Genomic DNA, 56,461 nt, shown 5'->3' with positions numbered 1-56,461 from the left:
TGGTCGACAGCCGGTTCGCCTTGCCCTCCAGGGACAGCTGGGCGCCCTCGACCTTCTCGAAGTGCTCCAGCTCCAGCTGGAAGAGCTTGACCATCTCGACGGCCAGGCCGGCGGTGCCGGCGATGCCGACGGCCGAGTACTCGTCGGCCGGGAACACCTTCTCGATGTCCCGCTGCGCGATCACATTGCCCATCGTGGCCCGGCGGTCACCGGCGAGCACCACGCCGCCGGGGAAGGTCACGGCCACGATGGTCGTGCCGTGCGGCGCCTCGATCACGCCCTTGGTGGGAGGCAGCTGCCGGTTGCCGGGCAGCAGCTCGGGCTGGTGCCCGGCGAGGAAGTCCATGAACGAAGAAGATCCTGGCGTCAGGAAGGCAGCTGGTAGACGCCCGGTGCCACGAGAGTTGGCTTCCACGAGGTTCCTTCCAGGTAGGCAACGGCACGACGGCCAACCTCGGGGTCGTCCCTCAATTTGCCGATGGCCGAGTTGCAGTTGAAGCACAGTACGCCACGGACACTACCCGTCTTGTGGCAGTGATCCACATGCACGGGCGGGGCGTCCAGGCAGATCGCACACAGGCCCCGCTGAGAGGCGATCAACGCGTCACGCTCGGCCTCGGTCAGGCCGTAGTTGCGCTTCAGGTGGTGCTCTCGCCCCTTCGCCGCCTTGCACGTCTTGCAGAGCGTCGCCAGACCGTCTGAGGCACTGCGGTTCCGCGTCCACTCACTGTGCGGCTTGACCTGGCCACACGTACGGCAGTACTTGTGCCCCGGGGGCGCATCCACTCCCGGGCGAACGTTACGCCCCTTGGCCACCTGCCGTTGCTGGTGACAGGCGGCCGCGCACTCGCGGCAATATGCCTGCAGCCCATCACGCATCGCCCTGTTCCGCGTGAACGCTGCTCGTGGCTTGTGTCGCTTGCACCGCGAGCAGCGTTTCACGCCTTCTTCGGTTGCCACCCCGTCTCCCCCGCAACCTTCGATTCGAAGGAAGAACAGGCCTACTGGCCGCCCTTCTGAACGAAGCTCCGCACGAAGTCCTCTGCGTTTTCCTCGAGTACGTCGTCGATCTCGTCCAGGACGGAGTCCACGTCGTCCGACAGCTTCTCGTGCCGCTCCTTGAGGTCCTCCGAGCCCTGCGCGTCCTGCGCCTGCTCCTCGACCTCTTCGGTGGACCGCGTGGCCTTCTGCTGACCGCCGCCGGTGTCCTTGGTTGCCATAACCCTCACCCCGCTCAGTTCGCCTGCCGATCGGTGATGATCAGACCCTACAAGCCGGGTCCGACATCGGCCCCGCAGTTTCTCCAACGTACGGGGGCCACCCCGATGATTCCCGGGCGGTGGGGTTTCCACCCCGGCCGCCCGGACCCACCGGGTACCCCCCTGGCTCCGCTCACCCGCCGGACAGGACCCTGACCAGGTCTTCCGCGGTACGGCAGCGGTCCAGGAGCTCCTTGACGTGATTTCGCGTTCCGCGTAGCGGTTCCAGGGTTGGAACGCGCTGGAGCGAGTCGCGGCCGGGGAGGTCGAAGATGACCGAGTCCCAGGAGGCGGCCGCGACGTCGTCCGCGTACTGCTCCAGGCAGCGTCCGCGGAAGTACGCGCGTGTGTCCTCCGGCGGCTTCGTACGGGCCCTGTCGACCTCGGACTCGTCCAGCAGCCGCTTCATGCGTCCGCGGGCCGCCAGGCGGTTGTACAGGCCCTTCTCGGCGCGTACGTCGGCGTACTGGAGGTCGACCAGGTGCAGCCGGGCCGCGTCCCAGTCCAGGTCGTCGCGGCGGCGGTAGCCCTCCATCAGCTCCCGCTTGGCGACCCAGTCCAGCTCGCCGGCCAGGCTCATCGGGTCGTTCTCCAGCCGGGTGAGGGTGTCCTCCCAGCGGCTGAGGACGTCCTTGGTCTGGTCGTCGGCGTCGGCGCCGAAGCGCTCCTCGACGTACTTGCGGGCCAGCTCGAAGTACTCCATCTGCAACTGGACCGCGGTGAGGGCGCGCCCGCTGCGCAGGGTGACGAGGCGCTTGAGCGACGGGTCGTGCGAGACCTGGTGGAGGGTGCGCACGGGCTGGTCGACGGCGAGGTCCACGGCGATGAAGCCGTCCTCGATCATGGACAGGACCAGGGCGGTCGTGCCCAGCTTGAGGTACGTCGAGATCTCGGAGAGATTCGCGTCGCCGATGATCACGTGCAGCCGGCGGTACTTCTCGGCGTCCGCGTGCGGCTCGTCGCGGGTGTTGATGATCGGCCGCTTGAGCGTGGTCTCCAGGCCGACCTCGACCTCGAAGTAGTCCGCGCGCTGGCTGATCTGGAAGCCGTGCTCGTGCCCGTCCTGACCGATGCCGACGCGGCCGGCTCCGGCGAAGACCTGGCGGGAGACGAAGAAGGGCGTGAGGTGGCGCACGATGTCCGAGAAGGGGGTCTCCCGCTTCATCAGGTAGTTCTCGTGCGTGCCGTAGGAGGCGCCCTTGTTGTCGGTGTTGTTCTTGTAGAGGTGGATCGGCTGGGCGCCGGGCAGCTGCGCGGCCCGCTCGGCGGCCTCGGCCATGATCCGCTCGCCCGCCTTGTCCCACAGGACGGCGTCGCGGGGGTTGGTGACCTCGGGCGCGCTGTACTCGGGGTGGGCGTGGTCGACGTAGAGGCGCGCACCGTTGGTGAGGATCACATTGGCCAGGCCGATGTCCTCGTCGGTGAGCTGGCTGGCGTCGGCGGCCTCCCGGGCGAGGTCGAAGCCTCGCGCGTCGCGCAGCGGGTTCTCCTCCTCGAAGTCCCAGCGGGCCCGGCGGGCCCGGTGCATCGCCGCCGCGTAGGCGTTGACGATCTGGGACGAGGTGAGCATGGCATTGGCGTTCGGGTGGCCGGGGACGGAGATCCCGTACTCCGTCTCGATGCCCATTACTCGCCGTACGGTCATGCGGCCCTCCTTGCCCGGCGGCACCCTCGGTCGTGGGCGCCGCTCACGTACCGCTGGCGCTCCGGTGCGTGTGCGGTGCCCGTCCCCGCACGGCGCGACTCGGCGGCAGGAACGAGCCTAGAACGCCTTTGCGCTGGTGGGGAGATCATTTGCGTCATTGGCTGCTCCGGTCGTGGCCCGAAAAACAGTCGGCTGCGGGTACCCGCCGAGGGCACCCGCAGCCGCCCTGCCGTTACAGGTACTGACCGGTGTTCGCCACCGTGTCGATGGAGCGTCCGGTGTCCGCGCCCTGCTTCCCGGTGATGAGCGTACGGATGTACACGATCCGCTCGCCCTTCTTTCCGGAGATCCGGGCCCAGTCGTCCGGGTTGGTGGTGTTGGGCAGGTCCTCGTTCTCCTTGAACTCGTCCACGCAGGCCTGGAGCAGGTGGGAGACGCGGAGGCCCTTCTGGGTCTTCTCCAGGAAGTCCTTGATCGCCATCTTCTTGGCGCGGCCCACGATGTTCTCGATCATGGCGCCGGAGTTGAAGTCCTTGAAGTAGAGGACTTCCTTGTCGCCGTTGGCGTAGGTGACCTCCAGGAAGCGGTTCTCCTCGGATTCGGCGTACATGTGCTCGACCGCGGTCTGGATCATGCCCTGGACCGTGGAGCCCTTGTCGCCGCCGTGTTCCGCGAGGTCGTCCGCGTGCAGCGGCAGACGCTCGGTGAGGTACTTGCCGAAGATGTCCTTCGCCGCCTCCGCGTCCGGACGCTCGATCTTGATCTTCACGTCGAGCCGGCCGGGGCGCAGGATGGCGGGGTCGATCATGTCCTCACGGTTGGAGGCGCCGATCACGACCACGTTCTGCAGGCCCTCCACGCCGTCGATCTCGGCGAGCAGCTGGGGGACGATGGTGTTCTCCACGTCCGAGCTGACACCGGAGCCGCGGGTGCGGAAGAGGGACTCCATCTCGTCGAAGAAGACGATCACGGGGGTGCCCTCGCTGGCCTTCTCACGCGCACGCTGGAAGACGAGGCGGATCTGCCGCTCGGTCTCGCCGACGTACTTGTTGAGCAGCTCGGGTCCCTTGATGTTCAGGAAGAAGCTCTTGCCCGCGGCCTGGCCGGTGACCTCGGCGACCTTCTTGGCCAGCGAGTTCGCCACGGCCTTGGCGATCAGCGTCTTGCCGCAGCCGGGCGGGCCGTAGAGCAGGACGCCCTTGGGCGGGCGCAGCTCGTGCTCCTTGAACAGGTCCGGGTAGAGGTACGGCAGCTCGACCGCGTCGCGGATGGCCTCGATCTGGTTGCCGAGGCCGCCGATCTGCTCGTAGCCGATGTCGGGGACCTCTTCGAGGACCAGTTCCTCGACCTCGCTCTTGGGCACGACCTCGTAGACGTAGCCGGAGCGGGGTTCGAGCAGCAGCGCGTCGCCGGGGCGGATGGTGACGTCCAGCAGCGGCTCGGCGAGCCGTACCACCCGCTCCTCGTCGGTGTGCCCGAGCACCAGGGCACGCTCGCCGTCCTCCAGGATCTCCTTGAGGGTGACGATGTCGCCGACGCGCTCGAACTCCATGGCCTCGACCACGTTGAGCGCTTCGTTGAGCATGACCTCCTGGCCGCGCCGCAGCTCGTCGACCTCGACGCTGGGGCTGACGTTCACCCGGAGCTTGCGGCCGCCGGTGAAGATGTCGGCGGTGCCGTCCTCGTTGGCTTGCAGGAAGACACCGAAGCCGGCCGGCGGCTGGGCGAGCCGGTCGACCTCCTCCTTGAGGGCCACGATCTGGTCGCGGGCCTCACGGAGGGTGTTGGCCAGTCGTTCGTTCTGGGCGGACACGCCGGCCAGGTTCGTCTGCAGCTCGACGATCCGCTCTTCGAGAATCCTCGTGTGGCGCGGAGAGTCGGCGAGCTTGCGGCGCAGGACGGCGATCTCCTGCTCAAGGTAGGCGATCTGCCCGGCCGGGTCGTCGGACCCGCGTCCCGGGCGGATGCCGCGGTTCATGTCGTCGTCGTGGGCTGCCACGGTCCTCACCTCCTCCAAGGGGAGCTGGACGCTTCCAGACCCTACCTGGGTGGGTGTCGATTGAAACCCCTAGATCACAAAGACTGTCAAGGTGTGTCGTCGGTCACCCGGTGCACACTCCCTCGCACGGAGGGGATACCCACTCAACGTGAGGGGAAAGCAGCTTGTTCCATGCACGGCATGGTCGAATCCCTTCATTACTGACCGGAGTTGTCCGCGCCCGACCGATCGGCCCGTTTACGGGCAGCACACAGAGCGCTCGTACGATCATCACGCAGAGCGACGACTTCGGCGGATGGTGTCACCGCCGCGGCGGCCTGAAGTGATCGACCCGGCCGCCGGGGAACCCCCTTCCCGGTCCGGCGCTGGTACCCGAGCGGGCCGGGCCGGAAACCCCGAACCGGTCCCACACGGCAACAAACCGGGCGGAGGTAGGGTCGGGGGTGTCCAACAGCCGCTGGAGCGGACCCGGCTGGCCCTCGGGGTGCCGGAGCCGCCCGGCGAACCGACGGCAGGAGAGATGACCGTGCAGCAGGAGGCCCCGGGCGGCGAGGCGCTGGAGGTCTGGATCGACCAGGACCTGTGTACCGGCGACGGGATCTGCGCCCAGTACGCCCCGGAGGTGTTCGAGCTGGACATCGACGGGCTGGCCTATGTGAAGGGCGCGGACGACGAGCTGCTCCAGGCCCCCGGGGCGACCACGCCGGTGCCGCTGCCGCTGCTGACCGACGTGGTGGACTCGGCGAAGGAGTGTCCCGGCGAGTGCATCCACGTACGCCGGGTTTCGGACAAGGTCGAGGTGTACGGGCCCGACGCGGAGTGAGCCCGGTTCAGACGCTCTGGGTCCCGGCCGGGGTGGAGCGGAGGAAGGCGCTGCCGTTCCACCGCCACGAGGCCGGGGTCTTCACGTCCGGGCAGCAACTGGGCACGGCGTCCGAGGAGTAGCCGAGCAGCGTGGCGGAGACCGCACGCGCGCGGAGCGCGAAGTCGGTGACCGTGAGCCGTTCCTTCGGTTCGACGAGGGTGGCGACCACGCGGGGCTTGCCGCCGTCCGCGGAGCGGGTGAGGACGTAGACCCCGTCGGGCGGGGTGCCCATGGGGGCATCGCAGTGCACCACCGCGACGGTCTCCGGTCTGCCGTCGCCGTCCAGGTCCCCGGTGGCCTTCTTGACGACCACCGCCTTCACGGGGCCGCAGTCCAGCGGGAACCGCACTCCGGCCGTGCCCGGAGGCGCGACGGCCGCGACGGCGGACCTGCCCTCGGCGGGGGCGGACTGGGCGGCCGTGGCCGATCCGGGCTGGACGACGGAGGAGAGGGCCACGACACCCGCGACGGCCGTGGCGGTGGCGACCCAGTGGATGGGCCGGGTCTGGGTGTGCGCGAGCTCCGGAACGGCGGATTGCTGCACGAGGAGCGTCTCCTGTGAGGGCTGTGCCGGTGGGATGGGCTGCATGGTGCCACACGTCACAGTGCGCGGGAACGGCGGGGTCCGGGATTCCCCGCCGGATCCCGCGCGGGCCGTACGCGCGCGTGGACGGCGTCGCCGCTGGTGCCGGGTCAACGAAAGGGCGCCGTGGCCGAGTTCCCGGATGCGGTCGGGAACTCGGGCACGGCGCCCTCGCGTTGTGTCGGTGTGCGCCCGGTCAGCGGCCGGTGCCGCCGTCGGCGTTCGGTCCGGCGTAGTCCTCGCCGTAGGCGCCCTTGGCGGGGCGGCGGCGGCGCATGGGCGGCTCGACGCCGTCCGCGAGGCGGCGGGCGGTCAGCAGGAAGCCGGTGTGGCCGATCATCCGGTGGTCCGGGCGGACGGCCAGGCCCTCGATGTGCCAGTTGCGGATCATGGTCTCCCAGGCGGTCGGCTCGTTGAAGCAGCCGATCTCCCGGATGGACTCCACGGTCCGGGCGAGCTGGGTGGTGGTGGCCACGTAGCAGCACAGGATGCCGCCCGGGACGAGCGCCTTGGAGACGGCCTCCAGGCACTCCCAGGGGGCGAGCATGTCGAGGATGACGCGGTCGACGTCGGTGTCGGACAGGTTGTCCTGGAGGTCGCCGACGGTGAGCTGCCAGGCGGGGTGCGGGCCGCCGAAGTAGCGCTCCACGTTCTGCCGGGCGATGTCGGCGAAGTCCTCGCGGCGCTCGTAGGAGTGCAGCATGCCCTGGTCGCCGATGGCCCGCAGCAGGAAGCTGCTGAGCGAGCCGGAGCCGACGCCGGCCTCCACGACGCGGGCGCCGGGGAAGATGTCGGCGAAGGCGAGGATCTGCCCCGCGTCCTTCGGGTAGACGACGGCTGCCCCGCGGGGCATGGACAGGACGTAGTCGGGGAGCAGGGGGCGCAGCGCGAGGTAGGCGACGTTGCCGGTGGTCCGGACAACGCTGCCCTCGGGAGCGCCGATCAGTTCGTCGTGCGGGAAGGAGCCCTTGTGGGTGTGGAAGTTCTTCCCGGCTTCGAGCGTGAACGTGTAGTGGCGACCCTTGGGGTCGGTCAGCTGTACCTGGTCCCCGACCTTGAAGGGCCCGCGCCTGCGGGCGGCACCGGTCGGTTCGGACATGTGACCAGCCTACCGGTTCCCTGCCGGGGGCTTGACCGGCGGAGGGGGTGGGGGTGAGCGTACGGACGGTGCGGGCCGGGTGCGGCCGGGCGCGCGGTTCCCCGCGGCCCTCGCGGGGCGCCCCGGCTCCGGGCGCTGTCAGGCCGGCCTTGCCATCGCCCTGACGAAGGCTCGTTCCACGTCGGCGGCCGACAGAACGCCGTAGATCTCGCCGGTCTCCTCGACCACCAGGTACTCGGTGGCCGGGGTGGCGCGCAGCACGTCCAGCAGTTCTTCGCCGGCCAGCTCGGCGGAGACCCGCATGCCGTCGGTCAGCTCCTGGGCGAGGCCGCTGACGGCGACCCAGGGGCGGCGGTGCTCGGGTACGCCGACGATGGCGGCCTCGCGGACCAGCGAGAGCGGGGTGCCGTCGGCGTCGACCACGACCAGGGCGCGGGCCCCGGCGGCGTTGGCGCGGCGCAGCGCCTCGGAGAGCGGGGTGTCGTTCTCCACCGGCACGGCCCGCCGGGTGAGGGTGCGGGCGCGCAGCTCGGGGAGGTGTTCGCGCAGCCGGGCCATGCGCAGGCTGTTGCCGGCACCGGTCCAGATGATCGCGGCGAGGATGGCGGCGAGCAGGGCGTCGGTGACGGTGTCCATGCCGCCCACGTCCCCACTGCTGCCGCCGAAGGCGCCGGACTGGTTCAGCAGGGGCAGGCCGATCAGGACGGAGACGGCGAGGGCGCGGCCGACCCAGGCGGCGGCGACCGTGCCGGTCATCGGCTTGCCGCTGATCTTCCAGACGACGGCGCGGAGCATGCGGCCGCCGTCGAGGGGGAGGCCGGGCAGGAGGTTGAAGATCGCCACGATGAGGTTGGAGACCATCAGCCCGGCCAGCAGGACGCCGGGCACGGTGCCGGGCTCCACGGGCTTCATGGCGAGGTAGAACAGGCCGGCCAGGACGAGGGAGAGCAGCGGGCCGACGAAGGCCAGCACGAACTCCCGGCCCGGGGTCTCGGCCTCCTTCTCGATCTCCGAGACACCGCCGAAGAACTGGAGCTGGATGCGGCGCACCGGGAGCTTGAAGCGAATCGCGGCGACCGTGTGGGCCAGCTCGTGGACCAGGACGGAGGCGTAGAAGGCGACCGCGAAGAAGAGGGAGACCAGGTAGCGGGCGGCGCCCAGCTCGGGCAGCACGCGGTCGAGCTGTCCGCCGAAGACCCAGGTGATCAGCGCGGCGACGAGGAACCAGCTCGGCGCGACGTAGACGGGGACGCCGAAGGGGCGGCCCATGAGGATGCCGCCACCGGGTTCCTTGGGCCGCGGCTCGGGCGGCTCACCCTTGGCGATGCCGGAGTGGGCGAGGGAACGGTGCTCGGGGGCGGCAGCGTGGTGCGGTGGGGTGGGGGCCCGGTGGTCAGGCGCGCGGTGGTCCGGGGTCCGGTGGTGCGGCTCGGGCGGGACGGGGACACCGGGTGCGCGCTCCGCGTCGGGCGTGGGGGCCGCGGCCGTGTCGGGGGTGCCGCCGCTCGTACTGTCGTCCGTGCTGTTCCGGTCATCCGTACTGTTCCGGTCGCCCGTGCCGTTCCTGCCGGGACTGCCCGCCGTGGCCTCTTCCGTCGGCCGGTCGGCGGCGCCGTCGCGTGCGGTGGGCGTCGGTGCGGACTCCTCGGTGCCGTTCCCGGCCCGGTCGGCGGGGCGCGGGGGTCCGGGCTCCGGGCCTGGGGGGTCGGTGGGTCCGGTCGCCGGGGCCGTAGGGTCAGCGGAGTGCTCGGCCGGCTCGTCGTTGCCGGACCGCGGCTGCCCGCTTCCGCCGCTCACGTCCACGGTGTCCCCTCGTTCGAAGCGTCCTTCCGCACCTGCCGGACGGAAGGGTCTCCTGTCGATGGTATGCGGCCCTGGTGGCACGTTTCGCCCCGGCACCCCCTGTGTTAGCCCCGAGGACGCGCGGTGGACGCGGGCGGCGGCTGGGTCACTGTCAGTGGTGGGCCGTAAGGTCTGTGGACATGGACAGCAGCATCGACGAGGCGGCGGCCCAGCCGGGCGGCGCCGTGCAGACGCCCCCGGCCACCCCACCCCGGACGCCGGACCCCGCGATGCCTGCGGCCACGGAGCCGGCCGGGGAAGCGGCGCCGCGGACGAATCCGGTACCGGCCGCGGGCGGAGCGGGCGCGGAGCGGAGCGCCGCGGCGCCGACCTCCTTGTCGCCCTCCCGGGCCAGTGACTTCATGCAGTGCCCGCTGCTGTACCGGTTCCGGGTGATCGACCGGCTGCCGGAGAAGCCGAGCGAGGCGGCGACGCGGGGCACGCTGGTGCACGCCGTGCTGGAGCGGCTGTTCGACGCGCCCGCCGGAGAGCGGACCGCGCCGCGCGCCAAGGCGCTCATCCCGGGCCAGTGGGACCGGCTGCGCGAGAGCCGCCCGGAGGTGACCGAGCTGTTCGCCGACGACCCCGAGGGGCAGCGGCTGGCCGGATGGCTCGCCGGGGCCGAGCGGCTCGTGGAGCGATGGTTCACGCTGGAGGACCCGACGCGGCTGGAGCCGGCCGAGCGCGAGCTGTTCGTGGAGGCCGAGCTGGAGTCGGGTCTGCGGCTGCGCGGGATCATCGACCGGGTGGACGTGGCGCCGACCGGCGAGGTGCGGATCGTCGACTACAAGACGGGCAAGGCCCCCCGCCCCGAGTACGCCGAGGGCGCGCTGTTCCAGATGAAGTTCTACGCCCTGGTGGTGTGGCGGCTGAAGCGGGTCGTCCCGCGCCGGCTCCAGCTCGTCTACCTGGGCAGCGGGGACGTGCTGACGTATGACCCCGTCCTCGCCGACCTGGAGCGGGTGGAGAGCAAACTGCACGCGCTGTGGGAGGCCATCGGACAGGCCACGGAGACCGGGAACTGGCGGCCCCGGCCCACCAAGCTGTGCGGCTGGTGCGACCACCAGGCGCACTGCCCGGAGTTCGGCGGCACTCCCCCGCCCTACCCGCTGCCGGTCACGGCGCCCGGGCCCGGGACCGTGTGAACCCGGGACACGCCGGCAGGGCAGAATGGGGCCGGACTAGCGAAGGAGTGTCACGTGGCCATCCGTGTCCTACTGGTCGACGACCAGCCCCTGCTGCGTACCGGTTTCCGGATGATCCTGGAGGCCGAGCAGGACATCGCGGTCGTCGGCGAGGCCGGTGACGGCCTACAGGCCCTCGACCAGGTGCGCGCGTTGCAGCCCGATGTGGTGCTCATGGACATCCGGATGCCGCGGATGGACGGTGTGGAGGCCACCCGGCAGATCACCGGTCCCGGCCGGGACGGCCCGGCCAAGGTGCTGGTGCTGACCACGTTCGACCTGGACGAGTACGTGGTGGAGGCGCTGCGCGCCGGGGCCAGCGGCTTCCTGCTCAAGGACGCGCCCGCCAACGAGCTGGTGCAGGCGATCCGGGTGGTCGCGGCCGGCGAGGCCATGCTCGCGCCGAGCATCACCCGGCGGCTGCTCGACAAGTACGCCACGCATCTGCCGTCCGGTGAGGAGGCGGTGCCGGACACCCTGCACACCCTCACCGACCGCGAGGTGGAGGTCCTGAAGCTGGTGGCGCGCGGGCTGTCCAACGCCGAGATCGCGGCCGATCTGTTCGTCAGCGAGACGACCGTGAAGACGCATGTGGGCCATGTGCTCACCAAGCTGGGGCTCAGGGACCGAGTGCAGGCCGCGGTGTACGCGTACGAGAGCGGTCTGGTGCGCCCCGGCGCGCAGTAGGACGGGCAGGACGGTACGACGTCGAAGGCGCCCTCCCCAGGTGGGGGAGGGCGCCTTCGACGTACCGGGCGTCGGTTCTCACCGAGTGCCCAGGAGCCGTCAGTCGCTCGCTCCGCGGCCGAGCTCCCACAGCTGGAGTACCGAGGAGGAGTTGAGGGCGTAGGACACGCCCGTGATGCCGTTCCGTGCGGCGACGTACTGCTTGCCCTGCCACAGCGGCAGGATCGGGACGTCCTCGGCGAGGATGTCCTGGATCTGGGTCACGCTCTTGGAGGCGGCCAACCGGTCGGCCTCACGGCGGGACTGCGGGATCAGCGTGTGCTGGATGGTGGGGTTGCTGTAGGGGGAGCCGAGGATGTTGTCCTTGTCGAGGAAGGGCGCCAGGAAGTTGTCCGGGTCCGCGAAGTCGGGGAACCAACCCATGCCGTAGACGTCGTACTTGCCCTTCAGCTCGGAGGGCAGGAAGGTCTTCCAGGGGTGGCCCTGGACGGAGGCGTCGAACAGGCCGCTGTCGTTGAGCTGTTTCTGCAACACCTCGAACTCCTGCTTGGTGGCCGAGCCGTAGTGGTCGGTGGTGTAGTGCAGGGTCAGCTTGACCGGGGTGGTGATGCCGGCCTTGGTGAGCAGCGACTTGGCCTTGTCGACGCTGGGGTTGCCGTACTTGTTGAAGAACGAGTTGGAGTGGCCCGTGATGGTGGCGGGGACCAGCGAGTACAGCGGCTCGGCCTGGGTGCCGTAGACCTTGGAGACCAGCTCGTCACGGTTGATGAGCTGGGCCATGGCCTGGCGCACGGCCTTGGACTTGACGGTGGGCGCGTCGGTGTCGAAGCCCAGGTAGCGGATCTCCAGGCCGGGCATGTCGACCAGGTCGACGTTCTCGTCGGTGCCGGCGTCCAGCTTCTGGATCTGCGCGGGCGACATGGTGCGGATCATGACGTCGATGTCGCCTTTGTCGATCGCGGCGCCCATGGCGTCGGCGTCGGGGAAGGCGCGGATCTCGACCTTGTCGTTGTTCACCTCCAGGCTGCCCTTGTACGTGGGGTTCCTGGTGTAGGTGACCGTGGTGATCGTGTTGTTCTTGACGTCGGCCTTGAGGGTGTACGGGCCGGAGCCGTCGACCTCGAAGCCGTCGCGCAGCTTGTCCTTGGCGTAGCTCTCGGGGTCGAGGATGCCGGCGACCGGCGTGGAGAGCTTGTACGGGAAGGTGGCGTCTGCCGTCTTGAGGTGGAAGACGACCTCGCGGTCGCCTCGCGTCTCGATGGTGTCGATGGTGTTCAGCAGTGTGGCAACACCCGTGTCGGCCTTGATGCGCAGGACTCGCTCGATGGAGTACTTGACGTCCGCGGCCGTGACCGCGTCGCCGTTGGCGAACTTCAGGCCCTCCCGCAACTTGCAGGCGTAGCGCTCGCTGCCGCTATCAGTGAAGTTGCAGCTTTCGGCAGCCTCCGGCACCGGGCTTCCCTCGTTCTTGGGCACGATCATGAGGGTCTGCACCGTCGGACGCAGGATGTTCCAGGTGCTGGTGTCGTAGGTGTAGGCCGGGTCGAGGGGCGCCGGGGCTTCCTTGGTGGCCGTGAACTGGTCCGTGGTACCGACGACGATGGCGTCACCGCTCTTGCTCCCGCTGTCGGTTCCGCCGCACGCGGCGAGAACCGGGGTGAGCAGGCCGGCCACCGCCGGCAGCACCAAAGTCTTGCGGTTCATGCGGGAGTTTCTCCAGAGCTGTTCGGGTCCGTGTATCCGGCATGCAGGGGTGACGCGGCGGATCACGGGGGTTCTCGGCGATGTTCTCGCGACGAGATTAGTCCGCGCCCGCAGCCGGGTTCGCAGCCGCGTGAGTTGACCCCCCATCACGCAGTGGAACCGGCCGCGGACACACCGAAAACCCGACAGCGGCAGGATTAGTGCAGCTTCCCATCAATCGGGACACAAGGTCGCGCGGCAGCATCACGGGCAGGGCCGGTCAGCACACTTGGCCAACATTGTCGAGCCCCATCGGCGTGGGGAACGTCACACACCCAACTGTGCGGCCAGTCAGCGGAATTCGGCCGCGTCGCTCCCGGCGAATTCCCCTCGGGTGCACTTCCCCGGAAATGTGTCCAGCGCCGCCAATGACGTTAACACGCTGGGTGAACGGCTAGCGCATTTCCGTCATCAGGCCCCGCAGGAATGCCAGGTCGACCTCTTCCAGGGACGAGACGACGGTGCGTCCATCGGCCGGGCCGATGGGGGCCACGGAGGGGACGGCGACCACCCGGCAGCCCGCGGCCTCGGCGGCGGCGACGCCGGTGGCGGTGTCCTCGACCACGGCGCATCTGGCCGGATCCGCACCGAGTCCGGCGGCGGCGAGCAGGTACGGGTCCGGGAAGGGCTTGGTGCGGGAGACCTCGTCCCCGGCGATGGAGAGGGAGAAGTGGTGCGGCCCGAGCACGGACAGCACACGGTCGATGATGCGCCGGTGGGAGGCGGAGACCAGCGCCGTGGGGACGCCGTGCAGGTGCAGTTCGCCGAGCAGCCGGGAGGCGCCCGGCATCAGCGGCAGCGTGCGGCCGATCCGGTCCTCGAAGCCCTCGTTGAGCAGCACGCTGAGTTCCGCGAGGGTGATGTCGGCGCCGGTCGCCTCGATGAGGAAGCCGGCGCTGCGGGTCATGGGGCCGCCGACCACGACGTGCCGCCAGGAATCGTCCAGGGTGTGGCCGAGGGTGGCGAAGACCTCCACCTCGACGTCCCACCAGAAGCCCTCGGTGTCCACCAGGGTGCCGTCCATGTCGAGCAGCACCGCCTGAAGGGCGGAGCCTTCGGCTGTACGGGTTCCGAGCGCGGGGACCGTACTGGTCATCCGGGCGCACCTCCTTGAGGGACGACCAGGCCGGTTCCCGGGCGGGGAACCGGCCTGCAGTGGACCGACCAGTGTACGACTTGTCCGATCAGTCTGCTGGGTGAGACACGCCTCACCGTGCGTTGAAGTACTTCGCCTCCGGGTGGTGGATCACGATCGCGTCCGTGGACTGCTCGGGGTGGAGCTGGAACTCCTCGGACAGGTGGACACCGATCCGCTCCGGCTTGAGCAGTTCCGCGATCTTGGCCCGGTCCTCCAGGTCGGGGCAGGCGCCGTAGCCGAGGGAGAAACGGGCCCCCCGGTACTTCAGGTCGAACATGTCCTCGATGGCGGCCGGGTCCTCCCCGCCGAAGCCGAGTTCGGCGCGCACGCGGGCGTGCCAGTACTCGGCGAGGGCCTCGGCCAACTGGACGGACAGGCCGTGCAGTTCGAGGTAGTCGCGGTAGGCGTTGGCCTCGAAGAGCTTCGCCGTCTCCGCGCCGATGCGCGAGCCGACGGTGACGACCTGGAGGCCGACGACGTCCGTCTCGCCCGACTCCTCCGGGCGGAAGAAGTCGGCCAGGCACAGGCGCCGGCCGCGGCGCTGGCGCGGGAAGGTGAAGCGGGTGCGCTCGTTGCCCTGGTCGTCCAGGATGATCAGGTCGTCGTCCTTGGACACGCAGGGGAAGTAGCCGTGGACGACGGCCGCTTCCAGGAGGTTCTCGGTCTGGAGCCGGTCGAGCAGGCCGCGCAGCCGGGGCCGGCCCTCGGTCTCGACCAGTTCATCGTACGTCGGGCCCTCGCCGGTGCGGGCCTGCTTCAGGCCCCACTGGCCCTTGAACAGGGCGCCCTCGTCCAGCCAGCTCGCGTACTCCTTGAGCTGGATGCCCTTGACGACCCGGGTGCCCCAGAACGGCGGCTCGGGGATCGGGTTGTCGGTGGCGACGTCGGAGCGGACGTGGCCCTCCTCCGGGCGCTCCTCGACCTCCACGGCGGCGGCCCGCACCCGGCGCTGCCTCAGCTCGGGCAGCTTCGCCCCGGGCACGCCCCGCTTGACGCCGATGAGGGCGTCCATCAGGCGCAGGCCCTCGAAGGCGTCGCGGGCGTAGCGGACCTCGCCCTCGTAGATCTCGTGCAGGTCCTGTTCGACATAGGCCCGGGTGAGGGCGGCGCCGCCGAGGATGACCGGGAAGCGGGCGGCGAGGCCGCGCTGGTTCAGCTCCTCCAGGTTCTCCTTCATGATCACCGTGGACTTCACCAGGAGTCCGGACATGCCGATGACGTCGGCCCGGTGTTCCTCGGCCGCCTCCAGGATCGCGGAGACCGGCTGCTTGATGCCCAGGTTGACGACGTTGTAGCCGTTGTTGGACAGGATGATGTCGACGAGGTTCTTGCCGATGTCGTGCACGTCGCCGCGCACGGTCGCGAGCACGATCGTGCCCTTGCCCTCGGCGTCCGACTTCTCCATGTGCGGTTCGAGGTAGGCGACGGCTGCCTTCATGACCTCGGCGGACTGGAGGACGAAGGGCAGCTGCATCTGGCCGGAGCCGAACAGCTCGCCGACGACCTTCATGCCGTCCAGCAGGGTCTCGTTGACGATGTCGAGCGCCGGGCGGTCCTGGAGCGCCTGGTCCAGGTCGGCTTCCAGGCCGTTGCGCTCGCCGTCGATGATGCGGCGCTTGAGCCGCTCCTCCAGGGGCAGCGCGGCCAGTTCCTCGGCCTTGCCGGCCTTCAGGGACTTCGCCGTGGCGCCCTCGAAGAGCTGCATGAGCTTCTGGAGGGGGTCGTAGCCCTCGGCGCGGCGGTCGTGGATCAGGTCGAGGGCGGTGGCGACCTCTTCCTCGCTGAACCGGGCGATCGGCAGGATCTTGGAGGCGTGCACGATCGCCGAGTCCAGGCCGGCCTTGACGCACTCGTCCAGGAAGACGGAGTTCAGCAGGATGCGGGCGGCCGGGTTGAGGCCGAAGGAGATGTTCGACAGACCCAGCGTGGTCTGCACCGCCGGATGGCGCCGCTTCAGCTCGCGGATCGCCTCGATGGTGGCGATGCCGTCCTTGCGGGACTCCTCCTGACCGGTGCAGATGGTGAAGGTCAGGGTGTCGATGAGGATGTCCTCCTCGTGGATGCCCCAGTTCCCGGTCAGGTCGGCGATCAGCCGTTCGGCGATCTCGACCTTCTTCTCCGGGGTGCGGGCCTGGCCCTCCTCGTCGATGGTGAGCGCGATGAGCGCGGCGCCGTGCTCCCGCGCCAGCCGCGTGACCTTGGCGAACCGGGAGTCGGGGCCGTCGCCGTCCTCGTAGTTCACCGAGTTGATCACCGCGCGACCGCCCAGCTTCTCCAGGCCGGCCTCGATGACGTCGACCTCGGTGGAGTCCAGGACGATCGGCAGGGTGGAGGCGGTGGCGAAGCGGCCGGCCAGTTCCTCCATGTCGGCGACGCCGTCCCGGCCGACGTAGTCCACGCACAGGTCGAGCAGGTGCGCGCCCTCGCGGATCTGCTCCCGGGCCATCTCCACACAGTCGTCCCAGCGGCCCTCCAGCATGGCCTCGCGGAACTTCTTGGAGCCGTTGGCGTTGGTGCGCTCGCCGATGGCCAGGTAGGAGGTGTCCTGGCGGAACGGCACCGACTGGTAGAGGGAGGCGGCGCCCGGCTCGGGGCGCGGGTCGCGCTCGGGCGGGGTGAGGTCCCGCACCCGCTCCACGACCTGGCGCAGGTGCTCGGGGGTGGTGCCGCAGCAGCCGCCGATGAGGGAGAGGCCGTAATCGCGTACGAAGTTCTCCTGGGCGTCCGCCAGGCCCTCGGCGTCGAGCGGGAAGTGGGCACCGTCCTTGGTGAGGATGGGCAGGCCCGCGTTCGGCATGCACAGCAGCGGGATGCGGGAGTGCCGGGTGAGGTAGCGCAGGTGCTCGCTCATCTCGGCCGGGCCGGTCGAGCAGTTCAGGCCGATCATGTCGATGCCGAGCGGCTCCAGCGCGGTGAGCGCGGCGCCGATCTCGGAGCCGAGCAGCATGGTGCCGGTGGTCTCGAAGGCCATCGAGCAGAGCAGCGGGACCTCGGTGCCGAGGCGCTCCATGGCCCGCCGGGCGCCCAGGATGGAGGCCTTGGTCTGGAGCAGGTCCTGGGTGGTCTCGACGATCAGGGCGTCGGCGCCGCCGGTGAGCAGGCCCTCGGCGTTCGCCTGGAAGCCGTCCCGGATGGTGGTGAACCCGATGTGGCCGAGCGTGGGCAGCTTGGTGCCGGGGCCGATGGAGCCGAGGACCCAGCGGGGCCGGCCGTCGCGGGCGGAGAACTCGTCCGCGGTCTCCCGGGCGATACGGGCGCCGGCCTCGGAGAGTTCGTGGACCCGGTCGGCGATGTCGTACTCCGCCATGGCCGCGTGGTTGGCCCCGAAGGTGTTGGTCTCGACGCAGTCGACGCCCACGGCGAAGTACGCCTCGTGGACGGAGCGGACGATGTCGGGGCGGGTGATGTTGAGGACCTCGTTGCAGCCTTCGAGGTTCTGGAAGTCCTCAAGGGTGGGCTCCTGGGCCTGGAGCATCGTGCCCATGGCTCCGTCGGCGACCACCACTCGGGTGGCGAGTGCCTCACGGAGCGCGGACACACGGGTCCGGCTGTCGGCGGAAGGGGACGTTGGCAACGAGGCCATGTAAGGGCTCCCTGGAATGCGACGGCTGTCGGCTATGCGGCTGCCCGGACCGGCCGGACTGCCGCACGGCGCCAGAGTAACCGGAGTGGGCTTGGATGGGCAGCGGCGTCCACGAGACGGACGCGAATGGCCCGTGTGTCACGCACGGATCCCGTGTGATGTAACAGGTGCCGTCCGACCATTAGCGGGAGGTCGGCATGGACCGGTAGTGTTCGACATTGCCGAACGGTGATTTCCAAACGCACCGCGGCAGTCGAAGGGGACGGAGGCAGGACGGCGATGGCACGGAACATCCAGTCGCTCGAACGGGCGGCGGCGATGCTGCGGCTGCTCGCGGGCGGCGAGCGGCGGCTCGGCCTGTCGGACATCGCCTCGTCACTGGGCCTCGCCAAGGGCACCGCCCACGGCATCCTGCGCACCCTCCAGCAGGAGGGGTTCGTGGAGCAGGACGACACCTCCGGGCGCTACCAGCTGGGCGCGGAGCTGCTGCGCCTCGGCACGACCTATCTCGACGTGCACGAACTGCGCGCGCGGGCGCTGGTGTGGACCGACGACCTGGCCAGGTCCAGCGGGGAGAGCGTGTACCTGGGCGTCCTGCACCAGCAGGGCGTCCTGATCGTGCACCACGTCTTCCGGCCCGACGACAGCCGGCAGGTGCTGGAGATCGGGGCCATGCAGCCGCTGCACTCCACGGCCCTGGGCAAGGTGCTGTCCGCCTACGACCCGGTCGCGCACAGCGAGGCGCTGGACACCGAGCGGAAGGCCTTCACGGACCGCACGGTGTGCGACCCCGGCGACTTCGAGCACCTCCTCGACGTCACGCGCGCGCGTGGGTACGCGGCCGACGTGGAGGAGACCTGGGAGGGCGTGGCGTCGATCGCCGCGCCCATCCACGACCGGCGCCGGATGCCGGTGGGCGCGGTCGGCATCACCGGCGCGGTGGAGCGGCTGTGCCGGGAGGGCGAGCTGCGCCCGGAGCTGATCGCCGCGGTGCGCGACTGCGCCCGCGCGGTCTCCCGCGATCTGGGCGCCGGGCGGTTCTGACCGCGGGCGCGAGCGGGTAACCGACGGAACCGGGACGACCGGAACGCCAGGCGGCGTTCCGGTCGTCGATCTACCCTGAAATCGGCAAAAACGGCTAGATCGTACGTCCGTGCACGAACGTTGATAACGCGCAGCGATCAATAACGATCCTGTTTTCGATAACAGAACTCTTGACTCACGTGTAACGCCGAAGCGAGACTCCCGTCCATCGGTCGGCATTGTCGAACACCTTCCGGCAATACGCGCTAGAGTGTGACAACGCCAAGGGCCGGCATCGCTCTCACCCCGAGGGCGCCAGAACCCCCGCTGGGACCGGGGTTCGGCTTACCCCTGGACGAAGGACAAAGGAGTCGCGGGTGTCCAGCTCCGACATCTTCATCGGCGAGACCATCGGTACCGCCATACTCATCCTGCTCGGCGGCGGCGTCTGCGCCGCCGTGACGCTGAAGGCCTCCAAGGCCCGTAACGCCGGTTGGCTCGCCATCGCCTTCGGGTGGGGCTTCGCCGTCATGACGGCCGTCTACATCTCCGGACCGCTGTCCGGCGCCCACCTCAACCCGGCCGTCACCGTCGCCCTGGCCATCAAGGACGGCGACTGGAGCAACGTTCCGACCTACTTCGCCGGCCAGCTGCTCGGCGCGATGATCGGCGCGGCCCTGGTGTGGGTCACCTACTACGGCCAGTTCTACGCGCACCTGACCGACAAGGAGATCGTCGGCGGTCCGGGCGCGCAGGCCACGGCGGCCAAGGCGGTCGAGGCCGAGGAGCAGGGCGCCGGCCCGGTGCTCGGCATCTTCTCCACCGGCCCGGAGATCCGGAACGCGGTGCAGAACCTCGCCACGGAGATCATCGGCACGGTCGTGCTGATCCTCGCGGTCCTCACCCAGGGCCTGAACGACAAGGGCAACGGCCTCGGCGTCCTCGGCGGTCTGATCACCGCGCTCGTGGTCGTGTCGATCGGTCTGTCGCTCGGCGGCCCGACGGGTTACGCGATCAACCCGGCCCGTGACCTGGGCCCGCGCATCGTGCACGCCCTGCTGCCCCTGCCCAACAAGGGCGGTTCCGACTGGAGCTACGCCTGGATCCCGGTGGTCGGTCCGCTGATCGGCGGCGCCATCGGTGCAGGCATCTACAACGTCGCCTTTGCTTGAGAAGCCTCTTGAGAAGCCTGACGAAGCACCGAGTCTTCGAGCACGCGCCGTACGTACAGCCCCATCACCACGGATCTTCCAGGAGCACACAGTGACCGACGCCCACACCGCAGGCCCCTTCATCGCCGCGATCGACCAGGGCACGACCTCCTCGCGCTGCATCGTCTTCGACCGGGACGGCCGCATCGTCTCCGTCGACCAGAAGGAGCACGAGCAGATCTTCCCGAAGCCGGGCTGGGTCGAGCACAACGCCAACGAGATCTGGACCAACGTCCAGGAAGTCGTCGCCGGCGCCATCGCCAAGGCCGGCATCACCCGGGACGACATCAAGGCAATCGGCATCACCAACCAGCGCGAGACCACCGTGCTGTGGGACAAGAACACCGGTGAGCCCGTCCACAACGCCATCGTCTGGCAGGACACCCGCACCGACGCGCTCTGCAAGGAGCTGGGCCGCAACGTCGGCCAGGACCGCTTCCGCCGCGAGACGGGCCTGCCGCTGGCCTCCTACTTCGCCGGTCCCAAGGCCCGTTGGCTGCTCGACAACGTCGAGGGCCTGAAGGAGCGCGCCGAGGCCGGTGACATCCTCTTCGGCACCATGGACACCTGGGTCATCTGGAACCTGACCGGCGGTGTCAACGGCGGCAAGCACGTGACCGACGTCACCAACGCCTCCCGCACCCTCCTCATGAACCTGCACACGATGCAGTGGGACGAGAAGATCTGCGAGTCCATCGGCGTGCCGGAGCAGATCCTGCCCGAGATCCGCTCCTCCGCCGAGGTCTACGGCGAGATCACGGGCGGCAAGCTCGGCGACCTGCTCGGCGGCATCCCGGTCGCCTCCGCGCTCGGCGACCAGCAGGCGGCCCTGTTCGGCCAGACCTGCTTCTCCGAGGGCGAGACCAAGTCGACCTACGGCACCGGCACCTTCATGGTGATGAACACCGGCAGCAAGATCATCAACTCCTACGCCGGTCTGCTGACCACCGTCGGCTACAAGATCGGCGACCAGCCGACGGTCTACGCCCTGGAGGGCTCGATCGCCGTCACCGGCTCGCTGGTGCAGTGGATGCGCGACCAGATGGGCCTGATCTCCACCGCGGCCGAGATCGAGACGCTCGCGCTCTCGGTCGAGGACAACGGCGGCGCCTACTTCGTGCCGGCCTTCTCCGGCCTGTTCGCCCCGCACTGGCGCTCCGACGCCCGCGGTGTGATCGCCGGCCTGACCCGGTACGTCACCAAGGCGCACCTCGCGCGCGCCGTCCTGGAGGCCACCGCCTGGCAGACCCGGGAGATCGCCGACGCCATGGTCAAGGACTCCGGCGACGAGCTGGTGACCCTGAAGGTCGACGGCGGCATGACCGCCAACAACCTGCTGATGCAGACCCTCGCCGACGTCCTCGACGCACCGGTGGTGCGCCCGATGGTCGCCGAGACCACCTGCCTCGGCGCCGCCTACGCCGCCGGTCTCGCCGTCGGCTTCTGGAACAGCACCGACGACCTGCGCGCCAACTGGCGCCGGGCCGCCGAGTGGACCCCCCGCATGGACGCGGAGACCCGCGCCCGTGAGTACAAGAACTGGCTCAAGGCCGTCGACCGGACCATGGGCTGGCTCGAAGACGAGAGTTGAGCGGCCCTTCCGGCTCAGCCATCTCTGACGAGGAGTAAGTACCCGACATGACCAGTCAGTCCACCCTGCAGACCGTGCCCGCCCTGGGAACGCACCCGGCTTCCGGTTCCAACCCGAGCCGGGCCGAGACCAGGGAGCAGCTCGCCAAGGCGTCGTACGACCTTCTTGTGATCGGCGGCGGCATCCTGGGCATCTCCACCGCCTGGCACGCCGCGCAGTCCGGCCTCAGGGTGGCGCTGGTCGACGCCGGCGACTTCGCCGGCGCCACCTCCTCCGCCTCCTCCAAGCTGCTCCACGGCGGTCTGCGCTACCTCCAGACCGGCGCGGTGAAGCTCGTGGCGGAGAACCACTTCGAGCGCCGTGCGGTCTCCCGCCAGGTGGCCCCCCACCTGGCGAACCCGCTCACCTTCTACCTCCCCGTGTACAAGGGCGGGCCGCACGGCGCGGCGAAGCTCGGCGCGGGCGTCTTCGCCTACTCCGCGCTCTCCGCGTTCGGCGACGGCGTCGGCCACCTGCTCTCCCCCGCCAAGGCGGCGCAGGACGTGCCCGAGCTGCGCACCGAGAACCTCAAGGCCGTGGCCGTCTACGGCGACGACCAGATGAACGACGCCCGCATGGCGCTGATGACGGTCCGCGCGGCCGTCGAGGCGGGCGCGGTCGTCCTCAACCACGCGGAGGTCACCGGGCTGCGCTTCACCAGGGGCCGGGTCACCGGCGCCGATCTCAGGGACCGGCTGTCCGGCGACGAGTTCGGCGTCAACGCCCGCCTGGTGCTGAACGCGACCGGCCCCTGGGTCGACCACCTGCGCCGGATGGAGGACCCGAGCGCGGCGCCGTCCATCCGTCTGTCCAAGGGCGCGCACCTGGTCCTGAAGCGGACGTCTCCGTGGAAGGCCGCGCTCGCGACGCCCATCGACAAGTACCGCATCACCTTCGCCCTCCCCTGGGAGGACATGCTGCTGCTCGGCACCACCGACGAGGAGTACGAGGGCGACCCGGCGGATGTCGGGGTCAACGAGAAGGACATATCCCAGATCCTGGACGAGGCCGCGTTCTCCGTCCGGGACCAGCAGCTCCAGCGCGACCTCATCACCTACGCGTTCGCCGGTCTGCGGGTACTGCCGGGCGGCCCCGGCGACACCGCCAAGGCCAAGCGCGAGACCGTGGTGACCGAGGGCAGGGGCGGCATGCTGTCCGTCGCGGGCGGCAAGTGGACGACGTTCCGCCACATCGGCCGGACGATCATGAAGAAGCTGGAGGCGCTGCCGGGTCACCCGCTCGGCGACGACTTCGAGCCGATCTCCTCGCTGCCGAAGAAGCTGCCGCTGCCCGGTGTCGCCAACCCGCGCGCGGTCGCCCACCGGCTGCTGGTGGACGGTCCGGCCCCGGGTCCGCGCATGGGCGCCGACACCGCCAAGCACCTGGCCACCCACTACGGCTCCCTGGCCTTCGACATCGCCCGCCTGGCGAACGAGAACCCGGAGCTGGCCGGGCGCGTCCACCCCGACGCCCCGGAGATCTGGGCGCAGGTCGTCTGGGCCCGTGACCACGAGTGGGCCGAGACGGCGGACGACGTGCTGCGCCGCCGCACCACGCTGACCATCCGGGGCCTGGACACGGACGAGGTCCGCGCCAAGGTCCAGGACCTGCTGGACGAGAAGTAGCAGCGGGCTCGCACAGACGGTCCAGGACACCTGAGGGGCGGCCCCACGCCGATGGGGCCGCCCCTTCCCGCTTCCCCGTGCGCCGGAACGCCCTCCGCGGCCCGGCGGCGCCGCCGCATAATGTGCTGACATCCGATGTCTGGGGCGACAGGAGGCCGGCCGTGGCAGTCACCGACGAGGCGATCGAGAAGATCAAGGGCATGATCGTCTCCGGTGCGCTGCGCCCGGGCGACCGGCTGCCCAAGGAGAGTGAGCTGGCCGCCGAGCTGGGCCTGTCCCGCAACTCCCTGCGGGAGGCTGTACGCGCCCTGTCGCTGATCCGGATCCTCGACGTACGGCAGGGCGACGGCACCTATGTCACCAGCCTCGATCCGCAGCTGCTGCTGGAGGCGATGAGCTTCGTCGTGGACTTCCACCGCGACGACACCGTGCTGGAGTTCCTGGCCGTGCGCCGCATCCTGGAGCCGGCCGCGACCGCGCTGGCGGCCCCCCGGATCGAGCCCGGGCAACTGGACGCGCTGGAGGCCCAGTTGGACGCGCTGGGCGCGGAGCCGTCGGTGGAGCAACTGGTCGCGGCCGACCTGGAGTTCCACCGGAGCATCGTGCAGAGCGCTGGGAACTCGGTGCTGTGCTCGCTGCTGGACGGGCTGTCGGGGCCCACCACCCGGGCCCGGATCTGGCGGGGGCTCACCCAGGAGGACGCCGTCGGCCGCACCCTGCGCGAGCACCGGGCGATCCTGGGCGCGCTGCGCGACCGGGACGCGGAGGCGGCGCGCTCCTGGGCGACCGTGCACATCGCGAGCGTGGAGCAGTGGCTGCGGTCCACTCTGTGAGTTCGGCTGCCCGCGCGTGTTCCGCGGTGGTGAACGGGGCAGTGATCCGTTCACTCCCCCACGCAAGGGGGCTGCGGGCGCCCCCGCCGGACGCCGTAAGGTTGGTGAGTCAAGCGAGGGCACGTCGGAAGGAGGCACTGGGTGATCGAGCTGGAGGGGGTTCCCGAGCTGATCGACCCAGTCATGGTGGCCGCGTTCGAGGGCTGGAACGATGCCGGCGACGCCGCCTCCACGGCGGTCGCGCATCTGGAACGCGAATGGAAGGGCGAGGTGTTCGCGGCGCTGGACGCCGAGGACTACTACGACTTCCAGGTGAACCGCCCCACGGTGTTCATGGACGGCGGTGTGCGCAAGATCACGTGGCCGACCACGAGGTTGTCGGTGGTCCGCGTCGGCGGTGAGAAACCGCGCGACCTGGTGCTGGTCCGGGGCATCGAACCGTCCATGCGCTGGCGTTCGTTCTGCAACGAGCTGCTGGGTTTCGCGCACGAGCTCGGAGTGGAGCTGGTGGTCATCCTGGGTGCCCTGCTCGGGGACACCCCGCACACGCGTCCGGTGCCGGTCAGCGGGGTCACGTCCGACCCGGACCTGGCCCGCCGGATGGACCTGGAGGAGACCAAGTACGAGGGCCCGACGGGCATCGTCGGTGTCCTTCAGGAGGCGTGCACGCACGCGGGCGTCCCGGCGGTCTCGCTGTGGGCGGCCGTACCGCACTACGTCTCCCAGCCGCCCAACCCGAAGGCGACGCTGGCGCTGCTGAACCGCCTGGAGGACCTGCTCGACCTGCGCATCCCGCAGGGCGAGCTGCCCGAGGACGCGCGGGCCTGGCAGGTGGGCGTGGACCAGCTCGCCGCCGAGGACAGCGAGGTCGCCGAGTACGTGCAGACGCTGGAGGAGGCCCGGGACACCGCGGAGCTGCCGGAGGCGTCCGGTGAGGCGATCGCCCGGGAGTTCGAGCGGTACCTGCGGCGCCGGGACGTGGGCCCTCCGGGCGGGAAGCCGAGGCCTCCGGCGGCCGGGGGCATGCCCAAGGACGAGGACGAGGACAACCCGGAGGACTGAGCGTACGGCGAAGGGGCGGTTCCCTCACGGGAAGCGCCCCTTCTTCGTGGTGCCGACGCCTCAGGCGGTCCCGCTCGGGGTCCGTCGGGCGTCCGCGGGTCCGTCGCGGCCGGTCGCGCGGTTCCCCCGCGCCCCCGACGGAGCGGTGCCTAGAGAGCCACTCCCAGCAGCGCGTCCACCGCGCGCGTCACCAGGCCGGGGGCGCCGGTGTCGGTGCCGCCCTCCTGCTCCTGGCGGGCCGCCCAGCGGTCGACGGCGGCGAGTGCGGCGGGGGCGTCCAGGTCGTTCGCCAGGGCCTCGCGGACCTCTTCCACCAGCGCGTCGGCGGAGGGGCCGTCGGGGCGGGAGACGGCCGCGCGCCAGCGGCCGAGGCGGGCGACGGCGTCCTGGAGGACCTGGTCGGTCCACTCCCAGTCGGCGCGGTAGTGGTGGGCCAGCAGCGCGAGGCGGACGGCCGCGGGGTCGACGCCGTCACGGCGCAGCGCGGAGACGAAGACCAGGTTGCCCTTGGACTTCGACATCTTCTCGCCGTCCAGGGCGACCATGCCGGCGTGCACGTACGCCTTGGCCATGGGGAACTCGCCGGTGAGCACCTGGGCGTGCGAGGCGCCCATCTCGTGGTGCGGGAAGGCGAGGTCGGAGCCGCCGCCCTGAACGTCGAAGCCCATGCCGAGGTGGTCGAGGGCGATGGCCACGCACTCGATGTGCCAGCCGGGCCGGCCCCGGCCGAGGGAGCCGCCGTCCCAGCTGGGCTCGCCGGGCCGGGCCGCCATCCACAGCATCGGGTCGACCGGGTTCTTCTTGCCCGGGCGGTCCGGGTCGCCGCCGCGCTCGGCGGACAGCAGCCGCATGGCGGCGGCGTCCAGGTTCGAGACCTTGCCGAAGTTCGGGTCGGACTCGACGGAGAAGTAGATGTCACCCTCCAGCTCGTAGGCCGCGCCGAGGTCGCGCAGCCGCTCCACGAGCGGGACGATGCCGGGTATCGCCTCGACGGCGCCTATGTAGTGCCGCGGCGGGAGCATCCGCAGGGCGGTCATGTCCTCGCGGAAGAGGGCGGTCTCCTTCTCGGCGAGGGCGACCCAGTCGACGCCGTCCCGGTCCGCCCGCTCCAGCAGCGGATCGTCGACGTCCGTGACGTTCTGGACGTAGTGGACCTGCCGCTTGGTGTCGAGCCACACGCGCTGAACCAGGTCGAACGCGTTGTAGGTCGCCGCATGACCCATGTGGGTCGCGTCGTACGGGGTGATGCCGCAGACGTAGATGCGGGCGACGGGACCGGGGTCGAGGGTGACCAGGCCGCCGGTCGCGGTGTCGTGGATCCTCAGGTCGCGGCCCTGACCAGGCAGGGCGGGGACCTCGGAAGCGGGCCAGGCATGCATGTACATGAGCCTAACCGGCGCCGAGCTGCGTATACGAACGGGATCGGGCTGGATGGCCGGTTCCGCGGTCTTGTACCTCGGCGCCGGATGTGCTCACACGGGCGGCCAGGGGATGGCGGGCCACTCCCCGCTCGGCTCCGGGTGCAGGCCCGAGGTGAGCAGCGCGTCGACACGCGCGCGTGTGGCGTCGATCTCGGCCGCCGTGATCAGTGCGGCCAGCCGGCGGCCCAGTTCGCCCTCCAGGCCGTCCCGCAGCCCCTTCAGGACGTCGACGGCCTCCGGGGTGAGGGGTTCCCCGGCCCAGCCCCACAGCAGGGTGCGCAGCTTGTTCTCGACGTTGAAGGTGACGCCGTGGTCGATGCCGTACAGCCGGCCCTCGGCGGTGGGCAGCAGGTGGCCACCCTTGCGGTCGGCGTTGTTGATCACCGCGTCCAGGACGGCGAGCCGGCGCAGCCGCTCGTCGTCGGCGTGCACCAGCAGGGCGGTGCGGTCCTCGCCGACCTCGGCGAACCCGATCGCCTTCCAGCCCGGCTCCGGCTCCTCGCCGTCGACCAGGGCGAGCAGCTCCGCCTCGGGGTGGACGTCGATCCACAGCTGGCACATGCCCTCGCCGTACGGCCCGTCGCGCAGCACGGTGGGCGGCACGAGCCCCCAGCCGGTGGCCTCGGAGACCTCGTAGGCGGCCACCTCGCGGCCGGCGAGGGTGCCGTCGGGGAAGTCCCACAGGGGGCGCTCCCCGGCCACCGGCTTGTACACGCAAGAGGCGTCCCGGCCGTCCAGGGCGACCGTGCAGAACAGCGCCGCGTTGGACGCCTCGCGGATCCGGCCGCGCACGGTCAGCTCACCCCGCGCGAGCAGCTCGGCGGGGTTCGGATCGGCCGTCACGCTCCGCGGCGGTATCCGTTCTGGCGCGGACATACATGTCCTTCCGGATCGAGCGGGAGGCTGCACAGCGGGCACGGTGGCCGCCCGGCGTTGACGATGTCCAGGGCGCGCTTGGCGAAGGCCCGGGCCTGCGCGCCGGTCAGCCGGACCCGCAGCATCGGGGGTCCGTTCTCCTCGTCCTGGAGCAACCGCTCCTCGGCCTCGGCCAGGTCCTCCTCGGTGTCGGCCTCCAGCTCCACCAGGGCCTGCGCCTCGACGATCATGCGCTGTTCCTCGCCGTCCCAGGCCAGGGCCATGGTGCCGACGCGGAACTCCTCCTCGACGGGGGTCTCCAGCGGCGCGGTGTCGGCGATCTCGGAGGGGGCCACGGCGGGGACCGCGGCACTGCCGCCACTACGGCGTACGACCTCGTCGAGCAATTCGTCCATGCGCTCGGCGAGCGCGGCGACCTGGGTCTTCTCCAGGACCACGCTGGTCACCCGGGGGCCTGCGGTGGCCTGGAGGAAGAAGGTACGGCGCCCGGGCAGTCCGACCGTGCCGGCCACGAAGCGGTCCGGCTGGTCGTAGAGGAACACCTGACGGGACACGTCCTGTCTCCATTGATGTCGTGGTTTCGAGCGTTTCAGCGGTGCGGGCTGTGTGGACACGCGTTGGGGTGGGTCGCTTCACCCTACTGCGGCCGACGATCACGGTGCGCCCGCACCACCCCCGACCGGTGCGTCGCCCTCGCCGGGTTCCTCGCGCGGGGCGAGCGAGGCGAAGTCGCCGGTGTCGCCGAGGCGGACGAGGAAGGGCCGCAGGCGGGTGTAGCGGATGGCGGTGACGGAACAGGGCTCCACGGAGATCCGCTGGAAGAGATCGAGGTGAAGACCGAGGGCGTCGGCGACGAGCGCCTTGATGATGTCGCCGTGGGAGCACATCAGGTAGACGGCGTCGGCGCCGTGCTCGCGCTCCACGCGCGCGTTCCACTCGCGTACGGCCTCGGCGGCGCGGGTCTGCATGGCCCGCATGGACTCCCCGCCGGGGAAGGCGGCGGTGGACGGGTGGGCCTGGACGACCTCCATCAGCGGCTCGTCCTTCAGCTCGGCGAGCTTGCGGCCGGACCAGTCGCCGTAGTCGCACTCCCCGATCCGCTCCTCGGTGTGGGCGGACAGGCCGGGGCGGGCTTCCAGCAGGGGTTGTACGGTCTCCTGGCAGCGTTGGAGCGGGCTGGTGACGACCTCGGCGAGCGGCAGGCCGGCGAGCCGTGCGGGCAGTGCGGCGGCCTGCGCGGCGCCGCGCTCGTCCAGGGCGACGCCGGGCGTCCGCCCGGCGAGCACACCCGAGGTGTTGGCGGTGGAACGTCCGTGCCTGACGAGGATCAGCGTGGGCATGCGGACCAGGGTAGGCGCACGGAGGTGTGCGCCGGCGGCTGGGCGAAGGGAGAATACGCGGCGTGATCGTGGACTGCGCCATCTATCGGCACGGGCACCGCACCGAGGGGCCGGAGGACCTGTCCGACGCGCTCGCCGAGGCGCGGGCGGCCGGCGGCTTCGTGTGGATCGGGCTGCACGAGCCGTCCGAGCAGGAGTTCGACCTGGTCACCCAGGAGTTCGGACTGCATCCGCTGGCCGTGGAGGACGCCCTCAAGGCACATCAGCGGCCCAAGCTGGAGGTGTACGACGACTCGCTGTTCATGGTGCTGAAACCGGTCGTGTACGAGCCCGAGAGCGACGCGGTCTCCGCCGGCGAGGTGATGGTCTTCATCGGCGACTGTTTCGTGGTGACCGTCCGGCACGGCGAGTGCTCGCCGCTGGCGGCGGTGCGGCACCGGCTGGAGGAGGAGCCGGAGATGCTCGACAAGGGCCCCACCGCCGTGCTGTACGCCATCGCGGACGCCACCGTCGACCACTACCTGGAGGTGGCGACGGAGCTCCAGACCGACCTCGACGAACTGGAGGCGGAGGTGTTCCAGCCGGAGACCGGCGGTTCCCGCAACACCGCGTCCCGGATCTACACCTTCAAGCGGCAGGTCCTGGAGTTCCGCCGGGCCACCGGGCCGCTGGCGCTGCCGCTGACGCGGCTGGCCGGCACCGGCGCCATGGGCGGTGCGGTGCCCTTCGTGCACGACAAGGCGCGGCCGTTCTTCCGGGACGTGGGCGACCACCTCACGCGCGTGAACGAGTCCGTGGAGGCCCTGGACCGGCTGGTGTCGGACATCCTCTCCGCCCACCTGGCGCAGACGAGCGTGCGGCAGAACGACGACATGCGGAAGATCTCCGCGTGGGCGGCGATGGCCGCGGTCCCCACGATGATCGCGGGCATCTACGGCATGAACTTCGACCACATGCCCGAGCTGCACTGGCTGTGGTCGTATCCGGCGGTGATCGTGGTGATGGCCGTGCTGGAGGTGCTGCTGTACCGGCAGTTCAAGCGGCGCGGCTGGTTGTGAGCGCGGCTCAGGCGAACTCGGTGGCGGGTGCCGCCGGTCCGCCGAGGGCGTCGCGGCGCTCGGGCATGGTGAGGGTGACCATGCGGTGCCAGCCTGCGAGGCGCTCGTAGGCGTACAGGGCGTGGATGCCGGCCGCGAGCAGCGCGGACCTGGCCCTCGGCCAGCGGAGGATGCGGCCCATGTGGGCCATGACGGCGGGCTCTTGGCCGACAGCATGGCAGACCCCTCTCCGCAGCTCCGCCGGACTCCGCGGGAACGGATCCCGCGAAGAACGAGTCAAGTGCGGCGGGGAGGAGGCCGCAACAGGGGTACGGGCACACTGACCCGAACGGGGGGGGCGGGGAGGGCGTGCCGCTGGAGTCGGGACGGGGCGGGTGCCGCTGGGGTCGGGAAAGAAGGGGGCGCGGTCGTAACCGGGCGGTGGCGAGCGCGTTGTTCTCGGTGACGGCCGTGGCGGGGAAGGCCCCCGAGCCCCCACCACGGCCGCTGACATCCCCTACGCGAGCCCGGCGCGCTCCAGGGCCTCGCTGCCGGCCCGCAGGGAGGCGATCCGCTCGTCCAGCGTGAAGCCGGCCGGGGCCAGGCTGAGGGTGGTGACCCCGGCGGCGGCGTACGCCTTCATCCGGTCGGCGATGCGGCCCACCGAACCCAGCAGCGTGGTCTTGTCGACGAGGTCGTGCGGGATCGCGGCGGCGGCGCCCTGCTTGTCCCCGGACAGGTACTTCTGCTGGATCTCGGCCGCCTCCTTCTCGTACCCCATGCGCTGCGCGAGCCGGTTGTAGAAGTTCTGCTTGGCGCTGCCCATGCCGCCCACGTAGAGCGCGGTGTACGGCCTGAAGGTGTCCGCGAGCCGGGGCACGTCCTTGTCGTCGCCGACCGCGAGCGGCAGGGTCGGGCACACGTCGAAGCCGTCGAGGGTCAGGCCCGCCTTCTCCCGGCCGGCGCGCAGGTGGGTGATCGTGGTCTCCTCCAGGTGCTCGGCGGAGGGGAAGATCAGCAGCGCGCCGTCGGCGATCTCGCCGGTCTGCTCCAGGTTCTTCGGGCCGATCGCGGCGATGTAGAGCGGGATGTGCTCGCGCTGCGGGTGCACGGTCAGCTTGATCGGCTTGCCCGGGCCGCCCGGCAGCGGCAGTGTCCAGTGCTCGCCCTCGTACGTCAGCCGCTCCCGGCTCATCGCCCTGCGGACGATCTCCACGTATTCGCGGGTGCGGGCGAGCGGCTTGTCGAACTTGACGCCGTACCAGCCCTCGGAGACCTGCGGGCCCGAGACGCCGAGGCCCAGCCGGAACCGGCCGCCGGAGAGCGAGTCGAGCGTGGCCGCGGTCATCGCGGTCATCGCGGGCTGCCGGGCCGGAATCTGGAAGATGGCCGAGCCGACGTCGATGCGCTCGGTCTGCGCGGCGACCCAGCTGAGCACGGTGGCGGCGTCGGAGCCGTAGGCCTCGGCGGCCCAGCACACCGCGTAGCCCAGCCGGTCGGCCTCCTGCGCCACGGCCAGGTTGTCGCCGTCCATTCCGGCACCCCAGTAGCCGAGGTTGATCCCGAGCTGCATGGCCGAATCCCCTTACCCATGAGTAACGTCCCTGTGCGGCAGACCTTAGCGCGGGGGTGGGTGCCGGGGGCAGGGTGCCCGGCTCCGGCGATTCCCCGGCGGTTCGCCGGTGGTTCCCCGGCCGCGGGCCGGCGGGGGCCGGTCGCGCAGGTCCCCGGGCCCTTCGGAGCACTCCGGACGGGTTGTCCACAGGCAACCCACCGCACCGGTTCTGGCCAGTAATCTCGCGGTCATGGAGCAGAGGCATCTCGGCCGGACCGGCCTGCGCGTGTCCCGGATCGGACTCGGCACCCTCACCTGGGGCCGGGACACCGACGAGCACGACGCCGCGGACATGCTGAAGGCGTTCTGGGAAGCCGGCGGCACCCTGGTCGACACCGCGGACGTGTACGGCGACGGGGAGGCGGAGTACCTGCTGGGGCAGCTCATGGACGGTCTGGTGCCGCGCCGTGACCTGGTCATCTCCACCAAGGCGGGCAGCGTGCCCGACCCCGACCGCCGCTTCGACGGTTCGCGCGGCCATCTGCTCGCCGCGCTCGACGCCTCCCTGGCCCGCCTGGGCACCGATCACGTCGACCTGTGGCACATCCACGCCTACGACCCCGACACCCCGCTGGAGGAGACGCTCCACGCCCTCGACCTCGCGGTCGGCAGCGGCCGGGCCCGGTACGCGGGAGTGTCCAATTTCTGCGGCTGGCAGCTGGCCAAGGCGGCCACCTGGCAGCTCGCCGCGCCGGGCGTCCGGACCCGGCTCGCCAGCACACAGATGGAGTACTCGCTGCTCCAGCGGGGCGTGGAGCGCGAGGTGCTGCCCGCCGCGCTCGACCTCGGGATGGGCCTGCTGCCCTCCTCGCCGCTCGGCCGGGGCGTGCTGACCGGCAAGTACCGGCACACCACTCCCCCCGACTCGCGCGGCGCCTCCGAGCATCTGGCGCTGTTCGTGGAGCCGTATCTGGACGACACGGCGACCCGCATCGTGGACGCGGTGACGACGGCCGCCGACGGGCTCGCGGTCACCCCGCTCCAGGTGGCCCTCGCCTGGGTGCGGGACCGGCCCGGAGTGGCCGCGCCGATCGTCGGCGCGCGTAACGCACAGCAGCTCGCGGCGGCGTTGTCAGTGGAGGCCCTTAGTCTTCCTGACGAGATCTGCCGGGCGCTGGACGATGTGTCGGCGCCCGTGCACCGCTATCCCGATCACGACTGGAGCACGCTGTGAGCACGGAGCCGGAGACCACGGAGGAAGCCGGGCCGGGGACGCCGGACACACCGGGGACCACGGAGCACGGCACCGACGGGGCCGTCACGGCCGAGGGCACGACCGACACCGGCGACGCGGGTGCCGCCGGCGACTCGGGCGCGGCGGACACCGTCGGCGACGCGGACGGTGGCGGGGCCACGAGCGGCTCGGACGGCGCGGAGGCCGTCGGCGGCTCCCGCGGTACCGAGGCCACCGACGACACAGACGGCACGGATGCCGTCGACGGCTCCAGCGGTACCGAGGCCACCGACGGCTCGGACGCGGAGGACGCCGGCGGGGACTCGGCCGGGGCGGAAGCCGTCGGCGGCTCCGGCGGTGCCGGGGGCGGCTCCGACGCCGGCGAGTTGTCCGAGGCCGAGGCCGAGTTGGCCGCGCAGCGGGTCGAGCGGGAGCGGATCGAGCGGCGCAAGGCCGAGAAGAGGGCCCCGATCGACAGCGGGGCCAAGCTCAGCGGCAAGGCGGCAGACCTGCTCGCGGCGGTCCGGGCCGTGGAGAGCGGCGAGAAGCCGGTGGCCACGGTGTTCGCGGAGCCGGCACCGGCCCCGCGCCGCCCCGCCCCGGAACCGGTGCGCAGGCCCCAGCCGGCCCCCGCCCCGGCCGCGCCGAGCGGCCCCGCGCCGGAGACCGTCGACGCCGTGCGCCGCGTGCTGACCGAGGGCGGCGCGCCCGACACGCTGGCCCCCCAGGTCGCCGCGGCCCTCGGCGAGGGCGCCGACAGCGCGCTCCGGGAGGACCCCTGGCAGTTGCTCCGGGTCGGCGGCGTACGGCCGGACCAGGCCGACGGCTTCGCCCGCGCGCTGCTCGGCGCGGCCTGCGGCCCGGACGACGAGCGGCGGGGCCGGGCGCTGACCGTCTGGCTGCTGGAGCAGGCGGCCGTGGCCGGGCACACCGCCCTGGAGCTGCCCACGCTCACCGCGGCGCTCGGCAAGCAGGGCGTGCCGGACCCGGACGCGGCGGTGCAGGGCGCGCTCGCCGAGGGCGAGGCACTGGTGTTCCAGGACGCCCTGGAGGAGCCCGGCGCCGCCGCGCCCCAGGCAGGCGACGAGGACACCGACGAGGAGCCGGAGCGGCCGGTCCGGGTCCTCGTCGGCCTGGAGCGGTACGCGCTGGCCGAGGAGAGCCTCGCGGACGGCCTGGCCCGGCTGGTCAACTCCCTGGCCTTGGAGGCCGGGCATGCCTGGGAGGCCACGGCGGCCGGGTTGTCCGGCGGTGCGGCCGAGCTGGCCCGCGCGGTCGCCGGGCACGGCCTGGTGCTGCACACCGGCGGGGAGGCGGCCCGCGCCGAACCGGCCGCGCTGCTCGGCGCCGCCCGTGCGGCGGGCCTGCGGGCCTTCGCCGCCTGCCACACCCCGGACGGACGCCGGCGTCTGGCCGAGCGGCCGGGCGGGGAGCCGGCGGAGCACGGCGTGGGCACGGTCGCGGGGCTGCTGTCCGGTGCCGAGGGCCCGGGCCGCGACGCGGACGGCGCCCTGGAGCTCGACCTGCTGATCGTGCCGGACGCGCCCCAGCTCGACGTGGAGAGCGCCGCGATGCTGGTGGAGTCGCTGCCCGACGGGGCCCGGCTGCTGCTCAGCGGCGACCCCGGGGTGCTCTGGTCGGCCGGTCCGGGCCGGGTCTTCGCCGACCTGCTCGCGGCCCGTGTCTGCCCGCAGATCGCCTCCCGCGTGCCCGACCCCGGTCCGCTCGGCGAGCTGGTCTCCGGCATCGGCGTCGGTGAGCTGAACCAGGTCGCCGCGCCGGGCAAGGAGATCGTCATCGTGCCGGTGCGGGACGCGGGCGAGGCCGTGCACCGGACGGTGCAGCTGGTCGCGGACTCGGTGCCGCGGGCGATCGGCGTCCCGGCCGACCAGACCGTGGTGATCACCCCGGGCCACGGCGGCGCCGCGGGCACGCGCGCCCTCAACTCCGCCCTGAAGGAGCGCCTCAACCCCGGCCCCGGCCGGTTCGGCGGCTTCGACCCCGGCGACCGGATCGCCTACTCCCCCGCCCCGGGACGCACGGTGCCGGGTGTGGTGGTGAAGGCCGACGCCGGCGGGCTGCACCTGTCGTGCGCCGGCGTCCCCGTCGTCGTACCGCGCGAGCGGGTGGAGGGCAGTGTCCGGCACGGCTGGGCACTGACCGCGCACCAGGCGGTGGGCACTCGCTGGCCGGCGGCGGTCGTCGTGCTGCCCGGCGATGCCGAGCAGGCCCTGAGCCGTCCCTGGGTGTACACGGCGTTCGGCCGGGCGGAACGGCACCTGTCCGTCGTGCACGGCGTGGAACAGGCCCTGCCGAAGGCGGTGGCGGAGGTCCCGCCCAAGCCGCGCACGACCCGCCTTCAGACGCTGCTGCGCACGCAGGTCCCGGCGACCTGAGTCGTCGTCCGCGCGTCTTCCGCGGCAGGACTCCTCCGCACGTCCTCCTCCGTCGCGACCGGCGATCGGTCACGGCGGCGGAGTCCGGCGGTGCCGTACCGGCCCCAGGCCCAGGGCACCGCCGCCCCCGTCACGTCCGCCGCTGTCACTTCTCGGCGTTGACCGGCTCCAGGTCCCCGTCCTCGTCCTCGTCGACGAAGTCGATGTCGTCCTCGCCGTCGGAGACCTCGTCGTCGAACACCGCGCTCACATCGAACCGGCACACCACCTGCTGCGGATCGATGTGTTCGAAGGGCGCCTCCAGCCACTCCCCGGCCTCGGGCGGCTCCTCGGCCGCGGTGACCCAGAGCGTGGAGTCGCCCTCCTCCAGGCCGAACTCCTTGTGCCGGGAGGCGATCTCGTCCGGTTCGAACTCGCCGAAGAGGATGCCCAGCGCCCCCGGGACCGTCCCGGCGGCATCGTCGTCCACGACGTCGTCGTACTCCGCCGCCTCGACCCGCTGGGCCTGCGCCAGCAGCCGCTGGGGTTCCGCCACGGTGTAGTCGCGGCGGATCAGCACACTGATCGCGTTCGGCTCCTCCGGACCCGCGTACGGCGGCAGCGCTTCCTCCGCGCTCGGGATCTCGAAGGGCGTGACCTCGTCGTGGCGGTCGTAGAGCAGTTCGTCGTACGCCTCGGCGGCAGCGGCCAGCTGGTTGAACGCCTCGGACACGGCCGGGTCGTCCTCCCCCGACCTGCGTTCGACCGCGGCGAGATGACGGTCGAGCGCGGTCTTGACGGCCTCGGCGGCGGCGCGTACCTCGGCAGCGGTGGGCTGCGCAGCATCAGACATAGTGCAGACGCTATCCGTACCGGGCACCAGCCCGCACAATAGATGCGATGCCGGAATACGAATTTGTCGACGTGTACGTACCTCGCGGGGTGTCCCGCAAGGAAGCCACACGTCTGCTGACGGACCATGCCGAGTACGGACACTGGGAGTTGGACCGACTGAGCCTGTTGCGCGACGGCAGTCGCAGGGTGCGGTTGCGCCGACGGATCATCCGCCAGGTGCGCGCGACATGGTGAGCGTGATCACAGGATGAACATGCACAGATGAACGGAGCGGGCCCCGCCGACTCGGCAGGGCCCGCTCCGTCTCGCCTCACGCCCCGGCGCGCGCCTTGCGGTAGAGCACCGCGCCCGCGAGCAGCGCGCCCGCGCCGGCCGGCAGGGCGATGCCGAGCGGCACCTCACTGCCCGTGTGGGCGAGCTGGGCGGTGCCCAGGGGCCGGCCGGAGCGGCCCACCTGGGCCTTGACCTGGGACGTACCGTGCGTCCCGGAGCCGCCCCCGCCGGTCGGGGAGCCGGTGCCGGGGTGGCCCGGATTGCCGGGCTGCCCGGGATGACCCGGCTGCCCGGGCTCACCGGGCTTCGCCGGCTGCCCAGGGTGGCCCGGGTGACCGGGGTGGCCCGGGTGACCGGGGTGCCCCGGATGACCTGGCTGCCCCGGCGGATTGCCGTACCCGCCTTCGTCGGCGCAGTCGTTCCCCACCGCGGTGTTGCCCACCCCGATGACGTCGACGCTGTTGCCGCACACGTTCACCGGGACGTCGACCGGCACCTGCACGGTGTTGCCGGAGCCGACGCCCGGCGACCCGCCGGTGTGGCCGCCCGCGTGCGAGCCGCCGGAGCCGCTGTGGTGACCCCCCGGGGCGCCGCCGCCATGGGCGCACTTGTTGCCCACCGACGGATTCAGGAGCCCGACGACGTTCACGGTGTTGCCGCAGATGTTCACCGGCGCGTGCACGGGCGCCTGCACCGTGTTGCCGGACAGTACGCCGGGCGAGCCCACGGCGGAGCCCGCCGCGCCCGAGTCGGCGTGCGCGTAGCCGCCCGCGGCGGCGATGACACCGGTCGCGGCGGCCATGGTCATCAGGCCCTTGCGCGTGCCCTGTCGCATGCTGATTCCCCCCTGCCTTCCATGTCTTCGATCCTCGAAGACCGGTCGGCCTCGGAGCGCATGGCGCGCGCTCCGAGGCCGACGGCCCGTAAAAGACGCCCCTCAGGGAGCCGGCGTCACTTGTTGACGCAGGCGTTGCCGAAGGCGGGGTTCAGGAGCCCGATCACGTTGATCGTGTTGCCGCACACGTTCACCGGGACGTGCACGGGCACCTGGATGACGTTGCCGGAGACGACGCCCGGGGAGTGCACGGCGGCACCCTGGGCACCGGAGTCGGCGACGGCCAGGCCCGCGCCCGCGAGAACCAGCCCACCGGTGGCAGCCGCAGCAGCGACGACCTTCTTGATCATTCTTCCTCCTAGTTGGCAATGCGACCCCAAGGCGCGGGGTCACATCAGAGGCAACGAGGAGGGGCTGATGAAGCTACGAGCCTATCGTCGCATTCACCCTTCTCAGTCGATCTCGTACGGCTGCCCGATTACCGCGGTGCGGGCCCCGGGCGGGGGCCCGGACTCACGACGCGTCGATGAACCGGTCGAGTACGCGGACGCCGAACTGGAGGCCGTCCACCGGCACCCGCTCGTCCACGCCGTGGAACATGCCGGCGAAGTCCAGCTCCGGCGGCAGCTTCAGCGGCGCGAAGCCGAAGCCGCGGATGCCGAGGTCGTCGAAGGACTTGGCGTCGGTGCCGCCGGAGAGCATGTACGGGATCGCCTTGGCCGTCGGGTCCTCGGCGAGCAGCGCGGCCTGCATGGCCTCGACCAGGGCGCCGTCGAAGGTGGTCTCGACGGCCTTGTCCGCGTGCACGTCCTCGCGGCGGACCCGCGGGCCGAGCAGCCGGTCGAGGTCGGCGAGGAACTCCTCCTCGTGGCCGGGCAGGAACCGTCCGTCGATGTGCGCGGTGGCCTCGCCCGGGATGACGTTGACCTTGTAGCCGGCGGTCAGCTGGGTGGGGTTGGCGGTGTTGCTCAGGGTCGCGCCGATGAGCTTGGCGATGCCGCCGAGCTTGGCGAGGGTGGACTCCATGTCCTCCGGGTCCAGCTCGGTGCCGAGCGCGTCGCCGAGTTCGTCGAGGAAGGCCCGGGTGGTCTTGGTGACCCGGACCGGGAACTTGTGCCGGCCGACCCGGGCGACGGCCTCGGACAGCTCGGTGATGGCGTTGTCGCGGTGGATCATCGAGCCGTGCCCGGCGGTCCCGGCCACGGTCAGCTTCATCCAGTGCATGCCCTTCTCGGCCGTCTGGATCAGGTAGAGCCGCCGCTGCTCGTCCACGGTGAAGGAGAAGCCGCCGACCTCGCTGATCGCCTCGGTCACGCCCTCGAACAGCTCGGGGTGGTGGTCGACCAGGTACCGGGCGCCGTACGTGCCGCCGGCCTCCTCGTCGGCGAGGAAGGCGACGACGATGTCGCGCGGCGGCCGGCGCCCGCCGCGCAGCCGGTCGCGGACGACCGCCAGCGTCATGGCGTCCATGTCCTTCATGTCGACGGCCCCGCGTCCCCACACGCAGCCGTCGGCGATCTCGCCGGAGAACGGGTGGTGGGTCCAGTCGACCGCGTTGGCCGGTACGACGTCCAGGTGGCCGTGGATGAGCAGCGCGGGCCGGGACGGGTCCTCGCCCTCGATGCGGGCCACCGTGGAGGCACGGCCGGGATGCGACTCGTAGATCTTCGGCTCCAGCCCGACCTCGGCGAGCTTCTCGGCGACCCACTCGGCGGCCTTGCGCTCGCCGGGGCCGGAGTGGTCGCCGTAGTTGCTGGTGTCGAACCGGATCAGCTCGCGGCAGAGGTCCACGACCTCGTCCTCGCCGGTGACGCTCCTGGCCGTGTCCGTCTCGCTCACGCTGCTTCCTCCCACTGTCACTGCTGGTGGTCCCTGCCATCCTCTCTCCGGCGCCGCCCCGGGCCCAAGACCGGTCCCGGCCCGTCACACGCCGTTCACGCGCGACCGGCCCCCGGACCGGGGGGTGATCAGCCACCCTCGAAAGCCTGGTAATGTTTCCTTCGTCGCCGCGAGGGAAACCCCGCCGGGGAAACCTCGCACGACAGACACCTTGTCCGGGTGGCGGAATGGCAGACGCGCTAGCTTGAGGTGCTAGTGCCCTTTATCGGGCGTGGGGGTTCAAGTCCCCCCTCGGACACCAGTGAGGCCCCTGCTCGGCGGGGGCCTTTCGCGTGCCTCGGTGCCGCTACCTAGACTTGAGGGGTGGCCCGTCGCAACGACGAGGTCGAGGCGCTCCTCCAGGAGTACGCCGATCTCATCGCGATCACCGGAGGCGACGCGTTCAAGGCGCGCGCCTACGAGAAGGCGGCGCGGGCGATCGGCGGGTATCCGGTGGACGTCTCGGCGCTGGACGCCGACGGGCTGCGGGAGATCCCGAACGTGGGCCGGTCGATCGCCGAGAAGGTGGCCGAGTATCTGCGCACGGGCACGATGGCCGTGGTGGAGGAGCGCCGGGCGAAGATCCCGGCGGGGGTGCGGGAGCTGATCACGATCCCGACCCTGGGGCCGAAGAAGGCGCTGCGGCTCTACGAGGACCTGCACATCTCCTCGGTGAGCGAGCTGGCCGCGGCCATCGAGGCGGACGCGCTGGCCGATCTGAAGGGCTTCGGCGAGAAGACGCAGGAGAACATCCGGCACGGGATCGAGCTGCTCCGGCGGGCGGGCGCGCGGGTGCCGCTGGCTCCGGCGCTGGACACCGCCGAGGAGATCACCGCCGAGCTGTCCGCCGTGACGGGCTGCGAGCGCTGCGCGTACGCCGGTTCGCTGCGCCGGATGCGGGAGACCGTCGGCGACCTGGACGTGCTGGTCTCGGCGCGCCGGTCGGCGCCGTTCATGGACGCGCTGTGCGAGCTGCCGGTCACCGCCGAGGTGATCGCGCGGGGCGCGAAGAAGACGTCGGTGCGCACCGGCAAGGGGCTCCAGCTGGATCTGCGGGTGGTGCCGCCGGAGTCGTGGGGCGCCGCGTTGCAGTACTTCACCGGGTCCAAGGCGCACAACATCCGCACCCGGACCATCGCCGTGCACCTGGGGCTGAAGCTCTCCGAGTACGGCGTGTTCGACACCGGGAGCGGGGAGTCGCTGGCGTCCCGCACCGAGGAGGAGGTGTACGCGCGGCTCGGCCTGCCGTGGATCCCGCCGACGCTGCGCGAGGACCGCGGGGAGATCGAGGCGGCGCTGGGCGACGGCCTGCCCGAGGTGGTGACCGAGCGGGACATCCGCGGCGACCTGCACACGCACACCGATCTCACGGACGGCCTCGCCTCGCTGGAGGCGATGGTGGAGGCCGCCGCCGAGCGGGGTCACGCGTACTACGCGGTCACCGACCACGCGCCCAACCTGTACATGCAGCGCATGACGGACGAGAAGATCCTCGCCCAGCGGGAGCGGCTGCGGGAGCTGGACGGCACCCGGCGCCGGATGCGGCTGCTGCACGGCACCGAGCTGAACATCGGTCCGGACGGGGAGGTGGACTGGCCGGCGGAGTTCCTGGCCGGCTTCGATCTGTGCGTGGCCTCGCTGCACTCCCACTTCGACCTGGGCCGGGCGGCGATGACGCGGCGGCTGGTGCGGGCCTGTGAGCATCCGTACGTCAACATCATCGGGCACCCCACCACCCGGCTGATCGGCAAGCGGCCGGGGGTCGACGCCGACTGGGACGAGGTGTTCGCGGCCTGCGCGCGCACCGGCACCGCGCTGGAGGTCAACGCCCAGCCGGACCGGCTGGACCTGCGGGACGAGGACATCCTGCGGGCCAGGGCGCACGGGGTGAAGTTCGCCGTGAACACCGACGCGCACTCCGTCCCGCACCTCGCGCAGTTGCGCTACGGCGTGGCCACCGCGCAGCGCGGCTGGCTCACCGGGGAGGACGTGATCAACACCTGGACGCTGACCCGGCTGCGGAGGTTCCTGCGCAAGGGCGGGCGTGCCTGAGTGTCCGGGGGTCAGCGCAGCGCCCGTACCGTGAGCGTGCCGCCGTCGCCGTGCTCGACGCGGGTGCCGAGGGCGCGGGCGTAGCCGTCGAGGACCGTGCGCAGCCAGGCCGTGTCCTCGGCCAAGGCGTGCTCCAGGCGCAGCCGGCGCGTCCGGAGGGGCACCATCCGCAGACCGGTCAGCCGGCCGGTGCCGGGCTCGACCGAGACCAGGTACAGCAGGCGCAGGTCGTCGCGGTAGCGCTCGTAGCCGCCGATGCCCTCGTAGTCGTCGACGAGGTCGCCGCAGCCGTACAGGACGAGCCGGTCGCGGTAGACCTCCGGTGGGCGCGGATGGTGGGAGGAGTGCCCGTGGACGATGTCGACGCCCGCGTCGATCAGCGCGCGGGCGAAGCGGACCTCGTCGCGGGAGGCCGGGTAGCCCCAGTTGGGGCCCCAGTGAACGGACGCGACGACGAGGTCGCCGGGCCGCCGCCCGGTGTGTCGCAGGCGGTCGGCGAAGTCCTTCGCGGCGGCGGTGGTCGGCGCGGTGACGAGGGCCACGCCGGGGCGTTCGGCGGTGGCGGCCCAGCTGTGCGGGATGCCGCTGGACGGCATGCCGAAGGCGAAGACCAGGACGCGTCCGCCCGGCCGCAGCGGGACGGTCGCCGGGCGCCAGGCGGCGTCCGCGTCCGGGCCCGCCCCGGCGGTGCGGAGTCCGGCGGCGGCGAGTGAGTCGAGGGTCTCCGCGAGGCCGGACGGGCCGAAGTCGAGCACGTGGTTGTTGGCGAGGACGCAGACGTCGGGGCGGACCGCGGTGAGGCAGGGCAGGTTGGCCGGGTGCATCCGGTAGTGGACGGCCTTGCCGGGGGCGAAGTCGCCGTCCCGGGTGACGGCGGTCTCCAGGTTGACCACCCGTACGTCCGGGGCGGCGCGCTCCAGGACGGGCAGGGCCTCGCCCCAGGGCCAGGCGGGGTCCACGGGCCGGGGTACCGGTCCGCTCACGGTCTCCGCCAGGGCGACGTAGTCGCGGGCGTCGCGGACGTGGTCCTCGCGCAGGGCCGGGTCGCCGGGGTGCGGGAGGATCTGGTCGACGCCCCGGCCGAGCATGACGTCACCGGCGAGGAACAGGGTGACGGGCTTCTCGCCCATGGCTGCGGCCTCCTCGCCCATGGCCGCGGGCCTATACGTGCGCGGGTGCCATGTGGTCCGTGAACCAGTCACGTGCCAGCTCGGTCACCCGTTCCAGCGTGCCGGGCTCCTCGAAGAGGTGGGTGGCGCCGGGGACCACCTCCAGCCGGTTCTCGCACCGGAGTCGTGCCTGTGCCTCCCGGTTGAGGGCGAGGACCTGCGGGTCGGCGCCGCCGACGACGAGCAGGGTGGGTGCGGTCACCGCGGCCAGCCGGGGTCCGGCGAGGTCGGGCCGGCCGCCGCGGGAGACGACGGCGGCGGGGTGCGCTTCGGGGTCGGCGGCGGCCCACAGGGCGGCGGCCGCGCCGGTGCTGGCGCCGAAGAAGCCGATGGCGAGCCCTTCGGCGCCGGGTTCCTCGCGCAGCCAGCGGGTGGCGTCCAGCAGCCGTCCGGCCAGCAGGGCGATGTCGAAGACGTTGCCCCGGTCGGCCTCCTCCGCGTCGGTGAGCAGGTCGAACAGCAGGGTGCCGAGGCCGGCCCGGTGCAGCCCCTCGGCCACGAACCGGTTGCGCGGGCTGTGCCGGCTGCTGCCGCTGCCGTGCGCGAAGGCCACGACGCCGGTGGCGTCCTCGGGCACGGTGAGCCGCCCGCCCAGCCGGGCGCCGCCGGCGGTCACCGTCACCTCCCGGTCGGTGGAGCCGGCGCCCGCGGTGTGCCGGTGCCGGCTCGCGGCCCGGCGCAGACAGGCGGTGACCTCCTCGTCGCCGACCTGGGCGAAGTCGGCGTAGAACTGGCCGACCGCGGCGAAGTGCCACGGGGTGTCCAGGCAGACCAGTTCGTCGGCGTCCCCGCCGAGGCGCCGGGCGAAGTCCCGCGGGGCCACGGGGACGGCCAGCACGATGCGTGCGGCGTCCCTGGCGCGGGCGATCCGGCAGGCGGCCCGCGCGGTGGAGCCGGTGGCCACGCCGTCGTCCACCACGACGGCGGTCCGGCCTGCGACGGAGACGGGGGGTGCGGCGCCCCGGTAGCGCGCGGCCCGTTGCTCCAGCACCCGGCGTTCGCGTTCCTCGACCCGGGCGAGGTCCCCGGTGGAGACCCCGGTGCCGCGCAGCACCTCCTGGTTGATCACGCGGACGCCGTCCTCGCCGATCGCCCCCATGCCCAGCTCGGGCTGGTACGGCACGCCCAGTTTCCGCACCAGGCAGACGTCCAGGGGCGCGTCGAGCGCCTCGGCGACCTCGGCGGCGACCGGCACCCCTCCTCGTGGGAGCCCGAGCACCACGACGTCCTGGCCCCTGAGGTACTCCAGGCGTTGGCCCAGTCTGCGTCCCGCTTCGAGGCGGTTCGTGAAGTGCACGGCGGGCTCCTTCACTCCCGTGGCTGCCAGAGCGGCGCCGGGGCGTCCGTGTCGGCGGCTCCGGTCGCCTTCATGTCGCCGTCGGCGGCCCGCAGCAGCATGCGGCCCATGGCGATGAGCGCGCGTCCGGCGGCGAGTTCGTCGCCGATCTCCGGCATCGCCTGGTCGTAGGGGTTGCGGCGGGCCTCCGCGTGGCTCTCCAGGACGTTGTCGCCGGTGTCGAGGATGATCCGGGCCGTGGTGTCCGGGTCGTGCTCGGACAGGTACAGGTTCAGCCGCCATTCCTTGACGGCGGGACGGCTGTGCAGGGGTCCGGTCATCGTCCGCCACCTCGCTCCGCGGATCGTGCCGCGACGGGCCGCCGGCCGTCCGCCGGTCCATCGTGGCTGGTCGCGCAGTTCCCCGCGCCCCCTGAGGGGCGCTCCAGTCCGGCACTTCCACTGTGCACCCGACCCGCGGCGGACGCCTCTCCTGCTGCGGGGAGAATGTGTGCCATGACCTCGCGCACCTGCCCTTGCGGGCTCCCCCAGTCCTACGAAGCCTGCTGTGGCCGTTTCCACACCGGCGCGGCGTCCGCGCCGACGGCCGAGCTGTTGATGCGCTCGCGGTACAGCGCGTTCGTCAAGAGGGACGCGGGGTATCTGCTGCGCACCTGGCACCCCCGGACCCGGCCCGCGCGGCTGGACCTCGACCCGCGGATGCGGTGGACGGGGCTGGAGATCCTGGACACCGCCGACGGATCCGCCTTCCACAGCACCGGTACGGTGACGTTCCGTGCCTCCTACCGGGGTGGCTCGCTGCACGAGCGGAGCCGGTTCGAGCGGGTGGACGGGGCGTGGGTGTACGTGGACGGGGACTTCCCGGGCGAGTAGCCGCGGCCAGGCCGGTCCGACCCTAGGGCGCCAGGATGTCCAGTTCCTGGAGGGCGCCCACGGCGATCTGCCGGGTGAGTTCCTCCGCGCGGGGCGCGTCGCCCGCGCGGACCGCCTCGGCCACCCCTACGTGCAGGGTGACGGCCGCCGGGTCGGGGTCCTCGAACATGACCTCGTGATGGGTGCGGCCGGCCAGCACCTCCGCGACGACGTCGCCGAGGCGGGCGAACATCTCGTTGCCCGAGGCGGTGAGCACGACCCGGTGGAAGGCGATGTCGTGGACGAGGTACTTGTCCAGCTTGTGGCCGCGTGAGTTGGCCACCATGCCGAGCGCGCACTCGGTGAGTTCGGCGCACTGCTCGGCCGTGGCGTGCTGCGCGGCGAGGCCGGCCGCGACGGGTTCGATCGCGGAGCGCAGCACGGTGAGGGAGCGCAGTTGGTGCGGGCGGTCGGCGCCCGCCAGGCGCCAGCGGATGACCTGCGGGTCGTAGACGTTCCACTCGGCCTTGGGGCGGACCGTGACGCCCACCCGGCGGCGGGACTCGACCAGGTGCATGGATTCGAGCACGCGGACCGCCTCGCGCATCACGGAGCGCGACACCTCGAAGCGCTGTGCCAGTTCGTCGGTGCGCAGGACGCTGCCCGGCGGGTACTCGCCCGCGGTGATCGCGGGGCCGAGGGTGTCCAGTACATGGCCGTGCAGCCCCCGGCCCGGTGTGGTCATGCACTCAGCGTACGGCGTGGATCACAGCGACAAAAAGTCAGACTTATATGTCACAGACTCTTGAATTCGTCGTACCTAATGGGTTTCAGTGTGGCGACGCCGCAGTGGCGTCGATGTCGAGGAAGACAGCGAGGCAGTGATGCGAACCCCCCAGGTCGTCGTCGTGATGGGCGTCGCGGGGACGGGCAAGACCACGATCGGTCCCTTGCTCGCCGCGCGGCTGGGCGTCCCGTACGCCGAGGGCGACGACTTCCACCCCCAGGCCAACATCGACAAGATGTCGGCCGGGATCCCGCTCGACGACGCCGACCGGTGGCCGTGGCTGGAGGCCATCGGGCACTGGGCGCACGGCCGGGCCGGACTGGGCGGGGTGGTCAGCAGCTCGGCGCTGAAGCGGTCGTACCGCGACCGGCTCCGGGCCGTGGCCCCCGGGGTCGTGTTCCTGCACCTGACGGGCGACCGGCAGCTGATCGAGGAGCGGATGTCGCAGCGCCAGGGGCACTTCATGCCCACCGCGCTGCTGGACTCCCAGTTCGCGACGCTCCAGCCCCTGGAGCCGGACGAGGCGGGAGTCGCCGTGGACGTCAGCGGCAGCCCCCAGGAGATCACCGAGCGCGCCGTACAGGCACTCGACCTGCTTCCCGACACCGCGGGCAGCGCTCAGTAGCGCCCGTCAGAACACCCCGTAACCGCAAGGGAACCCCCGTGACCAGACTCAGCGTCGAGATGCTGGCAGCGGACGCGCCTGCGCCGATCACCTCCGCCGGACACGCCCAACTGGGCATAGCCGTCCTGGTGGGCATCGCAGTCATCGTCCTGCTCATCACCAAGTTCAAGCTCCATGCCTTCCTGGCGCTGACCATCGGGTCACTGGCGCTCGGGGCGGTCGCCGGGGCGCCGCTGGACAAGGCCATCACCAGCTTCACCACCGGACTCGGCTCCACCGTGGCCGGCGTCGGCGTCCTGATCGCGCTCGGGGCGATCCTGGGCAAGCTGCTCGCCGACTCCGGCGGTGCCGACGAGATCGTGGACACGATCCTCGCCAAGGCCGGCGGGCGCGCCATGCCCTGGGCGATGGTGCTGATCGCCTCCGTGATCGGCCTGCCCCTGTTCTTCGAGGTCGGCATCGTGCTGCTGATCCCGGTCGTGCTGATGGTCGCCAAGCGCGGCAACTACTCCCTGATGCGCATCGGCATCCCGGCGCTCGCCGGTCTGTCCGTGATGCACGGCCTGATCCCGCCGCACCCCGGCCCGCTGGTCGCCATCGACGCGGTCAAGGCCAACCTGGGCGTGACCCTGGCGCTCGGCATCCTGGTCGCCATCCCGACGGTGATCATCGCCGGTCCGCTGTTCTCGAAGGTCGCGGCCCGCTGGGTGGACGTGCCGGCACCCGACCGGATGCTGCCGCAGCGCGCCTCGGAGGAGCTGGAGCGCCGTCCCGGCTTCGGCGCGACGCTCGCCACCGTGCTGCTCCCTGTGGTGCTGATGCTGGCCAAGGCGCTGGTGGACATCGTCATCGACGACGCCACGGACACGACCCAGCGTGTCTTCGACGTCGTCGGCTCCCCGCTGATCGCGCTGCTCGCCGCCGTGATCGTCGGCTTCTTCACGCTGGGCCGGCCCGCCGGGTTCACCAAGGACCGGCTCCAGCAGACCGTCGAGAAGGGCCTCATGCCCATCGCCGGCATCCTGCTGATCGTGGGCGCGGGCGGCGGCTTCAAGCAGACGCTGATCGACTCGGGCGTGGGCCAGATGATCCTGGACATCTCCAGGGACTGGTCGATCCCGGCGCTGCTGCTGGCCTGGCTGATCGCGGTGGCGATCCGGCTGGCGACCGGCTCGGCGACGGTGGCGACGGTCTCGGCGGCCGGCCTGGTCGCGCCGCTCGCGGCCGACATGTCGACCACGCACGCGGCCCTGCTCGTCCTGGCCGTCGGCGCGGGCTCGCTGTTCTTCAGCCATGTCAACGACGCCGGTTTCTGGCTGGTGAAGGAGTACTTCGGGCTGAGCGTCGGGCAGACCGTGAAGACCTGGTCGGTGATGGAGACGATCATCTCGGTGGTCGCCGGCGGCCTGGTACTGCTCCTCTCCCTGATCATCTAGGGGTACGGCGATGACGGCTCACCCCCTCTTCGACATCAGCGGCCGTACGGCCCTGGTCACCGGGTCCAGCCGGGGCATCGGCCTCGCGCTGGCCCGGGGCCTGGCCGAGGCCGGCTGCACGGTGGTCCTCAACGGGCGCGACGCCGGCCGGCTGGCCGAGGCCGCGGCGGACCTTCCCGGTGAGGTGCGTACGGCGGTGTTCGACGTGACCGACGGTCCGGCCGTGGCCGCCGGGATCGCGGACGTCGAGGAGCGGGTGGGCCCGCTCGACATCCTGGTCAACAACGCGGGCATGCAACTGCGCGCCCCGCTGCTGGAGTTCGCGGACGCCGACTGGCACCGCATCCTGGACACCAACCTCACCAGCGCGTTCCTCGTCGGCCGGGAGGCCGCCCGGCGGATGACGGCACGCGGGCACGGCAAGATCATCAATATCTGCTCGTTGCAGAGCGAGGTGGTCCGCCCGGGCATCGCGCCGTACGCGGCGACCAAGGGCGCGCTGAAGATGCTCACCAAGGGCATGTGCGCCGACTGGGGGCCGTACGGCGTCCAGGTCAACGGCCTCGGCCCCGGCTACATCGAGACCGAGCTGACCCGGCCCCTGGTGGAGGACGAGGAGTTCAGCGCGTGGGTGCGCCGCCGCACCCCGGCCGGACGCTGGGGCCGTACCGAGGACCTGGTGGGCGGGCTGCTCTTCCTGGCCTCGCCCGCGGCGGACTTCGTCGGCGGGCAGGTGCTGTACGTCGACGGCGGCATGACGAGCGTGCTGTGAAAGGGGCGGCGGGCGTGCTGGGGTGTGTGATCCACGGGGCCGGCGAGCTGCGGGTGGAGGAGCTGCCGCCCCCTCGGGCCGGGTCCGGCGAGGCGCTGGTGGCGGTCCGGTACGGCGGGGTGTGCGGGTCCGATCTGCACTACTGGCGGCACGGCGGGGTCGGGGACTTCCGGCTCCGCGAGCCGATGGTGCTCGGGCACGAGGTGGTCGGCACGGTGGTGTCCTACGGCCCCGGTGCCACCGGTCCCGCCCCGGGTACGGCGGTCGCCGTGCACCCGGCCACGCCGTGCGGGGTGTGCCCGGAGTGCGCCGAGGGACGGGCGAACGTGTGCCGCGACACGCGCTACCTGGGCAGTGCGGCGCGGTTTCCACATGTGCAGGGCGGCTTCGCCGGCCAAGTGGCCGTTCCCGCACGCCAGTTGAGGGCACTGCCGGACGGGCTCGGGCTGCGCCGGGCCGCGCTGGCCGAGCCCCTGTCGGTGGCGCTGCACGCGGTGCGGCGGGCCGGGGAGGTGGCCGGACGTCATGTGCTGGTCACCGGGGCCGGGCCGATCGGGTGCCTGGTCGTCGCGGCGGCGAAGGCGGCGGGCGCGGCGCGGGTGACGGTCACCGACCTGGTGCCCGAGGCGCTGGGGTACGCGGCCGTCGCCGGTGCCGACACGCTCGTACGGGCCGACGATCCGGACGATCCCGGGTGGCCGGCGGAGGTGGACGTGGCCGTGGAGGCCTCGGGGGTGGCCGCCGGACTGGACACCTGTCTGCGGCGGGTGCGGCGCGGCGGTGTGGTCGTCCAGCTCGGGATGCTGCCCGCCGGGCGTACGCCGTTCGCCGGGAACCTGGTGGTGAGCCGGGAGATCGACCTGCGGGGCGCGTTCCGGTTCGACGCCGAGTTCGACGACGCGCTGGAACTGCTCGCAGCCCGGGGCGAGTTCGACGGGCTGATCAGCTCCGTGGTCCCCGTGACAGCGGCCGGCTCCGCGTTCGCGCTGGCCGCCGACCGGGAGCGGTCCTGCAAGGTGCTGCTGGAGTTCTGAGCGGGTGGGGTTCCGAGCGGGACAAGGGCTACGGGCGCCAGAGCGGGTGTTCCCGGTTCGCCCACTCCTCGCTCACCGTTCCCGTCCGCAGCCCCCGTCTCGCCTCCGGGTCCCCGAGGGCCATGCCGATGTGGCCGGCCAGGACCACGCCGATCGTCAGGGCCAGCCAGTCGTGGACGAAGGTCGCCGAGGTACGCCACATCAGCGGGGTGAGACGGGTGAACCACATCATCAGGCCGGTGCCGAGCATGACCAGGGTCGCGCCGGCGATCCACGCGGCGTAGACCTTCTGGCCGGCGTTGAACTTGCCCGCGGGGCGCGAGCCGTGGCGCCGGTCGCGGCGCGACGCGGCGCGCAGCCAGACCCGGTCGTGCGGGCCGAAGCGGTTGAGGAAGCGCAGGTCGGCGCGGAAGGCGCGGGAGGCCAGGCCCAGCAGGACCGGCACCGGCAGCGCGAGCCCCGCGCACTCGTGCACCCGGACGACCAGTTCCCGGCGGCCGACCAGGACCGCCAGTTGCGGGACGTAGAGGACGGCCGCGGTCACCACGCACACGCCCATCAGCGCGGCCGTCGCGCGGTGCACCCAGCGTTCGGCGCGGGTGAAGCGGTGGACGCGGGCGCTCGGCGGGGCCGGGGTCTCAGCTCGTAGGCTCATCGCCGCGTCCGTTCGAGCGGCCGACCCAGGCGTCGACGTCGTAGCCGAGGTTCTCCCAGTAGCCCGGCTGCACCCGGTCGGTGACGGTGATGCCGGAGAGCCACTTGGCGGACTTGTAGAAGTACATGGGGGCGACGTAGAGGCGGACCGGGCCGCCGTGGTCGTGGCCGATGTCCTTGTCCTGCATGCGCAGGGCGACCAGCACGTCCGGGCGGCGCGCCTGGTCCAGGGTGAGGCTCTCGGTGTAGGTGCCGTCGAAGCAGGTGAAGCGCAGGGCCTTGGCGGAGGGGCGGACGCCCGCCGCGTCGAGCAGGTGGGACAGGCGTACGCCCTCGAAGGGGGTGCCGGGGACCCGCCAGCCGGTGACGCACTGGACGTCCTTGACCAGCCGGGTCCGCGGCAGGGCGCGCAGTTCGTCGAGGGTGTAGCCGCGCGGGTGGTCGACCAGGCCGTCGAGGGTGAGGCGGTAGTCCGCGGCGGTCTTGTGCGGCACGGACGCGGCGACGGAGTAGTAGCGGAAGCCGCCGCCGTTGGGCAGCAGACCGGTCAGACCGGTGGGGTCCTTGCCGGCGACGCCGCCGAGGAAGCCCTCGACGCCGCGTTGCAGGGCGGGTGCCGCGACCACGCCGAGCGCGCCCAGACCGAGGGTGCCGAGGAAGACGCGGCGGCCGATGGGCCGGCCGTCCCGTTCGGGTGCGTGCTCCTCGGATTGTTCAGAGTTCACGTACTCATTCGAGCACTCGGGGCCGCGTGGGGCCAGATGATCGGGCCGTCGGTCAGATTTCCGTAACCACTTCTCACCCGCGTCACCTCTTGGGTACGCCGTCCGGGCCCCGGTGTCTCAGTGCCCGAGCGCGTGGGCGCGGGCCGCGTGGAAGGCCGCCAGGGGGTCGGGGTGCGCGTACGACCAGGGCGCCGGGGTGGCGTGCGCGCCGATGCGGCGGAAGAGGGCCGCCGCCTCGGCCGGGCGGCCGGCGCGGGACAGGGCGAACGCGAGGTGGTTGAGGTCGACGTGACGGCGCGGGTGTTCGTCGTGCTCCCACTCCAGCCACCAGTCGAAGCAGGCGCGCAGGATGCGCCGGGCCCGCGGGCCGGACCAGTGCCCGCAGGCCGCGGGGTCGGCGGGGGTGAGGCCGGTGGCGGCGAGGACCCGGTAGCGCTCGGCGTAGGCGACGACCGGCAGGACGGCCAGCGGGGAGTCGGCGGGGGCCTCGGCGGCGGCCTGCTCGGCGAGGTCGTACACCTCGTGGGCCTCGGCCCGGCCGCCGGCGGGCCGTTCGGCCAGGCGGGCGATCAGCAGGTGGTGGGCGTGGTGGTGCTCGGGGTGGCGGCGGCGCACTTCGGCGAAGGCCGCGAGCACCTCGCGCTCCGGGCCGAGGGCGCGGGCGAGCAGCAGCCGGCCCAGCCAGGGGGTGGGGTCGTCGGGGGCGAGCGCGGCGGCCGTGCCGCAGGCCTCGCGGGCCGGGCCGGGCTCCTCCCCGCCGCGTAAGGCGCGGTGCACCAGGGCCAGGGCGAGCAGCGTGCTGGCGTCGGCGGAGCCGGGTTCGGCGGTCAGCCAGTCGGTCGCCCAGGCGGCGGCACGGGCATCCTGGGCGAGCACGGTGAGGCGGTGGCCGCGGCGGTCCCAGTCGTCGCCGGTGTGCACCAGCAGGGAGCGGGCGGCCTGCCGCCGGCCCTGGGCCAACGCGGCTCGGGCGGCGCCGAGTTCCGCGTCGTCGAGGGCGGCGTCATAGGCCCCGGAGGCGTCCTCGGCGGTCTCGCCGGACGGTTCCGTGGGGGCCCGGCGAGTGCCGAGCAGAGGCGAAAGAGGAGGCACCGCAGGACTTCCTGTTTCTCGGGCTGCCATCGACCGATCACGCACAGCAAACCCTCAGCCAAGGGTTGCGTCAAGCGGCAACGGCGGTGGTGCGAGCTTCAACTTCCTCGGCCGAAGCGGAATCTGATCGTCCCTGCGCAGGTGGGCGGGGCACGGCACGCCCGGACCCGGGAACGTTCCTGTGGCGTATGCCATCCCGTTTTCGGGTCGTGCGCCCCGACCGCTGTGGCGTACGCCATGGCGCGGCGCCTGTCGGCCCCGGACCATGGCGAGTCGGACCCCGGACCGCGACGAGCAACCGCCCGGTTCCGGGTGCTTCCGGGGCAATGCCGTCCTGGGAGCGCTACAGTCGGCCACTACCGCCCGTGGTACGGCCGGATGATCGAGGTACACAGCGTGTCGGTTCTGGTTCTCCTGCTCGCCGTGAGCGCTGCCTGCTGTCTGGGTTTCGGATTCGTGCTCCAGCAGAACGCGGCGCAGAAGGCACCGCTCAGCGACTTCCTCTCCTTCCGTCTGTTGCTCGACCTGATGCGGATACCACGCTGGCTGGGCGGTCTCGGGCTGATGGTGGCCGGCATGGTGCTGGGCGCGATCGCCCTCGGCAAGGGTGAGATCTCCCTGGTCGAGCCGCTGCTCGCGACGAACCTGCTGTTCGCCCTCGCCCTCTCCCGGCACCAGACCGGACAACCGCTCGGCCGCCAGGGCTGGGCCGGTCTGCTGCTGCTCGCGGGCGGGGTGAGCGCGTTCATCGTCGCGGGCGAGCCGCGCGGCGGCACGGCGGTCACCGATCCGTTGCGGCACTGGCTGATCATCGGCGCGGTGGTGGGCGCGGCCCTGGTCCTGACGACGTTCGCCAAGCGGTCCCGGCTGAGCTGGGGCCCGGTGCTGCTGGCCCTGGCGGCCGGGCTGCTCTACGGCGTCCAGGACGCGCTGACCCGGGTGAGCGGCACCCGCTTCTCCGACGGCGGCCTCACCGAGCTGTTCACCGGCTGGCAGCCGTACGGCGTGGTGGCCTGCGGGGTCACCGGTCTCGTCCTGGTGCAGAGCGCGTTCGAGACCGCCCCGCTGCGCATGTCGCTGCCCGCGCTCACGGCGGCCGAGCCGCTCGCCGGGATCCTGTGCGGCGTGGGCTTCATGGGCGACCGGCTGCGCACCGACACCGGGGCGCTGGCCGGGGAGGCGGCCGGACTCGCGGCGGTGGTGGCGGGCATCGTGCTGCTCGGACTGCATCCCGCGATGCCGTGCGGCACGGCGGAGACGGGGCCGGGAGCCCGGGACCTCCAACGCCGCTGAGCCGGCTCGCCCGTACGAGCCGGCCCTGCCGGGATGAGCCGGCCCGGCCTGGACGATCCGGCCCCGCCCGGACGATCCGGCCCTGCCCGGACGATCCGGTCCCGCCCAGGTAAGCAGGCCCTACCCCGACCGGACGGTCCTGCCCGCCCCAGACCACGGGGCCCGGCCCAGACTGCCCCTCCCCACACCGCACGACCCTCTCCGCCCGAGACCACGGGGCCCGCCCCAGACGGCCCTGTCCGCACCAGACGCCCCGGCCCGCCCCAGACCACGGGCCCCGCCCCAGACGGCCCTCCGCACACCACACGGCGGGGCCCGCCCCAGACGGCCCTGTTCGCCCCAGACGCCCCTGCCCGCCCCAAACGGCCCTGCTTGGATGACGGGTATGAATCCTGCTGACGAGATCCTCGACATCGTCGACGAACACGACCGGGTCGTCGCCCGGTACCCGCGCGGCGAGGCCTATGCCCGCGGGCTGCGTCACCGCTGTGTGTTCATCGAGGCCCGCGACGCGGCCGGCCGGCTCTTCGTGCACCGGCGCACGGCGACCAAGCTGGTGTTCCCCTCCCTGTACGACCTGTTCGTCGGCGGGGTCGTCGGCGCGGGCGAGTCCTACGACGAGGCGGCGCTGCGGGAGGCCGAGGAGGAGCTGGGCGTGACCGGACTGCCCCGGCCGGAGTTCCTCTTCAAGTTCCTCTACGACGACGGCGCCGGGAACAGCTGGTGGTCGGCGGTGTACGAGGTGCGCTGCGAGCTGCCCGTCCGGCCGCAGGCGGAGGAGGTCCAGTGGCACGCCTTCCTGCCCGAGGAGGAGGTCGAGCGGCGGCTCGGCGAGTGGGCGTGGGTGCCGGACGGGCTGGCGGCCTACGAGCGGCTGCGGGCGTTCCGGGCGGGCCGGTGACCGCCGGGTAGGGTCGGCCGCGTGAGCGAATTCGTACGGAACATCCGGCTGTGGTTCGCGCCGGAGCGGGTGCGGGACGAGGGCGGGACCCCCGACTACCGGTTCTCGCTGGCCAACGAGCGCACCTTCCTCGCCTGGCTGCGCACCGCGCTGGCGCTGATCGGCGGCGGATTCGCGGTGGACCAGTTCCTCCCGGACCTGCGCTGGGCCTGGCGGGTCGGGCTCGCGCTGGCCCTGCTCGCGGCCGGCGTCCTGTGCTCCCTGCGCGCGGTGAACCACTGGGTACGCTGCGAGCGCGCGATGCGCCGCGGCGAGGACCTGCCCGCCTCCCGCTTCCCCGCGCTGCTGAGCGTGGTCGTGGCGGTGGTGGCCGTCGCGATGGTGCTCGTGGTCCTGGTGCGGGGGGAGGGGTGAGTGCCGGGGAGGCGGGCGCCGGGCGGGATCCCGGGCTCCAGCCGGAGCGCACCCGGCTGGCCTGGCGGCGTACGACCCTGTCGGCCGCCGTGGCCACCGTACTGGCCGTGAGGGCGGCGCTGCACGGCGGCGCCTCGGCCGCCGGGATCGTCCTGTGCGCGCTGTGCTGCGGGCTGTGCCTGGCCTTCCTCAGGGTCGCCCACCTCCGCATCCACGCCCTGGCGGCCGGCACCCCACCGCCCGCTCTCGCCCCGCGCCACGCGACGGCGGCGGTGCTGTGCGCGGTGGCGATGGCGGTGTGCGCGGCCGTACTGGTGGTCTAGGACCTGTCCGACTCCCCTGCCCCTGGTGCCGTCATCCCTCCGGGGTACTCGTGCGCCACGCAACCGGGATGTCCCGATACGCGGCTTTCGCATGACAGTCTGCCGACGTCAGGCACCCCGTACCCCCCGAAGGTGAGCACCATGACCACCCTTCACCAGGAACACACCGAGCACGCGACGCACCGCCACGGCCCGGACTGCGGACACAACGCCGTGCCGCACGGCGACCATGTCGACTACGTCCACGACGGCCATCTGCACCGGGAGCACGAGGGCCACTGGGACGAGTGCGAGCCGGCCGGGCACGCCGTCCACGAGGGCCACGAGCACGTGCACCACGACGAGTGCGGGCACGCGCAGGTGCCGCACGGCGACCACGTGGACTATCTGCACGGCGGGCACCGGCACGCCGAGCACGGGGACCACTGGGACGACCACTGACGGACGGAGGCGAAGGCGACGGCTCCCGGGCGGCGCGCCGGGGGCCGTCGGCCTGTCGTGGCTCCGGTCACGTTCCGACCGATCTTCACCGCGCGCACTGGACGGCATACCGACCGGTCGGCATCATGAGTGCAGTCCTGTTCGCCGGTTCGTAGGAGTGATGTATGAGCGCCGACCACCCGCCCGGTCTCGACCTGGACCGGCTGCGCGCCCTGCTCGACCGCGAGCGCCCCGGTCTGGTGAACGGCCCCCTGACCGGACGGCTGATCGAGGGCGGACGGTCGAACCTCACCTACGCGCTCTCGGACGGCACGTCGAAGTGGGTCGTCCGCCGGCCGCCGCTCGGCCACGTGCTGGCCACCGCGCACGACATGAGGCGCGAGCACCGGGTGATCAGCGCGCTGCACCCGACCCGGGTGCCGGTCCCGCGCCCGCTGCTGCTGTGCGAGGACGAGGAGGTGCTCGGGGCGCCCTTCTACGTCATGGAATTCGTGGAGGGCACGCCGTACCGCACCGCCGACCAGCTCGCCCCGCTCGGCACCGAGCGCACCCGGAGCGCGGTGCTGTCCCTGGCGGACACGCTGGTCGAGCTGCACGCCGTGGACCCCGCCGAGGTGGGCCTCGCCGACTTCGGCCGCCCGGAGGGCTTCCTGGACCGGCAGCTGCGCCGCTGGGGCAAGCAGCTGGACGCCTCCCGCAACCGCGAGCTGGCGGGCATCGACGAGCTGCACGCCGCCCTCGGCCGCCGGCTGCCCGCCTCCCCCGCCCCGGCGGTCGTCCACGGCGACTACCGCCTGGACAACGTCCTGATCGGCGACGACGACACGATCAAGGCCATCCTCGACTGGGAGATGTCCACGCTCGGCGACCCGCTCACCGATCTGGGTCTGCTGGTGATGTACAGCCTGCCGCTCGGCATGCCCGACTCGCCCGTCTCCACCACCGCCGAGGCGCCGGGGCACCCCGACCCGCGCGAGCTGGTCGAGCGGTACGCCGCCCGCTCCGGCCGGGACGTCTCGGCCGTCTCCTGGTACACGGCGTTCGCCTGGTTCAAGCTCGCCGTGATCCTGGAGGGCATCCACTACCGGTACACGCTCGGCCAGACGGTCGGCCGCGGCTTCGACCGCATCGGCGACCTCGTGCCCGTCTTCATCGACCACGGACTCACGACCCTTCAGGAAGGCTGACCGGCATGGACTTCGCGTTCGACGCGCGCACCGAGGAGCTGCGCGACAGGCTCCTCGCCTTCATGGACGAGTACGTCTACCCGGCCGAGGCGGTCGCCGAGGAGCAGCGGGCGCGGCTGGCGTCCCCGTGGGACACGCCGGCCGTGGTCGAGGAGCTGAAGGCCGAGGCCCGCAGGCAGGGGCTGTGGAACCTCTTCCTGCCCGACGCCGGGTACGGCGCCGGGCTGACCAACCTCCAGTACGCGCCGCTCGCCGAGATCACCGGCCGTTCCCCGCACCTCGCGCCGACCGCGACCAACTGCGCCGCGCCCGACACCGGGAACATGGAGGTGCTGGCGCAGTTCGGCACCGAGGAGCAGAAGAAGCAGTGGCTGGAGCCGCTGCTGGCCGGTGAGATCCGCTCGGCGTTCGCGATGACCGAGCCGGAGGTGGCGTCGTCGGACGCCACCAACATCACCACGCGCATCGAGCGAGCCTCCGACGGCACAGACGAGTACGTCGTCACGGGCCGCAAGTGGTACATCTCCGGGGCGATGAACCCGGACTGCGCGATCTTCATCGTGATGGGCAAGACGGACCCGGACGGGGCGGACATCCGCCGTCAGCAGTCCATGGTGCTGGTCCCGCGCGACACCCCCGGCGTGACCGTGAAGCGGGCCATGCAGGTCTTCGGCTACGAGGACCACTCGCACGGCGGCCACGCCGAAGTCGTCTTCGA

General features: G+C 71.9%; 53 protein-coding genes, 1 tRNA gene and 1 pseudogene (2 of these 55 running past the window's edge). 27 read left to right on the top strand and 28 right to left on the bottom strand.

Translation table 11 applies throughout. The features are described 5' to 3' along the window. The 5 genes from prcB to arc all read right to left on the bottom strand — a co-directional run. Positions 1 to 415, bottom strand: partial view of a proteasome subunit beta gene (gene prcB, locus IE273_RS09930; protein ID WP_189814783.1) — the beginning only. The gene continues 431 nt to the left of window position 1, outside the view; 415 of the gene's 846 nt are visible here — the first part of the coding sequence; its start codon is at positions 413 to 415; its stop codon lies off the left edge, out of view. Beyond that, on the bottom strand, positions 367 to 879 hold the full coding sequence (locus IE273_RS09925) for an endonuclease VII domain-containing protein (RefSeq protein WP_373309317.1): 513 nt from the start codon (positions 877 to 879) through the stop codon (positions 367 to 369). Before IE273_RS09925 ends, prcB begins: the two co-directional genes overlap by 49 nt. A 122-nt stretch (positions 880 to 1,001) precedes the next feature. Continuing rightward, a complete protein-coding gene (locus IE273_RS09920; protein WP_058079921.1) occupies positions 1,002 to 1,220 on the bottom strand; it encodes a ubiquitin-like protein Pup in 219 nt (72 codons plus the stop codon). Positions 1,221 to 1,392: 172 nt separating this feature from the next. After that, a complete protein-coding gene (gene dop / locus IE273_RS09915) occupies positions 1,393 to 2,904 on the bottom strand; it encodes a depupylase/deamidase Dop (RefSeq protein ID WP_373309316.1) in 1,512 nt (503 codons plus the stop codon). Positions 2,905 to 3,136: 232 nt separating this feature from the next. Then, a complete protein-coding gene (gene arc / locus IE273_RS09910) occupies positions 3,137 to 4,903 on the bottom strand; it encodes a proteasome ATPase (RefSeq protein ID WP_189814781.1) in 1,767 nt (588 codons plus the stop codon). A gap of 520 nt (positions 4,904 to 5,423) precedes the next feature. Between arc and IE273_RS09905 the strand changes: the two genes are divergently transcribed. Then, on the top strand, positions 5,424 to 5,726 hold the full coding sequence (locus IE273_RS09905) for a ferredoxin (protein WP_041665048.1): 303 nt from the start codon (positions 5,424 to 5,426) through the stop codon (positions 5,724 to 5,726). Between the two features lie 7 nt (positions 5,727 to 5,733). On the opposite strand, the gene IE273_RS09900 is transcribed toward IE273_RS09905, so the two are convergent. The 3 genes from IE273_RS09900 to IE273_RS09890 all read right to left on the bottom strand — a co-directional run bounded on the left by IE273_RS09900 (position 5,734) and on the right by IE273_RS09890 (position 9,253). Then, complete coding sequence (locus IE273_RS09900) at positions 5,734 to 6,312, bottom strand: hypothetical protein (RefSeq protein ID WP_189814780.1); 579 nt, start codon at positions 6,310 to 6,312, stop codon at positions 5,734 to 5,736. Positions 6,313 to 6,547: 235 nt separating this feature from the next. Further along, positions 6,548 to 7,450 (bottom strand): tRNA (adenine-N1)-methyltransferase, encoded by a 903-nt coding sequence (locus tag IE273_RS09895; protein WP_061921269.1) that lies wholly within the window; start codon positions 7,448 to 7,450, stop codon positions 6,548 to 6,550. Positions 7,451 to 7,588: 138 nt separating this feature from the next. Then, positions 7,589 to 9,253 (bottom strand): site-2 protease family protein, encoded by a 1,665-nt coding sequence (locus IE273_RS09890; RefSeq protein WP_189814779.1) that lies wholly within the window; start codon positions 9,251 to 9,253, stop codon positions 7,589 to 7,591. Positions 9,254 to 9,432: 179 nt separating this feature from the next. Between IE273_RS09890 and IE273_RS09885 the strand changes: the two genes are divergently transcribed. Together IE273_RS09885 and IE273_RS09880 are read left to right on the top strand one after the other, a co-directional pair. Continuing rightward, positions 9,433 to 10,437 (top strand): RecB family exonuclease, encoded by a 1,005-nt coding sequence (locus IE273_RS09885; protein WP_189814778.1) that lies wholly within the window; start codon positions 9,433 to 9,435, stop codon positions 10,435 to 10,437. Positions 10,438 to 10,491: 54 nt separating this feature from the next. Next, complete coding sequence (locus tag IE273_RS09880; RefSeq protein WP_189814777.1) at positions 10,492 to 11,163, top strand: response regulator; 672 nt, start codon at positions 10,492 to 10,494, stop codon at positions 11,161 to 11,163. A gap of 99 nt (positions 11,164 to 11,262) precedes the next feature. Here the strand turns inward: IE273_RS09880 and IE273_RS09875 are convergent, their stop codons facing one another. From IE273_RS09875 to metH, 3 genes are all read right to left on the bottom strand, one after another. Next, the gene (locus IE273_RS09875) at positions 11,263 to 12,867 is read right to left on the bottom strand and encodes an ABC transporter substrate-binding protein (protein WP_058079923.1); all 1,605 of its coding nucleotides are present in this window, start codon (positions 12,865 to 12,867) and stop codon (positions 11,263 to 11,265) included. Between the two features lie 433 nt (positions 12,868 to 13,300). Next, on the bottom strand, positions 13,301 to 14,002 hold the full coding sequence (locus IE273_RS09870; RefSeq protein WP_189814776.1) for an HAD family hydrolase: 702 nt from the start codon (positions 14,000 to 14,002) through the stop codon (positions 13,301 to 13,303). 112 nt (positions 14,003 to 14,114) lie between these two features. Beyond that, positions 14,115 to 17,627, bottom strand: a complete 3,513-nt coding sequence (gene metH / locus IE273_RS09865; protein WP_189814775.1) for a methionine synthase — start codon at positions 17,625 to 17,627, stop codon at positions 14,115 to 14,117. A 279-nt stretch (positions 17,628 to 17,906) separates the two neighbouring features. Here metH and IE273_RS09860 point away from each other — a divergent pair, with 279 nt between their 5' ends. The 6 genes from IE273_RS09860 to IE273_RS09835 all read left to right on the top strand — a co-directional run bounded on the left by IE273_RS09860 (position 17,907) and on the right by IE273_RS09835 (position 25,011). Next, entirely contained in the window at positions 17,907 to 18,671 is a 765-nt protein-coding gene (locus IE273_RS09860; protein ID WP_189814773.1) for an IclR family transcriptional regulator, read from the top strand. Positions 18,672 to 19,027: 356 nt separating this feature from the next. Beyond that, complete coding sequence (locus IE273_RS09855; protein WP_189814771.1) at positions 19,028 to 19,822, top strand: MIP/aquaporin family protein; 795 nt, start codon at positions 19,028 to 19,030, stop codon at positions 19,820 to 19,822. Between the two features lie 91 nt (positions 19,823 to 19,913). Further along, positions 19,914 to 21,452 (top strand): glycerol kinase GlpK, encoded by a 1,539-nt coding sequence (gene glpK, locus IE273_RS09850; protein ID WP_189814770.1) that lies wholly within the window; start codon positions 19,914 to 19,916, stop codon positions 21,450 to 21,452. 47 nt (positions 21,453 to 21,499) lie between these two features. Then, entirely contained in the window at positions 21,500 to 23,116 is a 1,617-nt protein-coding gene (locus IE273_RS09845; RefSeq protein WP_189814769.1) for a glycerol-3-phosphate dehydrogenase/oxidase, read from the top strand. A 161-nt stretch (positions 23,117 to 23,277) separates the two neighbouring features. Then, positions 23,278 to 23,949 (top strand): FadR/GntR family transcriptional regulator, encoded by a 672-nt coding sequence (locus tag IE273_RS09840; protein ID WP_189814768.1) that lies wholly within the window; start codon positions 23,278 to 23,280, stop codon positions 23,947 to 23,949. Positions 23,950 to 24,090: 141 nt separating this feature from the next. Beyond that, positions 24,091 to 25,011, top strand: coding sequence for a PAC2 family protein (locus IE273_RS09835; protein WP_014671710.1), 921 nt, complete (start codon positions 24,091 to 24,093; stop codon positions 25,009 to 25,011). A 149-nt stretch (positions 25,012 to 25,160) separates the two neighbouring features. Here IE273_RS09835 and mshC read toward each other — a convergent pair whose 3' ends face one another. The 4 genes from mshC to IE273_RS09815 form a co-directional block, all read right to left on the bottom strand. Then, positions 25,161 to 26,390, bottom strand: coding sequence for a cysteine--1-D-myo-inosityl 2-amino-2-deoxy-alpha-D-glucopyranoside ligase (mshC, locus tag IE273_RS09830; protein WP_189814767.1), 1,230 nt, complete (start codon positions 26,388 to 26,390; stop codon positions 25,161 to 25,163). 93 nt (positions 26,391 to 26,483) lie between these two features. Next, positions 26,484 to 27,308 carry an SCO1664 family protein gene (locus tag IE273_RS09825; RefSeq protein WP_189814766.1) on the bottom strand — a complete coding sequence of 275 codons (825 nt, stop codon included), beginning with the start codon at positions 27,306 to 27,308 and terminating at the stop codon, positions 26,484 to 26,486. Next, positions 27,272 to 27,862, bottom strand: coding sequence for a DUF3090 domain-containing protein (locus IE273_RS09820; protein WP_189814765.1), 591 nt, complete (start codon positions 27,860 to 27,862; stop codon positions 27,272 to 27,274). Before IE273_RS09820 ends, IE273_RS09825 begins: the two co-directional genes overlap by 37 nt. A 99-nt stretch (positions 27,863 to 27,961) precedes the next feature. Then, positions 27,962 to 28,648, bottom strand: coding sequence for a histidine phosphatase family protein (locus IE273_RS09815; RefSeq protein WP_189814764.1), 687 nt, complete (start codon positions 28,646 to 28,648; stop codon positions 27,962 to 27,964). Positions 28,649 to 28,710: 62 nt separating this feature from the next. Between IE273_RS09815 and corA the strand changes: the two genes are divergently transcribed. Continuing rightward, the gene (gene corA / locus IE273_RS09810) at positions 28,711 to 29,706 is read left to right on the top strand and encodes a magnesium/cobalt transporter CorA (protein ID WP_189814763.1); all 996 of its coding nucleotides are present in this window, start codon (positions 28,711 to 28,713) and stop codon (positions 29,704 to 29,706) included. Positions 29,707 to 29,713: 7 nt separating this feature from the next. Here the strand turns inward: corA and IE273_RS09805 are convergent. Together IE273_RS09805 and IE273_RS09800 are read right to left on the bottom strand one after the other, a co-directional pair. Continuing rightward, a pseudogene (locus tag IE273_RS09805) lies at positions 29,714 to 29,902 on the bottom strand (ferritin-like domain-containing protein); the annotation flags it as partial. A gap of 300 nt (positions 29,903 to 30,202) precedes the next feature. Beyond that, positions 30,203 to 31,258 (bottom strand): LLM class F420-dependent oxidoreductase, encoded by a 1,056-nt coding sequence (locus IE273_RS09800; protein WP_189814762.1) that lies wholly within the window; start codon positions 31,256 to 31,258, stop codon positions 30,203 to 30,205. Positions 31,259 to 31,490: 232 nt separating this feature from the next. On the opposite strand from IE273_RS09800, the gene IE273_RS09795 reads away from it, so the two are divergent. After that, complete coding sequence (locus IE273_RS09795) at positions 31,491 to 32,474, top strand: aldo/keto reductase (RefSeq protein ID WP_189814761.1); 984 nt, start codon at positions 31,491 to 31,493, stop codon at positions 32,472 to 32,474. Beyond that, complete coding sequence (locus tag IE273_RS09790) at positions 32,471 to 34,870, top strand: helix-hairpin-helix domain-containing protein (protein ID WP_189814760.1); 2,400 nt, start codon at positions 32,471 to 32,473, stop codon at positions 34,868 to 34,870. The genes IE273_RS09795 and IE273_RS09790 overlap by 4 nt, the downstream gene beginning before the upstream one ends. A 145-nt stretch (positions 34,871 to 35,015) precedes the next feature. On the opposite strand, the gene IE273_RS09785 is transcribed toward IE273_RS09790, so the two are convergent. Beyond that, entirely contained in the window at positions 35,016 to 35,702 is a 687-nt protein-coding gene (locus tag IE273_RS09785; protein WP_189814759.1) for a hypothetical protein, read from the bottom strand. A 47-nt stretch (positions 35,703 to 35,749) separates the two neighbouring features. Here IE273_RS09785 and IE273_RS09780 point away from each other — a divergent pair, with 47 nt between their 5' ends. After that, positions 35,750 to 35,938, top strand: a complete 189-nt coding sequence (locus tag IE273_RS09780) for a DUF5703 family protein (protein ID WP_014671721.1) — start codon at positions 35,750 to 35,752, stop codon at positions 35,936 to 35,938. Between the two features lie 76 nt (positions 35,939 to 36,014). Here the strand turns inward: IE273_RS09780 and IE273_RS44935 are convergent, their stop codons facing one another. The 3 genes from IE273_RS44935 to IE273_RS09765 form a co-directional block, all read right to left on the bottom strand. After that, a complete protein-coding gene (locus IE273_RS44935; protein ID WP_189814758.1) occupies positions 36,015 to 36,812 on the bottom strand; it encodes a chaplin in 798 nt (265 codons plus the stop codon). Between the two features lie 116 nt (positions 36,813 to 36,928). Beyond that, a complete protein-coding gene (gene chpH / locus IE273_RS09770) occupies positions 36,929 to 37,162 on the bottom strand; it encodes a chaplin ChpH (RefSeq protein ID WP_014671723.1) in 234 nt (77 codons plus the stop codon). 163 nt (positions 37,163 to 37,325) lie between these two features. Then, the gene (locus IE273_RS09765; RefSeq protein ID WP_189814757.1) at positions 37,326 to 38,651 is read right to left on the bottom strand and encodes a M20/M25/M40 family metallo-hydrolase; all 1,326 of its coding nucleotides are present in this window, start codon (positions 38,649 to 38,651) and stop codon (positions 37,326 to 37,328) included. A gap of 213 nt (positions 38,652 to 38,864) precedes the next feature. On the opposite strand from IE273_RS09765, the gene IE273_RS09760 reads away from it, so the two are divergent. Both IE273_RS09760 and polX read left to right on the top strand, forming a co-directional pair. After that, positions 38,865 to 38,952 (top strand) — tRNA-Leu (locus IE273_RS09760). A gap of 62 nt (positions 38,953 to 39,014) precedes the next feature. Next, positions 39,015 to 40,742 (top strand): DNA polymerase/3'-5' exonuclease PolX, encoded by a 1,728-nt coding sequence (gene polX, locus IE273_RS09755; protein WP_189814756.1) that lies wholly within the window; start codon positions 39,015 to 39,017, stop codon positions 40,740 to 40,742. A gap of 11 nt (positions 40,743 to 40,753) precedes the next feature. Here the strand turns inward: polX and IE273_RS09750 are convergent, their stop codons facing one another. The 3 genes from IE273_RS09750 to IE273_RS09740 are packed head-to-tail and all read right to left on the bottom strand — an operon-like array spanning position 40,754 to position 43,528. Then, a complete protein-coding gene (locus tag IE273_RS09750) occupies positions 40,754 to 41,872 on the bottom strand; it encodes a CapA family protein (protein ID WP_189814755.1) in 1,119 nt (372 codons plus the stop codon). 31 nt (positions 41,873 to 41,903) lie between these two features. Beyond that, the gene (locus tag IE273_RS09745) at positions 41,904 to 43,208 is read right to left on the bottom strand and encodes a phosphoribosyltransferase family protein (RefSeq protein ID WP_189814754.1); all 1,305 of its coding nucleotides are present in this window, start codon (positions 43,206 to 43,208) and stop codon (positions 41,904 to 41,906) included. A gap of 11 nt (positions 43,209 to 43,219) precedes the next feature. After that, entirely contained in the window at positions 43,220 to 43,528 is a 309-nt protein-coding gene (locus IE273_RS09740; protein ID WP_189814753.1) for a dsRBD fold-containing protein, read from the bottom strand. A gap of 174 nt (positions 43,529 to 43,702) precedes the next feature. Here IE273_RS09740 and IE273_RS09735 point away from each other — a divergent pair, with 174 nt between their 5' ends. Continuing rightward, the gene (locus IE273_RS09735; protein WP_189814752.1) at positions 43,703 to 44,080 is read left to right on the top strand and encodes a YchJ family protein; all 378 of its coding nucleotides are present in this window, start codon (positions 43,703 to 43,705) and stop codon (positions 44,078 to 44,080) included. Positions 44,081 to 44,102: 22 nt separating this feature from the next. Here the strand turns inward: IE273_RS09735 and IE273_RS09730 are convergent, their stop codons facing one another. Then, positions 44,103 to 44,804: a FadR/GntR family transcriptional regulator gene (locus IE273_RS09730; RefSeq protein ID WP_189814751.1), complete on the bottom strand. Its 702-nt coding sequence runs from the start codon at positions 44,802 to 44,804 to the stop codon at positions 44,103 to 44,105. Between the two features lie 139 nt (positions 44,805 to 44,943). On the opposite strand from IE273_RS09730, the gene IE273_RS09725 reads away from it, so the two are divergent. From IE273_RS09725 to IE273_RS09710, 4 genes are read left to right on the top strand one after another with little or no spacing between them, the layout of a single operon-like run. After that, positions 44,944 to 45,471 (top strand): gluconokinase, encoded by a 528-nt coding sequence (locus IE273_RS09725; protein WP_041665056.1) that lies wholly within the window; start codon positions 44,944 to 44,946, stop codon positions 45,469 to 45,471. Between the two features lie 38 nt (positions 45,472 to 45,509). After that, positions 45,510 to 46,907, top strand: coding sequence for a GntP family permease (locus IE273_RS09720; protein WP_189814750.1), 1,398 nt, complete (start codon positions 45,510 to 45,512; stop codon positions 46,905 to 46,907). A 10-nt stretch (positions 46,908 to 46,917) separates the two neighbouring features. Next, positions 46,918 to 47,679, top strand: a complete 762-nt coding sequence (locus IE273_RS09715) for an SDR family oxidoreductase (RefSeq protein WP_189814749.1) — start codon at positions 46,918 to 46,920, stop codon at positions 47,677 to 47,679. Positions 47,680 to 47,693: 14 nt separating this feature from the next. Next, on the top strand, positions 47,694 to 48,713 hold the full coding sequence (locus IE273_RS09710) for an L-idonate 5-dehydrogenase (protein ID WP_189814748.1): 1,020 nt from the start codon (positions 47,694 to 47,696) through the stop codon (positions 48,711 to 48,713). A 28-nt stretch (positions 48,714 to 48,741) separates the two neighbouring features. On the opposite strand, the gene IE273_RS09705 is transcribed toward IE273_RS09710, so the two are convergent. The 3 genes from IE273_RS09705 to IE273_RS09695 form a co-directional block, all read right to left on the bottom strand. Next, positions 48,742 to 49,368 carry a cytochrome b/b6 domain-containing protein gene (locus IE273_RS09705; protein ID WP_189814747.1) on the bottom strand — a complete coding sequence of 209 codons (627 nt, stop codon included), beginning with the start codon at positions 49,366 to 49,368 and terminating at the stop codon, positions 48,742 to 48,744. Then, entirely contained in the window at positions 49,352 to 50,092 is a 741-nt protein-coding gene (locus IE273_RS09700) for a molybdopterin-dependent oxidoreductase (RefSeq protein WP_189814746.1), read from the bottom strand. The genes IE273_RS09705 and IE273_RS09700 overlap by 17 nt, the downstream gene beginning before the upstream one ends. Positions 50,093 to 50,209: 117 nt before the next feature. Continuing rightward, entirely contained in the window at positions 50,210 to 51,184 is a 975-nt protein-coding gene (locus IE273_RS09695) for an amino acid adenylation domain-containing protein (protein ID WP_189814745.1), read from the bottom strand. A gap of 396 nt (positions 51,185 to 51,580) precedes the next feature. On the opposite strand from IE273_RS09695, the gene IE273_RS09690 reads away from it, so the two are divergent. The 7 genes from IE273_RS09690 to IE273_RS09660 all read left to right on the top strand — a co-directional run. Beyond that, positions 51,581 to 52,477 (top strand): DMT family transporter, encoded by an 897-nt coding sequence (locus IE273_RS09690; protein WP_189814744.1) that lies wholly within the window; start codon positions 51,581 to 51,583, stop codon positions 52,475 to 52,477. A gap of 385 nt (positions 52,478 to 52,862) precedes the next feature. Next, a complete protein-coding gene (locus IE273_RS09685; protein ID WP_189814743.1) occupies positions 52,863 to 53,378 on the top strand; it encodes an NUDIX domain-containing protein in 516 nt (171 codons plus the stop codon). Between the two features lie 21 nt (positions 53,379 to 53,399). Continuing rightward, entirely contained in the window at positions 53,400 to 53,792 is a 393-nt protein-coding gene (locus tag IE273_RS09680; RefSeq protein WP_189814742.1) for a YidH family protein, read from the top strand. After that, positions 53,789 to 54,115, top strand: a complete 327-nt coding sequence (locus tag IE273_RS09675) for a DUF202 domain-containing protein (RefSeq protein ID WP_189814741.1) — start codon at positions 53,789 to 53,791, stop codon at positions 54,113 to 54,115. Before IE273_RS09680 ends, IE273_RS09675 begins: the two co-directional genes overlap by 4 nt. A gap of 141 nt (positions 54,116 to 54,256) precedes the next feature. Beyond that, entirely contained in the window at positions 54,257 to 54,556 is a 300-nt protein-coding gene (locus IE273_RS09670) for a hypothetical protein (RefSeq protein ID WP_189814740.1), read from the top strand. A 164-nt stretch (positions 54,557 to 54,720) separates the two neighbouring features. Further along, entirely contained in the window at positions 54,721 to 55,743 is a 1,023-nt protein-coding gene (locus IE273_RS09665) for a phosphotransferase family protein (protein ID WP_189814739.1), read from the top strand. 5 nt (positions 55,744 to 55,748) lie between these two features. Next, positions 55,749 to 56,461, top strand: the 5' portion of a protein-coding gene (locus IE273_RS09660) for an acyl-CoA dehydrogenase family protein (RefSeq protein WP_189814738.1). Its footprint extends 511 nt past the window's final position; 713 of the gene's 1,224 nt are visible here — the first part of the coding sequence; its start codon is at positions 55,749 to 55,751; its stop codon lies off the right edge, out of view.

Source organism: Streptomyces olivaceoviridis, assembly GCF_014650115.1.
In the GTDB taxonomy this organism is placed as follows: domain Bacteria; phylum Actinomycetota; class Actinomycetes; order Streptomycetales; family Streptomycetaceae; genus Streptomyces; species Streptomyces olivaceoviridis.
Note: the sequence above shows the minus strand (reverse complement) of the source record. Positions and strands in the feature narration are given on the sequence as shown.

Excerpts from the sequence above, each read along its gene's own strand:
- IE273_RS09925 (WP_373309317.1), bottom strand. The coding sequence starts at position 879 with ATGCGTGATGGGCTGCAGGCATATTGCCGCGAGTGCGCGGCCGCCTGT.
- IE273_RS09920 (WP_058079921.1), bottom strand. The coding sequence starts at position 1,220 with ATGGCAACCAAGGACACCGGCGGCGGTCAGCAGAAGGCCACGCGGTCC.
- dop (WP_373309316.1), bottom strand. The coding sequence starts at position 2,904 with ATGACCGTACGGCGAGTAATGGGCATCGAGACGGAGTACGGGATCTCC.
- IE273_RS09905 (WP_041665048.1), top strand. The coding sequence starts at position 5,424 with ATGACCGTGCAGCAGGAGGCCCCGGGCGGCGAGGCGCTGGAGGTCTGG.
- IE273_RS09895 (WP_061921269.1), bottom strand. The coding sequence starts at position 7,450 with ATGTCCGAACCGACCGGTGCCGCCCGCAGGCGCGGGCCCTTCAAGGTC.
- IE273_RS09885 (WP_189814778.1), top strand. The coding sequence starts at position 9,433 with ATGGACAGCAGCATCGACGAGGCGGCGGCCCAGCCGGGCGGCGCCGTG.
- IE273_RS09875 (WP_058079923.1), bottom strand. The coding sequence starts at position 12,867 with ATGAACCGCAAGACTTTGGTGCTGCCGGCGGTGGCCGGCCTGCTCACC.
- IE273_RS09870 (WP_189814776.1), bottom strand. The coding sequence starts at position 14,002 with ATGACCAGTACGGTCCCCGCGCTCGGAACCCGTACAGCCGAAGGCTCC.
- metH (WP_189814775.1), bottom strand. The coding sequence starts at position 17,627 with ATGGCCTCGTTGCCAACGTCCCCTTCCGCCGACAGCCGGACCCGTGTG.
- IE273_RS09860 (WP_189814773.1), top strand. The coding sequence starts at position 17,907 with ATGGCACGGAACATCCAGTCGCTCGAACGGGCGGCGGCGATGCTGCGG.
- IE273_RS09845 (WP_189814769.1), top strand. The coding sequence starts at position 21,500 with ATGACCAGTCAGTCCACCCTGCAGACCGTGCCCGCCCTGGGAACGCAC.
- mshC (WP_189814767.1), bottom strand. The coding sequence starts at position 26,390 with ATGCATGCCTGGCCCGCTTCCGAGGTCCCCGCCCTGCCTGGTCAGGGC.
- IE273_RS09825 (WP_189814766.1), bottom strand. The coding sequence starts at position 27,308 with ATGTCCGCGCCAGAACGGATACCGCCGCGGAGCGTGACGGCCGATCCG.
- IE273_RS09815 (WP_189814764.1), bottom strand. The coding sequence starts at position 28,648 with ATGCCCACGCTGATCCTCGTCAGGCACGGACGTTCCACCGCCAACACC.
- IE273_RS09800 (WP_189814762.1), bottom strand. The coding sequence starts at position 31,258 with ATGCAGCTCGGGATCAACCTCGGCTACTGGGGTGCCGGAATGGACGGC.
- IE273_RS09795 (WP_189814761.1), top strand. The coding sequence starts at position 31,491 with ATGGAGCAGAGGCATCTCGGCCGGACCGGCCTGCGCGTGTCCCGGATC.
- IE273_RS09785 (WP_189814759.1), bottom strand. The coding sequence starts at position 35,702 with ATGTCTGATGCTGCGCAGCCCACCGCTGCCGAGGTACGCGCCGCCGCC.
- IE273_RS09780 (WP_014671721.1), top strand. The coding sequence starts at position 35,750 with ATGCCGGAATACGAATTTGTCGACGTGTACGTACCTCGCGGGGTGTCC.
- IE273_RS44935 (WP_189814758.1), bottom strand. The coding sequence starts at position 36,812 with ATGCGACAGGGCACGCGCAAGGGCCTGATGACCATGGCCGCCGCGACC.
- chpH (WP_014671723.1), bottom strand. The coding sequence starts at position 37,162 with ATGATCAAGAAGGTCGTCGCTGCTGCGGCTGCCACCGGTGGGCTGGTT.
- IE273_RS09750 (WP_189814755.1), bottom strand. The coding sequence starts at position 41,872 with ATGGGCGAGAAGCCCGTCACCCTGTTCCTCGCCGGTGACGTCATGCTC.
- IE273_RS09740 (WP_189814753.1), bottom strand. The coding sequence starts at position 43,528 with ATGACCGGACCCCTGCACAGCCGTCCCGCCGTCAAGGAATGGCGGCTG.
- IE273_RS09735 (WP_189814752.1), top strand. The coding sequence starts at position 43,703 with ATGACCTCGCGCACCTGCCCTTGCGGGCTCCCCCAGTCCTACGAAGCC.
- IE273_RS09730 (WP_189814751.1), bottom strand. The coding sequence starts at position 44,804 with ATGACCACACCGGGCCGGGGGCTGCACGGCCATGTACTGGACACCCTC.
- IE273_RS09725 (WP_041665056.1), top strand. The coding sequence starts at position 44,944 with ATGCGAACCCCCCAGGTCGTCGTCGTGATGGGCGTCGCGGGGACGGGC.
- IE273_RS09715 (WP_189814749.1), top strand. The coding sequence starts at position 46,918 with ATGACGGCTCACCCCCTCTTCGACATCAGCGGCCGTACGGCCCTGGTC.
- IE273_RS09705 (WP_189814747.1), bottom strand. The coding sequence starts at position 49,368 with ATGAGCCTACGAGCTGAGACCCCGGCCCCGCCGAGCGCCCGCGTCCAC.
- IE273_RS09685 (WP_189814743.1), top strand. The coding sequence starts at position 52,863 with ATGAATCCTGCTGACGAGATCCTCGACATCGTCGACGAACACGACCGG.
- IE273_RS09670 (WP_189814740.1), top strand. The coding sequence starts at position 54,257 with ATGACCACCCTTCACCAGGAACACACCGAGCACGCGACGCACCGCCAC.
- IE273_RS09665 (WP_189814739.1), top strand. The coding sequence starts at position 54,721 with ATGAGCGCCGACCACCCGCCCGGTCTCGACCTGGACCGGCTGCGCGCC.